Below are 57,671 nucleotides of genomic sequence, written 5' to 3' on the forward strand. Positions count from 1 at the left end.
TTCTTCTTTTTCCGGATCGATCATCTGATCCAGATTGTTCTCCAATATCTTCTGTACGGTCTTAAAGCTGTAGATCTTAAAATCCAATGCCCGTTTACAGGCATTTATTAATCGTTCCCTACCTACCTTCTTTTCGAAGTTCAGGATTCCCAGGCAGCTTTTGTAGGCCTGCTCGGGATGATTCCGACTGTCGATAATTTGGAGAATGTATTCTCCCACTGCAGTATCAATACTGTTTGCCCAATCGATAAAGCGGGAAGCACTCCATCCGGCAACGAACTGGTGGGTGCTGGCTAAATGTTCTGTAATGGTTGTGTAGACATAAGGCTTGTAATTGCGTCTGTGCATCGCGATCCTGTTGTATTTATAGTAGATCTCCACTGTGGAAGATGTGTATAGGATCTTGATCTTCTTCTTGATATACTGATACGGAACACTGTAGTAGTTCTTGTCATGGCTCAGCTGTACGTGTCCATTCTGCATCACGGTTGCAAAGGATTGGTACCTGATCTCAAAACGATGCTCAGGCAGTGGGCGCAGCTGCTGCTTCTCGTCCTCTAAGAACAGCTCATACCGGGAGTAAGGACGTCCTGTGAGCTTGCGTTTGTTATGAGAGTCCAACAGATCCCATATCTCACTATTTAGTTCATCCAGACCGCAGGCTCCCTGTTGAAGGTTGGCGTAGATCCTTCTGTACAGGATCTTGACCGCTCCCTCTACCAAGGATTTATCTCTCGGCTTGTAAGCCCTGGCAGGCAGGATGGTCGTTTCATAATGTTCAGCCAGATCGGCAAGGGTCTCGTTGATGGTGGGTTCAAAACGGCTGCTTTTGATCACTGCGGATTTTAAATTATCAGGAACGATCGCTGCCGGTGTGCCCTCAAAAAAGCGGATGGCATTTTCTACAGAACGTACAAAATCTTCCTTTTGCTGACTCATAGAGGCTTCAGCATACGTGTACTGGCTGGCTCCCAATATGGCTACAAAAAACTGAACTTCTTTAAGCTCCCCACTTTCTTTATCAATAATGGAGAGTGTCTTTCCTGCATAATCGACATACATCTTATCACCGGATTTGTGATTCATATGCATCACCGGGTTCACACGCTTGCCCCAGATCTTGTAATGATGCCGGAACTGTGAACTCTGAAAACCATCAGGATACAGTACAAGATACTGCTCCCACATATGATTTACCGTGACACCTACCTTTTTGAGCTCACGTTCCATCTTGGGAAAAAAATCGTACAGGGATTGTAGTTTGGGGCTGATGGACTCCGCGGTGGTATTGGAAAACAAAAGTTCCAGCTCGGCGTCTGTCTTGGCATTGATCGCATCAAGGTTTAAGCCCAGGATCTCATATAATGAGATGTATTTTTTTACGGTATTTCTGGAAAGGGATAAATAGCTGCTTATAAATAACTTGCTCTTTCCAGTGCTGTAGAATTTTATGACTTTTCTAATCTTACTCATGTCTGTTATTTTATTTGCCATAATCCGCTTTTTTTAACGAATGTATGACGCTAACATCATGAAAAAATCAAGTCGTTTTTATCTCAAATATAACCCAGATAACAGGTGGTCATTTTGGACCGGAAAGTGGTGGTCACTTTGCTCCGAAATCAGTGGTCAATTTACTCCGAAATTAGGTGGTCAATTTGACCGTCTTTTCCAGTCAGGATATTGAAAAACATCACCATCAAAAATCTGAATAGTCTCATATGACGAATTTTGCTTAAGAACAGCAATATTAAAATTGGGATACTTCATAGTTCTTGAGTCAAAATTTACGCCTCCCTTCATATCGGATTGCTTTTTTAAAGAGGCATAGACAGAATCACTTTTCAAATATGTGAAATTATAGAATTTAGAAGTCGCTTCTTGGGTATTGATATCGAGAACGTATATATCAATATCAGCAGAATCTTGTTTTTTATCAGATTTAGATTCTAACTGGTAGTATACTCGTATGTTATTCTGAGCAAAGGAGTTAATACTCATAAAAAATATTAATATTATTTTCAGCATTTTAATCATAATTTAAATTTAATATTTTTAGAAAAAGCCATTGAAATAATTTGCTTACTCCAATGACTTTTTAAGTTAATTTTAGGTTTTAGTTTGTAATAAAATACCCTTTTGCAGTAAAACCACCTGCAGTAGTTCCACAAACTTCATCTACTCTAGAGTCACAATGACCACCATCTGCAACAGGTGCTTGCTTTGCTAGTAAGCTTGAAGATGATACAATTGTTGCACTTACTATACCTAATGCAACTAATGACATTTTAATAATATTTTTCATAATGATAATTTTTGTTCCTAGTTTTTTGTGAAGCAAAGTTTGGAACTTTTTCTTTACTTCTGGTTAAAATATTAATTGATACTTTATCTAAAATCCGTTGTCAATTGCATTGCACACTACAAAATTCTACGGATGATAAATCATTTGTTTTTATTGTTCTTCTTCTTTTCTAAATTTGTGAAAACAATTCGTCGATAGAACTCTAAAAGTATTTGAAATGATTACAATTTCCACACGGCGGTATGGCAGACTAAATATAGAATTGCTAAGAAAATAACAGCTTTAACGAATCATTAGACTTAAGTTTAAAAAAAAACTATATTATTTTTCAGGATAATGAATTGCCTTATCCACTTCTATCGGGTTATTAAATTTCCTAAGATAACTTTGTTGTTGTTCAGTTACATCTTTAGAGTTGGCTTGAACCATTTCTCCTTTTTCATTTTCTATAATAAGACCACCTTCTCCAAAATCTTTTAAAGGGCTGAGAAAATAATCCATTTGTAGCTTGTCATATTGCTTTTGTGAAACCTCTAAAGGTTTTAATGTATTAAGTGCCTCTATATAAGTAGAAGTGTCGGTTTTATATTTTATATTTTTGTTTCCTTTGAAAGTGAAAATGTAATTTTGTTTTGTATCGGCTAATTCCAATATCAGACCAGGCAGTCCGTAAAACTTGTAAGGGCCATAGAATAAAGGAATCTCAGAACTAAACCAGGCTTCCCAATTTCTACCTCCAAATTTTGTAGTAGCTTTCTGAACATTGTATTTTCCTATAATTTTTTTTTCTGTTGTTATGTTCCAGTTTTGTTTATCATTGGTTTTTAACAGATAATATAGAGGTGTTTGAGAATAGTAATTATAAAATTCGTTATTCTTTTTATGCACTAACCTAATATCTAATTCTGTCTCAGAAAATATATAATCTTGATTTATTTTCGATTTGGAAATAGAATCGTTTTTAAGAAATTCATAATTGTAAAATTTCTGGTCATCTTTTGATATGTCTAAAACATAAAAATCTTTGACATAATCAGTAGATGTGGAGTCATTTTTGAACTTGAGCTCATAGAAAAAGCGATGTGTACTCTGGCTAAAAACTAGCTCACTAAAGAGAAGTAATTGTAAGATAAGGCTTTTCATTTTTCAATAAAATCTAAGGTTTCATAATTAGGAGAGTTTGATATGTCAACATCTTTCTCGGGGATATTAAATTCAGCAGCAATTTTTTTTACTATTCTTTTCTTGTTGGAAGTTATTGCTTGCTGTTTATAATCAAGAAAATCTAATTTTTTAGAAAAATCGGGTTCTGACAAAATAATACTTGTTGATTTTTCTACTTTTTCCAATTCAAAAAAATATACATTCATTTCGTCCGACGCTTGTACTACTAAGCCTGGAAGACCAACTAACAACCACGGTCCAAAAACATTTATGTCATTGTAATCTTTTGTGAAAAGGACATCCCATTTTCTGTCATTTATAAATGCAGTTGCTTCGTAAACATTCCACTGTTTATATTTTTTCAGTTTTGGATTTATTTTCCAATTAGGTAACGTTATTTTTTGATTTATTAAACTTTTTGAATTACAATCAACATCATATAAAAGGAGCTTACTTATTTTTTTATTAAAATTGAAAAAATACTCTTTCTTATCTTGGCAGATAGAACTATTCTTAAGCACTTTTATAGTATCTCCAAGTTCATTAATTTCAAATTTATTTTTAAGTAAGTTCTTATATTGTGATAGATAAAAAATAGATCTATTTTCTTTTATATTCAATTGTAATAAGCCTTCGGCTAATAGTTTCTTACTTTCAATTTTTTTCTCCAAGCTATAATAAACATTGTACTGGCCATAGTATTGAAAGTATATTAAAAAAGAAAGAATAAAGAATATTTTTTTCATTTTATAAATTAAAAGGGGCTTTGCAGCCCCATTTTTTGTTAAGAAGCAAGGATAATTTTTTTAGGGCAAGTTACTTTTACATAATAAGTATTACCAAAATCATCAATTGCTTTTCTATAACAAGTTGTAGCTTCAGCTTGTAAAAAACTTTTGGTTATTGTTACGGGTTTACTTTTTGCACTTAGGCTACCTGTCACACCAGCAACTGCAAATGTTGCTACTAATAATAATTTTTTCATAGTTAAAAATTTTAAGATTTAATTTTTTTTTTGATTAACACTTTATTTATAATCCATTTTCTTTTGTATTACGCACTACAAAATTTGAAGGAATGATAAATCTTTTTATGATTTTTGGTTTCTTTAAAAGGTTTAAAAATACTTTTGATATTCTACCATTTTATTTTGTCTTTTTTAGGTTCTCCCTCATCATTTGTAATGTTTGATGAATCGCCGTCTTTGTTAGATTTAGAAGAATCTTGTTTTGCTTTTTGGGTAATCGAATTTTCTATACTATTTTCTGGTATTGCTGATAGCTCTTCTGCTTCTCTACAACCCACTGTTGAAAGTGATATTATTAATAATGTTATTGTTGAGATAAACTTTTTCATATAATATTTGAATTTTAAAGTTTATCCCGGCCGGGATTTTTATTGACTAGAATTCTTGTTGCTAAAGTATTATGCAAAAAAATATTTTGAAAGAGAAGCAAGTCCCTACTCTTAAATTTAAGAAAAATGACGTCCTAATTTAAATACTAGGACAATTTTAAAAAAGCAATCAATTAGTAATCAAATAATTAAATAAAAAAAAGTTTTATTACTAAAAAAATATTTTTTTTAGTAATATTTAGGTTTAATAGTTAGATTTGTATAGTAATAGCCAATAATTTTAATAATGTTTAGTAGAAAACTCTTATTTTTCTGTTTCTGTATCTTTCTTTTGCTTCAATTTGAAAAAATGAATGGACAAAAAACCTATGAGGAATTAGAAAAAACTTATGAAAATTTAAATGAGAATGATGAAAAAGCACTTAGATATGTAAATATTTATCTCAAGAAAGCTAAAAGGGAAAGTAACTATACTGAACTGAAGCAAGCTTACGAAGATTATTCTTATCATTCTTCTAATAAAAAGTCTAAATTAAAATATGCTGACAGTGCTATTATTGCTTCAAAAAAGGCTGGAGACAATGATTTATTGTCTTCCGCTTATTTATACAAGGGAAGTATATATTATTTTTATGACAAAGATTACCAATCTGCATTAAGAGAATATTTGACAGCTTACGATTACTCTAAAAAAGGTAATGATGATTACCTTAAATACAAAGTAATCTATCAAATGGGATTAGTAAAAAGTTATCTTGGTTATTATAACGAAGCTATTGAACATTTTAAAGATTGTATTTATTATTTTGAACCAAGGATAAAAGGAAATTACCATCGATATGTAATTTACAATTCCACCAAAGGTTACCTCAATAGTTTGCATCAGATAGCTGTATGCTACAGAAATATAAAAAATTACAAAAAGGCAGATTCAATTATTACTACAGGCCTTAGATTTTCAAAATTTGATGATTTCCCCTCAGAAAAAGCTTATCTTACTAAGTGTAAAGGAATATCGGAATATCACTACAAAAAATATAATTCTGCCATTACACTTCTGCAAAAAAGTTTACCCATTTTAAATAAAGATGACGATTTCTATTGGTCTTCTGTCTCAAATTTTTACATTGGGAAAAGCTATTTAGGATTGGGAAAAGAGGATGTTGCTATAAAACAATTTGAAAAGGTAGATTCCATTTTTGATAAAAGACAATTTATCGTCCCTGAGCTTCTTGAAAATTACAATCTACTAATAAAGTATTATCAAAAAAGAAAAGATTCGGAAAAAGAGTTAGAATATTCAAAAAAACTTTTAAAAGCAGATAGTATCCTTAACCGAGATTTTAGTTATTTGTCAGCAAAAATCCACAAAGATTATGATAAGCAAATCTTGGAAGAATCCAAAACCAAACTAGAAAATCAAAATAAATGGGGATTAGGAACAATTATAATACTTACTTCATTATTAGTTATAGTAATTTTATTAGCTTGGAAATATTATAATAATGGTAAGAAGATAAAGCTAAACTATCTAGAACTAGAAAAAAAACTGCAACAAAACACATCATCAGCTTCATTATCGTACGAAGGAATTTCTACCTATAGCAAATCGGTACTTAGTAAGGAGATTTTTACAGACTTACAACAGCGACTTGAGAATTTTGAAAATAATAATGAATTTAACGAAAAAGGACTATCACTTATATTACTTGCTGAAAAATTAAATACTAACACTTCTTACTTATCACAATATATAAATGATACAAAGGAGATGAATTTTAATAAGTACCTATCTACACTTCGGATTAATTACATTACCCGATTAATGTATAAAGACCCTTTATACCTACGTCTAAAAATTCAAAGTCTAGCGGACGCTTGCGGAATAAGCTCCCGCCAGAATTTCTCTGATCTTTTTCAGGAAATAAATGGAATACGCCCAACAGATTTTATAAAGCAAAGAAAAAAAGAGTTAGAAGAACAGGGAAATATTTCAGCAGCCATACCGTCATCAGAATCTTAACACTTCTTCAAAAGATAAAAACAAAGACCTACCTCGCTTCATACCCATCTTTGAATCTCAGAAATTTCTCCGCCTCTTTAGGATTTTTCTCAATCCATTTTTGCAGGAGTTTCGTATTATGTTCTAATTGTTGAATATTGTCTTCTGGATAAAGCTGTTTTCCATCCTTTTCAAATTCGGAAAGGATTTCCTGCCTAAGCTCGCTTTTGGAACGGATACTTTCGGAATACCATTTCAACGCCTGATTACCACTTAGAAGAATCGTCGAAAAAGACAAAAAGACCACCCCGAAAACTCCCCAGACAAACTTCGATTTTCGTTTAAAAATATTAATAGCTTCAAGACTTTGTTGTGATAATTCCGCAGTAATTGTTTTCGGGATTTGGCTTACGGTTTTCTTTAATGCTTCATTCTCTTTTTTATAAGTTCCCGATGTTTCATCAATTAAATTTGTCAATGCTGATACAGATTGTTCAAGTTCCGATAATACATTCATAAAATCTTCAATCGAAGCTCTGGTTTCTTCGTTGGATTCAATATTTGCTTTACAGGATTCTATAACTTGATTCAGAATCTCCATTCCGTCTTTTTCCGTGTTGTCCATAATTTTTAACGTTTAAATTTTTTATTGTTCTCTATTTCAATTTCATTACTTCTTAAATCCTCATTCTGACTATTTTGTTTAAGAAAATCAGAATCATTTGAGGTTTTCAATCGTTCTGAGCGTTTTGTTTTTTCTTCAAAGATTTTTTTTATTTCAGATATTTTCAGTTTGTTCGTGATTTCAGAAAGCTTGTATCCAGGTTTATATTGTCGTGAGGTTTCCTCGTTGATATCCGTTTTAAGTGCGATTCTCATTCCTGAAATTCCTATTTTGACATTGCTCGATAATGAAACCAAATAACCCCGATTCGACATTTCCAAAACCAGTTCTTCAAAATTTTTAGAATTTCCGATACTATAAACCAGATTCTCATACATATCATTTCTTTTTTCAATACCTGTTTCGATGTCGGTCTTTATACCCAAATCCCGACAGATTTCCCGTACAGCTTTGCCAAAATTCTCCCCGATTTTATGGGATTTTACGGTGCATTTTCCAAAAGTATCTATCCTGTTTACTACAAAATGAATGTGTTTCTGTTTTGTGGAATTGTGTACATCCAAACGATATTGATTGTTTTTTGAAACTCCAACTTTTGCAAGAGCTAGCATTGTGATTTTCGCCAATTCCGAATCGGAAAGTTTGTCGCCCGTTTCTTTTGGAGGAGAGATGTAGCCTGTCAAAGCCCATTTTTTGACATTGATATTTCTCTTAGCGATTGCTTTCATCTCCAAAAAGTGTTCTTTAGAACTGCTCCCGAGAAGATTGTTCGTATCAAGCATCTTTGCAGTTCCCTTGTCGTTTCCGTTGTATTCCAAAGCGATTTTGGAAATCCGTCTTGTTGTTGCCGAATTATTCATTACTCTCCATTTTGAAGATTCTCCCGTTCCTGTATTTTTTGATAGAGGTACTGTTTTATCAAGTTCAAAACAGTTTCGATTTCCAGCAGGATATTTTTTTTATTTTCAAAAGCAGACCATTCGGAATTTCGCAAAAGGTTGGTGATTCGTATAAAGTTATTGCCATATTCCAGAAGGATTTTATCCGTTTCGAATTGATTGACTTTCAATTCTTCTTTTGTTGCAACCATTCGAAGAAAGGTCGAAATTTTCAAACTGTATTTTTTAGCTTCGTCTTCCAGAAACTTGAATTCCTTTTCGGTAAACCGCACGGAAACAACTCGTGAAAGATGGTTCCCACTTTTCTTTTTCAGACCTCCTTTTTTCCCGAGTTCACGGAAGTATTTTTTTCTGTTTTCAGTCTCTTTTTTTTGTTCCTGCTCACGGGAGACTTTCAGGACAAAACTTTTTAAAAAGTCATTCTCCAAATTTTGTGTATTTATTTTTAATCGAAATTCAGTTTGTTTTAGATAGGTTTTTTAAGACGTTTTTGACGATAGGAAAAAACCAAAAATTCCCAATTTTACAATTAGCGTCCACGCTTTTTGTAAACATTGGGTACTTTTTGCACTATGAGACTACCAGCTTTTGATACATCATTTTTTATATCAGTCAGATACTCATTAAAGTCCTTATGATTCTCGTAGATTTCAGAATAATCTTTGGCGTTGGGGAATGATTGCAAAATCTCATTTTTGCATTTCAACCCTGCTGGGTCATTATCCAGAAACAAACTGATTTCTGAATAATCTTTCAAATGCTCTTTGGTTTTATTCAGCAATGCAATTGAATTCATCACAAGCAGATTTCCTTTATACGATTTCTGCATTTCCACAAAAGATAAAGCATCAATGAAGCCTTCAAAAACTGCAACATTTCCAGTCTTGATTTTTCCATTACCATTATCAATTTTGCTAGAATTATTCTCATTCAGATTAATGATTGAAATATCTTTTTTCAAGATTGCTCCTTTGTAAAATGAATTTCTCAGTTCCCATCCACCGGATTGATTTTGAAAACCGACAGCATATAGATTTTTATCTCCTGTTTTGAAATGTATCTCTTTTACAAAAGGATAAACATTTGGAGAAAGACCTCTCTGCTCAAGATAGTTTTTTAGATGTTCATTTTGAAGTTCTTTGATTTCCGTGATTTTATAATTCGGCTGTAAGCTGTTTTGCTTTTGAATTATGTTTTGCTGATGAAAGGAAGAAAAATTTTGTTTCTCCCCCCATTCCAATACATCTTTTATCGAAGCGTTCAGATATTTCTTCATAAAATCGATATTGTTCCCTCCAATACCTTCAGAATGGAGATACCATATGTTTAAACTTTTATTGAATTTAAAAGAGGCTTGGGATTCGCTGGCAAAAGGATTGAGATACCAAGCTTCTTTTTCATTTTGTTTCGTAGGAAGGTGTCCGAGAGAAAGGAGGACTTCTTCCAACGATATGCGGTTGAATTGTCTACAGTTCATTTTTTTAATGTTTTAAAGATTTGTAATTGTTTTTAGGAAAAAACTCAAGGAATGCTTTTCGCTTAAAGCGGACGGATTTGATTTTGCGAAACTTTTGATGAATTGATAAGAGAATACTGTATCTTATTAAATATTAAAAAGTTACACTCTCATCAAAGTCTCATCATCTCATCAAACTTGAAATTTTCTTCTCATCATTCTCTCATCAAAATTGAAGGTTCTAAAATTTGATGAGGCTTTTGATGAGATATAATTAATTGATTTTGTTTTCATTATCAATTAATTCATCATTTCATCAAATTTTTGGAGTATAAAATTTCTTTCTACGCTAAAATATCGTCCCGTCTTGTTTTGCTGGTAGAAGCTTCCGCTGTAATCTATGTCGTATTTGATGTAAGCCAATGAATTGTTTTGGGGTTCAAGCTTCCAGCTTTCCTTAAATAGTTTTCGGACATCATTTACTGTCCAGTACTGATTCTTGAACATTTTACCTAACATATTGAAAATATCCTGCGGGATAAAATTGATTTGCTTGTCTTCGTTGCATTCAAAGAACTCGTATAAAAGTTCAATTATTTTTGATTCGAGCTTGTTGTTATTCTTCCAGACCAATTTTTGTAGAGCCTTGGTTCGTATTTGTGATTCATTGAACCACATTCTGGTCTGTTTCCTGCTGTAAAACTTACGCTGGATTAAATGCTTCAGTAGGAAAGGGATTTCACTGATAAGGTTATTCAGGAACTCTGTATTTTCTGTTTTTATCGGATTGACTTTTAAAATCCAGAAACGGATTTCGTTTTCATCGATTTGGATGAAGTTGTCCTCATTATTGGAACACAGGATAAATTTGGCAAAGAAATCCACTTCTTCACGGTCTTTGCCTTTGGCTTCCATTTTATCTTTATTGGTAGTGGAAAGGTATTTCAATCGTTCAGTGATTTCTTTCTTGTCGAAGAATACTTCATCAATAGCGACAATCAGCATCGAAGTCCAATCCGAGTTGAACTGACTGCTGAATGAGTCTCCTTTGATATAGGTCATATTAAGACCGAAAATAGCTTTCAGCCATTTGATGAAAGTAGATTTTCCTGTGGCTCGTTCTTTTGAAACAAGGCAAAGAATAGGAAGCATCTGTGTCGGCTTTTCAAGCAATATCTTGATGTAGTCCAAACCAAGTTCCAGCTGTTCCCCGAAAATATGCTCCATAAATCTCAATGAAAATGGAATCTTTTCTTTTAAAGCTTCAAAACTGATATTTTCTTCAACAGGGTGGTAAGGGATTTCATTATAAGTATTGTAGAATCCTTGAATGATCTGCTGGTACTGAAGATGTGAGGGGATGCAACAGAAACCATCGTACTTGGGAACTTTTGAGACGTAAATTTTTCCGTGATCGCTAATAATGGTTTCACGATTCCACCGAACAAGTATTGAACTCTTGTCTCCGGAAATTAATGGTTTCTCAATAGTTTTATAGTAGGTAGGTTGTTCCAACTCTTAGATAGGGGATTTTTTCACTCATTTTTCATAGTGGTATTATTCCGTAGGAATACGGAAGGTTAAAGTAGAAGTAATTGGATTTTTATTGTTGCTTACTTTCTTCGATTTCTCCCATAGTCCAAGAGTTCCTTTTTGGAATAATAATACCTTCCGCTGAAATTGTAGAATGGTAAATTCTTATTTTTTCTCCAATCGATAATGGTGGGAATGGAAATATGCAGGAATTTTGTAGCTTCAATTTGAGAAATCAAATCTTCCGGCTGTTCTTCTGCTTTCTTAATAGGTAATGTGAAATCGGTTGCTTTTTTTAGAATAATTTCGACCGCTTTTTCCAAATCTGCTTTGGAATGTGAATAGAGTTGTACTGACATTTTAATTGATTTTTGTTGGTTTAACTTATGGCAAAGTTCCAATCAAAATAGGTCAGTATAAAAAATACGATGAATTACGTAATGATTTTAAATTGTAAATTATTGAAATTTAGTTATTTGCGTCTAAGACTTGAATAATCTATTGTAAACAGAGTTTATTGATTTTTCTTCCAATTCAGACAATTTAAAAGCCGGGTTTCTAAGTGCGTGTTCAATAGATGTATTTTTAATCTCGATTTCTTGTTTGGTGATTTTTAAAATTAAAAGAACTAAATCGAAATTTTTATATTCCGCAATTTTCTTTGCATTTAAATATGAAAAAAATCCCATTAAATATTTGACATCCTTTGCGTCAAAAGAATTTATTGAAGGTTCTTCATAGACTTTTTCATCAGTGAAAAATTTCACAAATTTTATGAATTGTATTTTAAATCCCTTCAAACGTCCGTCATTTTTATATTTCAAATCTAAGTATCTCTCAAAAAGAGGATAGATTTTTTTTGAGTCTCCTGCAAACTTCAATAAGTGTTTATTATTTTTTAAATTCTTTTCAAGAGATACTTTTATATCGGAAAGTGTTTGAAGAATATTATCAGATTTTTCTGACAAAGATGATATGAGATTATTTTCCGCAAAAACGAGTTTGAGATTTTCAATGGAACTTGAAAGGATAAGAAGGCTTTTTTCAATGCTAAAATTGTCATTTTCATTATTCAGAATCTTCTCAATCTCCAAATCAACAAGTGAAATGTCATAATGCAAACCTTGATTGTCATCAAATCTTATCAACTTGATATTTAATAAAGTTTCAGAAATAATTTGATAGTCGTTATTTAAATTGCTAAGACTATCTGTCTGCTTATCTATTCTGCTGATAATTTCAAGTACATTTTTAAGGTATTTTCTATAGAAAAGTGTTGCTGTGTAATGGTCAGAAATTGAATTGTATAATTTGTTATCATAATATTCAAATGTTAAAAGACTATCTATTTTGAGTATAAAGTTTTCGAATAAATAATTTTTGTAGGCTGTATCGGTTATCCCATTCAATTCTGTTCTTTTAATTTTGTCAATGATGGATTCAAAACTTTCTCTCCGGTATTCTTCTGTTTGGTTATTATAGAAACTTACTTTTGTGCTATATTTTTGAAAGAAAAAATCATCACGTAAACTTAATTTACCTTCTTTTCGAGACTTGGTTGTTTTGTAAAAGAAATAAGAAAGAGACAATATAATAAATACGCCATAATACCAATAAGGTGTAAAAATTATACTGTATATGGCGATTATTGCATAGGCAAAAAGAATACTTAAAATTGTAAATTTAAAAATGAAATAAGACCTGAAGATTGTTTTTTGCAAAAGCCAAGTGAATTCGTCTAAGAAATATTTTTCTGTGATGTAGACATACGTTTTAAACAAAATAATAAATGCAATTACGCTTAAAACCGTAATTGATAAAAATAGACCCAAGTTGTCAGAAATTACTCCCACATTTTATTCCTTATTATTCAGATTATTCTATATCATCCATAATGGCATTGATTTTTTCTTTTACAATATCCATTCTTTCATCAATAATCAATGGATGAATGTGAGTATGCAATAGCTCGTCTAACAGACCTCGGTCAATAATCTTTTGAATTTCTGCTTTGAGAAACCCTGAAATCCACCCATCAGCTTTAGCGATTTCTTCAACAATGGTGGTTCGATTATCAATAATGTAGATAATATCCTCAATGTCGTGACTGGTTCTGTAATCTTTTCCCCGACTATTGAAGGCTTCAAATTTCGTTGCCAAAAAGCAAGGTGCAGATAAGATGTTAATTTCCTGTTCTTTTGCCTTTACTTTCCATAAATTTTCAAAACCTATTTTGTACCAGCGGTTGGTTGAACCAAAAGCGTTGTCTTCCGCAGGAATAATATCAACAGGTATTTATCATATCTATAGCTGCATATGGAAGCTCCGAATGGGTCAGGATGAAAACCTAATTTCCCAAGCTCTTCAATAGTTTCCTGAAATTCACCCGTATCAATGATATTAATAGTCAAGTCAATATCTTTTGTAGGGCGTATTTCATCAGCTGCAGGGTCATCTGTATAAAGACTGATTACGGAACCACCTACAAAAACTATTTGGTCTTTATACTGTTTTAGAGCTTCAGCTACTTCAGCAACAGTGCCTATGTTGATGGTTTTATTATGCAATGTTCAGGTATTTTTTAAGGTATTCGACTGCAATTTCTTTTTCTCTTGATTTTCCTACTCGAATGGCATCCGTAATAGCAAGTAACTCATACAATTTTTCATCTATCAGTGCAGCTTCCGGAACTGATGGATAAAGTGGTTCTATGCTTTGTCCTCTTGCATTTCCTTTTGCATAAGCCCAAACATAATTTTCATTACTTTGGATTTCATTAGCTAATGGAGATGCACTATGTGCAGTTGGAACTCCTCGTACAACTGCTCCCGGTTTTTGTGGAAAAACGTAGCGGACTCCATACTGTAAAAATTCTGCCAGTGCGTATTTCATTACAGTTTTACCTTTGGTGTCCAATAATCCAGAATTTTTTGACCTTGCAACAGATTCGCTTATTTCAGCTTGGCTTATTCCTAAATCAGCTGCAACGGAAGACTGATTCCACGAATCATTATCAAGACTAATAATTTTCAACAAAAGGACAATATCCTGTGGTTTCATATTTTGTTTTGAATTTTTCATATATTGCATATTGCGATATGCAATATTAATAAAAAATATAGACTTTGCAATCATAATTATCGCATATCGCAATATACAATAAATTATCCCCAAGCTTTGTCCATCTGTTCATCTGTGAATGCTTCTGTCACCTTCATATATTTATCTAAAACAGCATCTTTTTTGATATTCGCAATTTTCTTAATGGCTTTAGGTTCCATCCCCAAAAGCAGAGAATTAGTAATGAATGTTTTTCGTGCAGTATGGCTAGTTATAAATTTACATTTTGGCTGTGTAAGTGTATTTTTCTTATTACCTACAAACCAATGGATAGTAAAAGGCTGTGTAATTTCTGCCAGCTCACAACAATCCTTTATGTATTCATTAAATTTCTGTGGAGAGATAACTGGTAAAGGTTCATAAATTGTTCCTTTGTATTTTTCCAGAATAGCTTTTGCATATTTATTCAACTTAATAGCGTGATTCTGTGTTTTAGTTTTTTGAATGGACAGAATGATATGGTCTTCAGATATGTTGGCTAAATGTAATTTTGATAAATCTGAAAATCTTAATCCAGTAAAACATCCCATACAATAGAAGTCCCTCACTTGTGAAAGTCTATCGTTGTCAAAATCTTTTTCATATAGTTTCATCAGCTCTTCAAAAGTTAAATAAATAATATCAATGTCGTGTTCAGAAGCTTTGAATTTTTCAAAGTCTCTATTTGTATTATATCCTTTTTCGGTTGCCCAGTTTAAATATGATTTTAAAACCTTGATTACTTTAGCGAAATAATTTTGCTTCATCTTTTTTGTTTCATAAGAGTAATCTCGTAATGATTCAAAAAAATCTTCATCAACTTTATCAAAAGAAAGCGAAATTCCGTTTTCTTTACAAAAGAATTCCAGATAGTTTTTTACAGTAGTTTGACCCTTGATTGTGTTTGGAGTTTTTATTAATTTTCCTTTGTCAATGTATTCTGTAAAGCATTTGAAAAAATCGAATTCACTAGATGTTTCAACTTTTTCATTTGAATCAAACTTTTCAATAAACAAATCCTTTGTTGGTTCAAGCTTATTTGCTCTGAAATAAAGCGAAATGTCTTGAATTTTGGTTTCTATCTGTTGGAGTTTTTCATTTATTTCGTCATATCCATAGTAAATGTCTTTTTTTGAATTAGCTTTCACACGATTATTTTGCCAGTCATTTATTTTGCAACTCAATCCAGTATTTCTTTTTATTATAGAGCTGTCAATTCTGAATAATATCCTAATTGGCATTAAACCGTCTTGATTTACTTTGTCTTTTCTTAATTCAAAATTGTACTTTATCATAAGTTGAAATAGATATAAATGAATATAAGGGGGAACAAAAGGGGGGACTAATTTGCATTTAAGATTATTTAAAATCAAAAAATCATTTATCTTAAAACCTATTGTATATCAAAGTTATTGAATATAAATGAATTAAAAACAAGTAAAATTAAGAAAAGTTTAACATTACCTCCGTCTGGGGTACTTAAAAACCTTGATAATCGACTGATTGTCAAGGTTTTTTATGTTTAGTGCAATATATGTACAATGTTAATTCATGAAAAAAGAAAAAGTAAAAAAGTATTCGTATTGTCATTTTCGAATTCTTCCTTTATTAAAATTCAATCATTATTGAATTGATTTAAACAGTTTGTATCATTTAATTTCAAATTAAAAAAAGAAACTCAAAGGGATTTTTTAGCTTTATAGAGACGATTAATAAAGCCAACTATACAAAAATTTAGCATTTATCCTTATATCACTCTTAACTTAATTAGAAATAATATTTTACCTCCTATAATATGCCCTCGTAGAGCAGTTAGGTTCATATGTTCAGTGTGGATATTCTAATTTAGTGTCTAGTAAAAGTGAAGCATAAAAACTTACTTTTAACTTATGAAACGTGAGCGAAAAATCTACAATCCAAACTTTTAGTAAAAGAAAGTATTTGTATTTACAATAACAAAAGACCACATCTTAGTCTGAAGATGAAAACTCCGGAAACAACCCACAAAAAATCCGGAAAATCAAAATCTTCCGGATTAGTAATTTTAATTGAAAAAACTTGTCAATCTATTTTAGGACTAGTCAAATTTTCCTTTATTTCAGGTTCCGGCTTACAAAACTTCGACTCGAATTTCTGTTTCCACATTTCCTTGAACTTTTCTTTATCTTCTTCAGTTCCACAAAATTTGGATTCTAGTTTTTGTTTCCACATTGCTTTTAATTCTTCACGCTCCTGCTCTGTTCCACAAAATCTTGATTCAAATTTTTGTTTCCAAGTATTTCTCATATCATCACTTCCTTCGAAATGATTTCTTTTTCCGAATTTCTTTCCATTAAATCCTCCAAATAAGATTTTGGATAATAACAAAATCCCAAATGCCTGCCAATAATTAATAGCTTTAACGCCCAATATTTCCGGCAAAAGTGTATTCCAAAGCCATTGGAAAAACCAAATAAATAATCCCATTGCGCCAATAACGCACGGAAAAATCAACCAAAATTTCTTTTTATTACGTTTCATCCTTTATTATATTAATCATTCAAATCGTTGTAAAGAGTCTGCAATTTTTTTCGCAAATGTTTTACAGCATAAGATTTTCTACTTATTATTGTTTTTATATTTTCACCTTCTTCGTCTGCAATTTCCTGCAGAGTTTTATCTTCAAGTTCGTTTTGTATGTAAACACGTCTTTGTTTTTCAGGCAATTCATCCAAAGCTTTCATCAGCTCATTCCAAAACATTTCTTTGAAAACCCCAATTTCAGGATTATTAGTATCATCAGCCAAGAGAATATCTTTGACATTCAGTTCGCCGTCTTCGTCCTGATAAACAAAATCTTCCAGAGATTCGCTTTTCTTTTTTCGATAACTGTCGATGATTTTGTTTCTAGTAACAGAATATAACCAAGCTCCGACATTTTCCAGTTCATCCAGATTGGTCAATCTGCTCGTTTGAAACCAAACTTCCTGAAGAATATCTTCTGCATCTTCTGTCTTTGCCACTTTAGAATTGATAAAGCGCAACAGCTGGGAGCCGTAATTTTTCACGACTTCCGTAATCGATGCAGATTTTTTTTCGGCCATTTGCTGTAAAGATAGCGACTCCATATGAATATGACGCCACAGATTTTTTTTTACCTTAAAAGTGTTCAAAATTTTTATAATGGATTCAATTTGTAACAAAAGAATGATTTGAAAGTCTAATTAATTGATAATACAATCTATGAAACTAAAATCCATCTTCCCCATTTCTGCTCTATTTCTAAGTCAAATCTATTTTGCTCAGAAAACTGAAACAGAAGAAACAGGCAGTAAAGAAAAACAAATTGAAGCGGTAACCATTACCAAAACTAAAAAAGCCGTTGAACAAAAAGCAGATAGAACAATTTTCGATTTTTCTGAACAACCGAATCTAAATTCCGGAACATTGATGGAAGGATTGAAGAAGCTTCCCGGACTGGTTTCCACAGATATTGCCGGAATGATGTATCAGGGAAAATTTCTAGAAGTCTATATGGACGGAAGACCTTTGAATATTTCAAGTAATGAGCTGACCGCTTTCCTGGAAGGAATGCCCGCAAATTCTGTAGAAAGAATAGAGATTGTGACGCAACCAGGCGCAGAATTCCCTGCTACTTCTGGTGGTGCCATTCTTAATATCATCACTAGTAAAAATGCAAAAAGCTATCTTTCTGCAACTTACAGCGGAAGTTATGCTTTTACAAATTATGAAAAAGCGAGACACAAAACTGTCAACAGTCTTAATCTAAATGCCCGAAACAAATATTTTGGCTGGCAAATTAATTTTGGACAAAACTATCGTGAAAGTTCACAATGGAGCGAAATTGCCGGTCTTTCAAAAACTTATACTGATAGAACAGGACGTGGTTATTTTGCCAATGCAGCGATGACTTTTGATTTGGGAAAAGACAGATTGCTGTTGAATTATGAATTCAATAAAAACAATAATGACAACGTGGTTGAAAGTAATGGTTTTGACTTTGATAACATCAATAACATTATTATTCCTGTCATTTCTGAAGATTTTGGAAAGACATTGATTAATAGAAATGATGCGACGATTACTTATCAAAAAAGATTTGATGATAAAAACAAAAAGCTTGATTTTCAGTTAAATTATAATAACTATAATACGGATTACGCTCAAAATAGTTTTGTCAATCCATCTAATAATACCGCGAATGCTTCCAACCAAAATGTTTATAGTTTCAAGGTCGATTTTTCTCAGCCGTTGAAAATCTTGGACGAAGGAAAAATCAGCATTGGTGGTTTGTATGAAAAACTAAATTTTGATACAGATAACAGAATTATTACAAATTTAGATTACGAAAGACAAACTTCATCTATGTATGCAGAATTGCAGGCGAAACTGAAGAAATTTGATTTTATTTTGGGCGCAAGAGCCGAGAATTATGACATTAATGGAATGACCAGAGTTCTGAAAGATGATATTGTAACTGAAGAAAAACTGACGCCTTTCAATCAATTCAGGATTTTCCCGAATGCAAGTGTCCAATACAATTTTATGCAAAGCGTATTTTTTAGCTTCAACTATAATAAGAAAATCAGCCTTCCAAACATCTCTTTCCTGAATCCAAACAACACGGTTTTCAATAATCAGAACATCAATTACGGAGGAAATCCATATTTACAGCCTACGATTTTTGATAATTTTGAGGTTAAAATTTCGGCTTTTGATTATGCTTTTATTAGTTACAGCATTAGCTATTCTGACAACAATATTGCACAACAAGTTGGGAGAAAAGATCTGCTTGTAACTAACACGAATGTGAATATCCCAACAATGAGAATCCACAGTTTCAATGCAGGATTGCCGGTTCCGTTTATGATTTTCACGAAGAGTTTTAGCGAGATGATGAAATTTGATTTCAATCCAGATAAAATCAATTTCCTTTATCTGTACACGAGTTATCAAAGACATGAGATTCCTGATTTGAACAACAAAGGTTTTTGGGTCTTTGGAAGTTCCGCACAGATTATTTTGCCTAAGGAAATTAAACTAACTGCTAATTACCGTCATATTACGAAAGGAAATTACTTCTACTTTGATGCGATAAAACCATTTAATCAATCTTTTGATATTAATTTGACTAAAAAATTCATGAATGATCGTCTTACGGTTTCGCTTTATGCAGATGATATTTTCAATCAGAATAAGAATTATTTCAACTCTGTTCCGCCAAACGATTTGAGTCCTGTACTTTTATCAAGCAAAAACGACACCCGAAAATTCGGAATTTCTTTCAATTATAAAATTCCGACCAAAAATAAATTAGCCAAAGTGAACCCGAATCTTATCAAGAACAATAGCACGTCTGATTCTAGTGGAGGAATTATAACTCCTTAGATAAGAATTTAAATTAAAAAAAGCCGAAAGATTGATTTCCTTCGGCTTTTTGTTTTATTCTTCACAAGCTCTCCAAACCGCATCATTCTGCGGAACCTGAGCTGTTATTTGAATATTTTCTTTAGTGACAGGATGAGTAAATTCTAATTTTCTGGCGTGGAGGGAAATTCCTCCATCTTGGTTAGAACGCGGACTTCCGTATTTCAAATCACCTTTGATTGGAACTCCAATTTTAGAAAGTTGCGCACGAATCTGATGATGTCTTCCTGTTTCCAAATCCACTTCCAGCAAAAGATAATTTTCCAAAGTCTTGATTAGACTGTAAGTCAAAATCGATTCTTTTGAACCTTCTGTAGCTTTTGTAAAGACAATCGCTTTGTTATTTTTTTCATTCTTTTGAAGATAATGAACCAATCTTTGAGAATTCGGAATCATCTCTTTCCCAACAACTGCCCAATATGTCTTTTTAACTTCACGGTTCTTCACCATTTGAGTCAATCTAGAAAGCGCTTTGGAAGTTTTTGCATAAATAACCAAACCAGAAGTTGGTCTGTCAATTCTATGAACCAAACCAAGAAAAACATTGCCCGGTTTATCGTCTCTTTTTTTGATAAAGTCTTTAATCAATTCAAGCAAAGATAAGTCACCGGTTTTATCGCCTTGAACCAATTGTCCTGCTTTTTTGTTGATGACCATCATATGATTATCTTCGTAAACGATTTGTGATTCAGAAAAACTTTGAGACATTATTGATGTTGTTTTAGTAGCCATTTCGGAATCTCGTCCAAGAGCTCTGCCGAAAGAATATTGTTGTGATATTTGTCTGTGTATTCCCAAAGAAAAACTTTGCCTTTAGATTTCATTTCATCAAAAAACTTAAAATTACTTTGAGGGAAATTATCCGTATCCAGACTTCCGTGAACAATCCAAATTGGCATTTTCGTGAGTTCGTCCATTTTATCAAACTGAGAAATTCCTGAAATATTAATGGCAGCTGCAAATAGATCTGGTCTTTTAGAAATTGCATTAGAAGTTGTAGCTCCTCCCATAGAAAATCCCATTACGTAGATTCTGTCTCGGTCAATATTTTCATTAATGATTAAAGAATCGATTGATTTTAAAACTAAATCCAGATGTTGATTAGATTCAGAAGCTTTTACATTTCTGGTTTCATCGAGATGGTAATTGGACGAACGAACGGGAAATTGCGGAGACAAAACATAAACCTGATTATTCTTCCTATTTTCCGAAAGAAGCCACATTTTGGACAAAACACCCATTTGAGAAGAGTTGTTTGTTCCAATTGCACCAGAGCCGTGAAATACCAAAACTAATGGATATTTTTTATTCTGTTCAATTGTTTTTGGTTTCAGAAAACGATAATTCACAGCTACTTTTCCATTATCAAATTTTCCCGCTTTGAAATCAGAATAATCCAAACTCTTGATATATTTAATTCTTGCTAAAGATTGTAACGAATCTGCTTTGTCGTGAAAGTCAGTCTTCGTTCCATATTTCATTTTCTGCGAAGTGCAGGAAAACACAAACAGGATTCCGAACAGAAATAATGAAACTTTAAGAAACTTAAACATTGACGATATTTTAAATTAAACCCTTTCAGAATTCAAGTTCCGAAAGGGTAAATTTTATTTTGAATTATTTTTAATAACTTTCCTTATCATTCGGGAAATCAGAACTTTTTACATCTTTCACATATTGAGAAACTGCACCTGTGATTTCAGAATAAAGGTCAAGATATCTTCTCAAAAATTTCGGAGAAAAACCTTGATTCATCCCAACCATATCGTGATAAACGAGAACTTGTCCGTCACAATCCGGTCCGGCTCCAATTCCGATTGTAGGAATAGAAATACTTTCCGAAGCTTTTTTCGCAAGCGCTGCCGGAATCTTTTCCAATACAACTGCAAAACATCCCAATTCTTCTAACAATTTACAGTCAGCAATCAATTTTTCTGCTTCAGCATCTTCTTTCGCTCTTACTTTATAAGTCCCGAATTGATAGATACTTTGAGGCGTCAAACCAAGATGTCCGCAAACAGGAATTCCCGCATTTACGATTTTTCTGATAGATTCTTCAATTTCTTTTCCACCTTCGATTTTAATGGCGTGAGCACCACCTTCTTTCATCATTCTCACGGCAGATTCCAAAGCTTTTTCAGGATTACTCTGATAAGTTCCGAAAGGTAAATCCGCCACAACCAAAGCTCTTTCCACACCACGAACAACACATTGTGTATGATAAATCATTTGGTCCAATGTAATTGGCAAAGTCGTTTCGTGACCGGCCATTACATTCGCCGCAGAATCACCAATTAGAATGGAGTCAACACCGCCAGCATCAACCATTTTCGCAGTTGTAAAATCATAAGCCGTCAGCATTGTAATCTTTTCCTTATCGAATTTCATTTTTCGCAAGGTCTCCGTGGTGATTTTTTTTATTTCAGAATGTACAGACATATTTTATGAATGATAAAATTATAGGTGATAAATGATTAAAACAGATAAATGAGTTGCGCTGAACTGCATCAGCTATCATTCATCTATTATCATTTATATTACAACGTGCCCCAGCTTAATAAGCCTTTCTCTGTTAAGGATTTTGATATTTCTACCTTCTACAGAAATCAAATCATCTTGTTTGAATTCGGAGATTAATCGGATGGCGCTTTCTGTTGCAGTTCCAATTAGGTTGGCGATTTCTTCTCTGGTTAGAGAAATTTTTATGAATCCTTCCGGATCTGTTCCCAATTTTTGCTCTAGCAAAACCAGAATTTCTGCCAGTCTTTCACGTACAGTTTTCTGAGCGAGAAATGTTACTGTATTTGCAGATTCGCCCAATTCATAAGCAATTTTCTGAAGCATTGCGTAAGACAATTTCGGATCTAACTTTAATAATTTAAGAAAAACATCCGAAGGTAGAAACTGAACTTTCATAGGCGTCATTGCTTCAGCTTTAGCCTGAAAATTTTCACCAGAAAGCAACGAACGGTAACCTATCAAATCGTTTTCTTTGCAGAATCTAAGAATCTGATCTTTACCATAAACACCTGATTTTGATAATTTTGCAGTTCCTTTTTCGATAAAATAAACACCTTTCGGCGACTCGCCATCGTCGAAAACGACATCACCTTTTGAGAATTCTAGAATTTTAAGTGCATTACTGTAGATTTCAAAATCTTCCGGATTCAAACTTTCACGTAAAGATTCTTGATTAAATGCTTTTGAGAAATTTTCTTCTATAACCAATTGTTGTTCAAGAGACATACCTATGACATTTGTCAGCAAAAATAAGACTTTTTAACACTACATACCAAGATTTTTGACGTAATTTTGCAATCCAAATATCTGAGAACTTTTTAATGGCAGAACAATGCTTTCACTGTGGTCAGAAAATCGACAAAGAACGCCTTCTTTTTGACGACAAAATCTTTTGTTGCAACGGTTGTCAATCCGTTTACGAAATTCTGAATTTTCATAACCTTGATAATTTTTACAATATCAATCAACGTTCAGGAATACGTCCGAGTAACGAAAACAATTCGCAATTCGATTATCTTGATACGCCGGAAATCTTTACCAAGGTTGTAGATTTCTCCGAAGGAGGAACTACGCTTGTGACTTTCAAAATCCCTGTAATTCATTGCTCATCTTGCATTTGGTTATTGGAAAGTCTTCACACGATTAATAATAAAATCAAATATTCTCAGGTTAATTTCACCAGAAAAACGCTTCAGGTTTCTTTCAAAGAAGAAGAATTGAAACTAAGTGAATTAGCAAAATTCTTAACGAATCTTGGGTACAAACCAATTATCAACCTTGAAACTGCGGAGAAAAAACACGACAAATTAGACAAAGGTCTTTTGATAAAATTGGCAGTTGCAGGATTTGCTTTCGGAAACGGAATGTTTTTCAGTTTTCCGGAATACGTTTCGGGAGACGACGTTTGGTTTCACTCGTATAAACATTTATTCAGAATTATTTTATTCCTATTAGCAACAGCGGTTGTATTTTATTCTGCTTCAGATTATTACAAGTCCGCTTGGTATGGCTTGAAGAATAAAATCATCAACATCGATGTTCCGATTGTTTTAGGAATTTTCGTTCTTTATGGAAGAAGTATTTATGAAGTTGTGACAGATTACGGTCCGGGCTATTTTGATACACTTTGCGGATTACTGTTCTTTATGTTGCTCGGAAAAACCTTTCAGAAAAGAACTTACAATACACTTTCATACGACAGAGATTACAAATCGTTCTATCCAATTGCGGTAACAAAAGTTGATTTCGACGGAAAGCAGGAGAATATTCTTCTTTCGGATTTGGCAGTTGGCGATAGAATTATGGTCAGAAATCAGGAAATCATTCCTGTAGATTCGATTTTGATAAAGGGCGAAGGAAACATCGATAACAGTTTTATTACAGGTGAATCTGCTCACATTTCCAAAAAACCGGGCGATAAAATCTTTGCCGGAGGAAAACAAACAGGCTCGATTCTGGAACTTGAAGTGATTAAAAGTGTTGACCAAAGTTATTTGACACAGCTTTGGAACAAAGAAGCTTTCAAGAAAATGGATACTGGTCTTGATACTTTGACGAATACAATCAGTAAATATTTTACATTCATTATTTTAGGAATTACATTATTTGCCGGAATTTATTGGTCAAGAATCGATATGGAGAAAATGTTCCAAGTGGTTTCAGCGATTCTGATTGTTGCTTGTCCGTGTGCTTTGGCATTGTCTGCACCGTTTACTTTCGGACATATTATGAGAATTCTTGGTCGAAATAATTTTTATGTGAAAGACACTTTAACTATCGAAAGATTGGCAAAAGTTGACACATTGGTTTTCGATAAAACAGGAACTATTACAGAAAGTAAAAAATCGAATATTAATTATATCGGAAGCGAGATTGAGGATTTTGATTTGAGAAATATCAAATCTTTACTTAAAAACTCTAATCATCCGCTTTCTAAATCACTTTATAATTTCATCGAAGTGAATGATGATTACTTTGAAGTGGAAGATTTTGAGGAAATTTCAGGAAAAGGTTATCAAGCAAAAGTCAGAGGAATTAATTATAAAATCGGTTCCGCAAGCTTTGTCGGAGAGAAATCTCAGGATTTAGAAACGGCAGTTTACATTAAGAAAGATGAGACTTTTATTGGAAAATTCACTTTCAAAAATGAATATCGAAATAACCTTTCTCAGCTTTTCAAGAACCTGAAAAATTATGCTATTAATATTTTAAGTGGAGACAATCCTTCAGAAAAACCAATTCTCGAAAAACTCATCCCAAATGTTTCTGAGATGAAATTCAATCAAAATCCGGAAAACAAACTGGATTTTATCAAAGAATTACAAGACAAAGGACAAAGAGTTGCAATGCTTGGTGATGGATTAAATGATGCTGGAGCTTTAAAACAGAGTAATGTCGGTATTGCAATTTCGGATGACAGCAACTCTTTTACCCCTTCATCAGACGTGATTATGAACGGCGAAAAAATTCCGGAATTGGACAAGTTTTTAGCACTTTCAAAAGATGCGATTATGATTGTAAAAATCACATTCATAATCAGTTTGTGTTATAATGTTATCGGAGTCAGCTTTGCAGTTTCGGGACATATGCATCCACTTTTTGCTGCTATTTTTATGCCTTTGAGTTCTGTAACTGTTGTAACATTCACAACGCTTTCGACTTGGCTTAGAAGTTCAAAATATTTCAAGATAAAGATTTAGAACACTTTTATTTAGAGTGATTATAAATTATCCATATTTCTATCATTCTGACCAAAGTCAGTAATTTTCACTAAATTTGACGACTGTTTTATCTTAAATTTGTGGCTGGTATGGAGATTCTCTATTTGATGATTATCTGCAGCGTTTCTTTAGCTGTAATTTTTCTAATAATTTTTATTATTGGAGCAAGAAAAGGACAGTTTGAAGACGATGAATCACCTGCAGTCAGAATTCTTTTCGATGACGAGGTGAAGACAGAAAAGGAGACGAAAACTCCTGGAAATAAAAAAGAATAATTGCTATTTGTAGATATGGAGACACAAAAATTTAGTTATGACAATGGGATTGTTCGCGCTTTTCTTATTGCGACAGTTGTTTTCGGTTTGACCGGTTTTTTACTGGGTCTTACTGCCGCGTTGTTATTATTTTATCCTGAGTTACCGGAATTTTTCTTGGGAACAGACGACACAACAATCAACACGCTTAGAAGTGGAGGATTGCAAGGTTTAATTAATTCTCAGGGTGCATTTGGATTCGGACGTATTAGAATGTTGCATACAAGTGCCGTGATTTTCGCATTTGTTTGTAATAGTTTTTTCGCGGGAGCTTATTACTCTATGCAAAGGCTTTTGAAAACGAGGATGTGGAGTGACACTTTGTCTTGGGTTCATTTCTGGGGATGGCAACTTATGATAGTTGCAGTTGTTATTACCTTCTTTATGGGGATTAACACTTCAAAAGAATATGCAGAGCATGAGTGGCCAATTGATATTTTGATTACAGTTATCTGGGTCATTTTCGGGATCAATATGTTTGGAACTATTGCAGTAAGAAGAGTTCGACATTTATATGTAGCAATTTGGTTCTATATTGGAACTTGGGTTGCAATTGCAATGCTTCACATTTTCAATAACTTAGAAGTTCCATTATCTTTTACAGGATGGAAATCATATTCTGCTTACGCTGGTGTTAAAGATGCGCTAGTACAATGGTGGTATGGACACAATGCGGTAGCTTTCGTTCTTACAACTCCGGTTTTAGGGATGATGTATTATTTTGTACCAAAAGCGGCAGACAGACCAGTTTTCTCATACAAACTATCAATTATCCACTTCTGGTCATTAATCTTCGTATATATCTGGGCTGGTCCTCACCACTTACAATATACTGCGTTGCCAGCTTGGGCTCAGGCAGTAGGAACAGGTTTCTCTATTATGCTTATCGCTCCGTCTTGGGGAGGTATGTTGAACGGTCTATTGACGTTGAGAGGAGCTTGGGATAAAGTAAGAGAAAATCCGGTTCTTAAATTCTTCGTAGTCGCTGTAACTTGTTATGGTATGGCAACTTTCGAAGGTCCACTTTTAGCTACTAAAACAGTCAATAAAGTAGGTCACTTTACAGACTGGGTAATTGGGCACGTTCACTTAGGTGCACTTGGTTGGAACGGATTTATGGCTTTTGGTGTTATTTATTATTTAGTTCCAGTAATGTGGAGAACCAAACTATGGTCTGTAAAATTAGCTAACTGGCATTTCTGGTTAGGAACTTTTGGGATTATTTTCTACGCTGTTCCTTTGTATATTTCAGGATTTACACAAGGTTTGATGTGGAAACAATTCAATCCAGATGGAACTTTGGTTTACAAAAACTGGTTAGATACTGTAACAGCAATTCTTCCTTACTTCAAAATGAGATTTGTAGGAGGTTTATTATACTTCGCCGGAGCAGTTCTTATGGTTGTTAACGTAATTGCAACAGCTAGAAGAGGTTCTTTCCAAAAAGAAGTTTCTGCAGAAGCTCCTGCTTTGGCAAACGTAAAAAAAGGAAGAAAAGAAGGAGAAACTTTCCACCTTTGGTTAGAAAGAACACCTCTTTATCTATCAATACTTTCTTTCATCGTATTGGCAATTGGAGGTTCGTTAGAAATTCTACCTACAATATTTGTTAAAGAAAACGTTCCTACCATTTCTGCGGTTAAACCTTATTCTCCGTTAGAATTAGAAGGTAGAGATATCTATATCAGAGAAGGCTGTAATGCATGTCACTCACAGATGATTCGTCCTTTCCGTGATGAGGTTGTAAGATTCAACGGTAAGAATGGGCAATATTCAAAAGCTGGAGAATTTATCTATGACAGACCATTCCTTTGGGGTTCTAAAAGAACAGGTCCGGATTTGCAGAGAGAAGGTGGTGTAAGACCAGATTCTTGGCACTTCAAGCATATGTATAACCCAAGATCAACTTCTGCAGGTTCTATTATGCCTAGATATCCTTGGTTGATTGAAAATGAACTTGATAGAAGTAAATCAAAAGCTAAATTGGAATTGATGAAAAACTCTTTTGATGTTCCTTATACAAAAGCTCAGATTGATTCTATGGATACTTGGATGAACAATCAAGCAAGTGCTATCGTGAAGAATGTATTCTCTGAAGCTGATGACGTTAAGAAATCTTTCGCAGAGTCTAAAGCTAACAAAGAAAAATCAGGAGAGAAATTCGTTCCTCTAGAGAAGAGAGAAATAGTAGCATTGATTTCTTATCTACAAAGATTAGGGACGGATATCAAGACTACAGAAGTAAAAACAGCTAGTAATTAATATTTAAAATAAAATGATTCCGCAAAGTTTTAAAGACATCATCTCCAATGTGGAAAATGCAGGTTTCTTCCAAACTTTGGCAATGATTATCTTCATTCTATTTTTTGTGGTGGTTGTTTACATCGTAATCAACAGACCAAAGAAATATTATAGCGAAGAAGAAAATGCGCCTTTGGAAAAAGACCACGACGATGACAAATTTACTTTGTAATTAAAAAAGATATTTAATAATGAAAAGAAGAACACCTGTTTATATTAATATTCTAATCGTTTTAGGATTATTACTTGTAGTTTTCTATATGTTCTCGCAGACATCGGATTTCTTGTCTACTAGATTTTTCTTGGGAACAGCTTTGATTAGTATCATTGTTGTTTTCATTCAAAATGCTATTGGAGATTTGATTGAAAATGAGAAATTCAAAAAATTAACTGATGCTGAAAAAGCAACTTATATATCGGAAAAGCAAGTTCCTTATTTCAAATACCTTTGGAATGGTGCTTTCAAAAGCCAAGGCGAAAAAGAAGAAAAAGATATCCTTATCGACCATGGTTTCGATGGAATTATGGAGCTTGACAATCAGCTTCCAAAGTGGTGGTTAGGTCTTTTCTACTTTGGTTGCGCATATTGTGTACTTTATATTTCGTCTTACTTTATGACAGATTTTGCTAATCCTTACAAAGAATACGAGCAAGAATACAGAGAGCAAACTGCTGCTATCAATGATTATATGGCGACAGTAACACAACCAACTTTGGAAACTGCAGTTTTCTCAGAAGATAATGTTGAGGCAGGTAAAGCTGTTTTCGAAACTAACTGTGTTTCTTGTCACGGTGAAGGTGGAAAAGGAGGTATTGGTCCTAACTTGACAGATAATTTCTGGATTAACCAACCTGAGAAAACATTATTCAAAAATATATTCTATATGGTTGATAACGGTAGTAAAAATAACCCAACGATGCAGGCTTGGGGTAAAAACGGTGTGGTTTCTGGTTTTGAGATGGAACAAGTTGCGGCTTATGTCTATCATATCAACCAAGAACAAGCTCCTATCACACCTGCACAAGGTGGCGCTGCTCCTCAGGGAACAGAAGCAAACTGGGAAAAATCTAAATAAAAACATACAAAAGAGATTGTCAAGAATATCGTTCTTTCGGAATGATATTTGAGAATAAATAATAGCTATTTATTCTTGGGGCAATCTCTTTTTTTATCTCAAATATTATGGGTACAACAGAAAAAAAATACAACGAATCAGAAAGCTGGGTAGTAGAAGCTGAAACATTCCGAGACTCTGTTGGTACAATGGATAATACCGGGAAAAGAAAATGGGTATTTCCAAGAAAACCAAAAGGGAAATATACCAATTACAGAGTTATTGTAAGCATTCTTTTACTAACCATATACTTTACAATTCCTTTTCTAAAATTCAACGGCAATCCGCTTCTTTTATTCAATATTATAGAGCGCCAATTCTTCATTTTTGGTCAACCTTTTTATCCTCAGGATTTTTTTATTCTAGCATTAGGAGCAATAGCTTCATTAATATTCATTATTATTTTCACGGTTGTCTTCGGGAGAATATTTTGCGGATGGATTTGTCCTCAAACTATTTTCTTAGAAATGATATTCCGTAAGATAGAATATGCTATCGAAGGAGACCGAAATAAACAAATAAGACTTGACAATCAAGCTTGGGATACAGAAAAAATATGGAAACGTTCCTTGAAATGGTCTATATTTTTATTGATTTCCATTATCATAACCCACATTATGTTTATGTACATTGTAGGTTATGAAGAGGTTTTCCGCATTATGCAAGAGGGTCCATTTGCAAAGCCAACCAATTTCTTGGTAATGATAATGTTTACAGCGGCATTTTACTTTGTATTTGCTTGGTTCAGAGAACAAGTTTGTACAATGGTTTGTCCGTATGGAAGATTGCAGGGCGTTTTAATTGACAAGGAAACTATCAACGTTTTCTACGATTACAAAAGAGGAGAAAACCGTGCTAAATGGAAAAAAGGAGAAGATAGAAAAGCGGCAGGAAAAGGCGATTGTATCGATTGTAAACAGTGCGTTGTCGTTTGTCCAACAGGAATCGATATCCGTGATGGTTTACAAATGGAATGCGTGAATTGCACCGCTTGTATGGATGCTTGTGATGAAGTAATGGTGAAAGTGGGTCTTCCGACTGGATTAGTTCGTTACGCATCAGAAAAAGAGATTGAAGAACAACAGAAATTCAAGTTCTCTGGAAAGATGAAAGCTTATTCTGTTGTGTTATTAGCGCTTGTTGTTTTCTTAGGTGGATTGTTGTACAACAGAGGAGAAATGGAAGCTAAATTCCTAAAACCTCCAGGTTCTACTTTCTTCGTAAGAGATGGGAAAATTAATAATACTTACAATTATACTTTCCTTAATAAGTCTAATGAGACTAAGACTGTTATCATTAAAATTATTGAGCCTGCTAACGGAGAAATATCTTCCAGCGTGGCTTCTAACAAAATTGTACTGAAAAGAGATGCTATGGTGAAAGGAACAATTACAGTAAGTTTCCCAGAAAGCCAAATCAAACTATCAAAACAAAATCTGGAATTGGGCGTTTACGATATGAACGGAGAATTATTAGATTCTTACAAGACTTATTTTGAAGGACCATTCAAATTTCAATTTTAAATATTAAAGAATGAAAAATCTAAATTGGGGACACGGATTGATGATTGCACTAGGTTGTTTCATCCTTTTTATATTATTTCTGATATTCGTCTTTCCGATGGGGAAACAGAATGCAGAAATGATTTCTAATAATTATTACGAGGAAGAACTTCATTATCAGGATATTATTGATGCTAAAGAAAATGCTGCTAAACTTGAAAAAATCCCTGAATATAAAGCAACTTCCGAAGGTATGATGATATCTTTTCCCGAAACTATAAAAGTGGATGAGAACAAAGTAAATTTCGTTTTATTTCGTACAGATGATTCTAACTTGGATGTCAGAAAAGAAGTTGGTTTGCAACATAATGTTTTCTTGATTCCTAAAAAAGTGATTTCTAAAGGTTCCTATACTCTGAAACTAAAATGGATAGAGAATAAAAAACCTTATCAGGTAGATTACGATATCCTATGGAACTAGCACTCATCATATCAGCCATTGGATTGGGATTCGCATCCGGATTCCATTGTATTGGTATGTGCGGGCCTATTGCGATTTCTATGGGATTGACCAAAAATCAGAAAGCTAATTTCTATCTTCAGAATCTAACTTATCAGTTGGGAAGAATTCTCACCTATTCTTTTCTAGGAGCAGTTCTAGGAATTATCGGACAAAGTTTTGAGTTGGCTGGATTTCAAAAATATTTAACAGTTTCTGTTGGCGTTTTATTAATTATAATGGCGATTTCATCTTTTGGAGGAAAAGACTTTGCAGCAAAAATCCCTTTCGTTTCAAGAGCGTTATTGAAGGTCAAAATGCAATTGGGAAAAATCCTGCAACGCCCCGATTACAAATCTCGTTTTGCCACAGGAATTCTTAACGGATTTTTACCTTGCGGAATGGTTTATATGGCTTTGACTGCATCATTAGCAGCTGGCGGAATTTGGCAAAGTTCTCTTTTTATGTTCCTTTTTGGATTGGGAACTTTCCCATTTATGTTTGCTGTTGTTTTCTTAGGGAATTTCATCACAACCGCTTTCCGAGTAAAGATATTAAGAGTCATTCCTGTGATGATGATTATACTTGGTGGATTGTTCGTTCTGAGAGGTTTGGAATTAGGAATTCCTTACGTTTCCCCACATTCCGAGTCATTACACGTCAATCATTCTAGTGATGGTTTTCATATCGACCATACGAATTGTCATTAATATTAAGCATAAAAAAATCGGCCAAATGACCGATTTAATATTTTAGAAAGTAACTTCTGCTGTTTCCTTACCTTTTTGGAAATTGACCGTTTTCAAATTTCCTTTGTAAGTGACATTCATAATATTAACCTGCTTTGGAAATTGACCAATCAATATGCTGTTTTTGATTTTCAAACTGGAAATATCAGAAACATTTCCTACTTCATAATAGACCCAAACAGATTCTCCGTTGACTTGGCTCCCTGTAAAAGTCAAAGTCTTAGCAACTCCATTTACGGCTACATCTACATTATTATTAACATATTTTTTTACTTCTGCTTCAAAACCTGCCGTGTTAGGGTCAATTTTTGTAGCTTGAGAAATATGCGAAGTATTAAGTTTTGTCGTGAATTTCAAGGTTTTGCTTCCGTCAATATAATCGACTTTGGTCATTGATGAAAAGAAATCAAAATCTTTGAAACTAAAGAAACTGATGAGCAAAATTCCGAGAGATAATATAAATATAGATTTTTTCATTTTTATACAATTAAATAACTTTTATTGGAGATATAAGGTCAAATTATATGCCACATATCAGAAATTAACACTTACCGAATATTTATCATAAAAACATTTGATGTGCTCAACTGCATCTTCCGCTGTATCTACCACTCGGAAAAGCGACAGATCTTGTTCAGCAATCAAACCTTCTTTCAATAAAGTTCCTTTGAACCAATCCAACAATCCACTCCAAAACTCGCTTCCGACCAAAACGATGGGGAACTTCCCAATTTTATTAGTTTGAATCAAAGTCAAAGCTTCAGAAAGCTCGTCCAAAGTTCCAAATCCTCCAGGCATAACAACAAATCCTTGCGAATATTTCACAAACATTACCTTTCTAACGAAAAAATAATCAAAATTGATATTATATCCCTTATCAACATAAGGATTAAAATGTTGTTCAAAAGGCAATTCTATGTTAAGACCAATTGATTTCCCGTGTCCGCTAGCTCCTCTGTTACCGGCTTCCATTATTCCAGGACCTCCACCAGTAATCACACCAAAACCAATTTCTGTAATTTTCTGTGCAATTTCAGAAGCCATTTTGTAATAATAGCTATCTTCTTTTAGTCTTGCAGAACCAAATATGGAAACACAAGGTCCAATACGAACCATTTTTTCATAACCATCTACAAACTCAGACATAATCCTGAAAACCATCCAGCTATCTTTTGTAATAGTCTCGTCCCAAGTTTTCTGTCTCAGACTGTCGTGTAATCTTTTTTCTTCGTCCTGTTGTGTCATCTGAATAATTTTTCTGCTTCTACAATAGATTCCGGCTTACCAACATCAATCAAATTAGCGGTGTGTTGATAACCAATAATAATATCTTCTTTCATCAGGTTCAGATATTCATCCATAATAGAGAATTTTCCGGTTCTTGTCAATTTTTCGAATATCTCAGAATTCACACAATGGATTCCACTGAAAGCCAATTCTCTTAATTTAAAAATCCCTCCAACCACAGTTTTCTTATTAGTTGTAAGATTTCTCCAGCCTTTAAGATACATCTTGTCATTGAACATCAATTTTCTGGAACTATCTCTATCGGAAACCGCCAATGTAATCATTCCACCTTTGAGTTCGTGGATTTTTACCAAATTGGTGATATTCAGGTCTGTCAGGATATCAACATTCATAATTAAGAATGTTTTCTCATTTTCAAGAAATCTTTTAGCGAACAACAATCCGCCACCAGTTTCCAGAAGTTCATCCGATTCATTTGAAATTTCTATATTGGCTCCGAAGTTATCATTCTCTGCCAAGAAAGCCAGAATCTGACCTCCAAAATGATGAATATTAATGACAAAATCATTGATTCCGTAACTCTGCAGGTATTTGATATTTCTTTCCAAAAGAGTAACATCATTTACTTTCGCCAAAGCTTTTGGATGACTGTCTGTAAAAGGTTTTAAACGGGTTCCCATTCCCGCAGCAAATAGTAATGCTTTCATATTTATAAATGATAAATAATTATTGATGAATGAATTCACTCATCAATTTAATATAATTATTTTAAGCTAGCAGCAAAAATCTAATTGCTAGAAGCGGATGATAAATTAAGATGCAACTGTTCGTCGTGATGGATTTTCACTTCTGCATCCGGAAAATTTTGTCTAATAAATTCAGCCGTTTTGATTGCCGAATAAACCGAGCGATGTTGTCCACCTGTGCATCCAAAGTTGATTTGAAGATTTTCAAAACCTCTTTCAAGATAATTTGTGATGCTGATAGAAATAAGACTGTGAATTGATTTTAAGAAATTAGGCATTTCTGTTTTATTCTCAAGAAACTCTTGAACTCCAATATCATTTCCGGTTTGAGTTTTATATTCTTCAATTCTTCCCGGATTAAGGATTCCTCTGCAATCGAAAACGAAACCGCCTCCGTTCTCTGTATTATCTTTAGGGATTCCGCCTTTTTTATAAGAAAAACTGTGAATATCTATTACTAATTTGTTCTGCATCAACTTTAATTTTCTGTAAAGTTACTTTTTTTAATTTTCTTTGAAAAATTGATTAATTCTGAATTTTAAATTTAATTTTGCATATTAATTGATATAAGGGGTTTCAAATCAAACATATTCCTTATTTTTAAAAATAAATCTTACACAAAATGAAATTTATAAAATACTGTCTGTTAGCAACTTTACTGATTCTGATGGTAGGTTGCAAAAAAACAAGTGTTGACGGGAGCAACCGCAAAAGCTTTCAGGAAAGTATCAATGATATGGCTTCCAGCCTTCCAACCTTGCAACAAGTAAAATTCAACGAAGCTTTATATATTCTAAAGACATTTGGCGTAGAAGCTGATGGAGATATTGCAGAAATTGCAGCTCTTGGAAAACTTCTGGATGGAAAAAAAACAGCAGAAATTTTTGCTTTAGCAGACCAAGTGGCGCAGAAAAACGGCGTTGATTGGAGCAGTACCGCTCCACCAAGTTTAGGGGAAATGAACATCTTCGGAAATGAAGTAGCTTCTGAAAAAGACCCTAACGATATTAATGCGGCAGCACTTAACATTATTGTTACCAATATTGCAGGCGACAGTTTGACAGGTTCAAAAGGATTGATCATCACACCACAATTGGTTGACAACAATAGAAAAAAAGTTGATTTTGAAGGCGCTGCATTGGAAACTGTTATGGAAATCTCAAGTGGTGGAAACAAAATCTCTACTTCTAAAAACCTGATGCAAGACCCAGCTTTCAGAGGATTCACGATTAAATATTCATCGCTTCCAAAAGAAAAAATATTTGAAGAAAAAATTGATATTAAGCTAACTGTAAAAACAACTAAGAAGCTTTTACAAATGCTTAAAATGGGAATTCCTGTGAATGGAAAAGCGCTTTACACGCCGCCAGCTCCTGTAGTTTCGGATTCTCTCCAAGTTCCTGAACCGCAAGTTGACCCACAAACCGGAGAAACTTTTACGCCTCCGCCAGCTCCAAAAGCTACGAATCCAGACCCAAAAACAACCGTAACAAAATTCTTGAATAATTTATCTTCTCAGAATTTCAAAGCCGCTTTTGATGCTTCTGAAAATCCGAATTGGGGTTCTTATGACAAATTCTCGAATCCTAATTCAGGTTTTGGCTCCGTAAAAAATATCAGTGTTAAAAATATTGCTGTTCCTTATAATAAGGATAATTCAGCAAATGTCAACGTTACTTATGATGTGACTGACAAAAACGGAAAAACAACTTCCTTGAATGTGACTTACGGATTGAAAGCTGTTAACAACAACTGGAAAATTACAACTTATAAAATCAACAATTAAAAATAGAAGATGGCATCTGCAGAATTGATTAAGAAATTAGAAGAAACAATTGATAATATTCCGGACTTCCCAATTCCGGGAATTCAATTTAAAGATATTTGTCCGATTTTTCTTCAGCCAAAGTTATATGAAGAAGTCATCGCAGATTTGGCTAATTTCAGCCGAGGAAAAATTGATGTCGTTTGTGGAATCGAAAGCCGAGGTTATCTTTTTGGGATCGCGATTGCTGTTGCTTTGGATGTTCCTTTTGTTTTAATTAGAAAAGCTGGAAAATTACCTCCGCCTTTCATCGGAGAAAAATATGATTTGGAATACGGTTCTGCTGAAATCGAAATGAAAACCGGACATTTGAAAGAAGGACAACGCGTTTTGATTCACGATGACCTTTTAGCAACTGGCGGAACTACAGAAGCTGCTGCAAAACTCGTTTCAAAACAAGGCGCCATTCCTACACAATTCAGTTTTTTGATTGATTTGAAAGATTTGGACGGCGAAGAAAGACTCAAAAAATTTAACGCAGAAGTTTACTCGATTCTGAAATATTAAAATAATTTAACCATCAGAAAAAGAAGTTTTTGCATATCAAAAGGAAAACATTAAATTTGCACTCTATTTATTAAAAAAAATTATGGCAAACCAGCATAACAAAAATCACGAACAAGAAGGAAAAGAAACCGTAGAATTTTTCAGAGACCTTGATAAAGAAGCACTTAGTATAGAATCATTCTTAGAAAAAAATGCAAAAACACTTAGCTTTGGTTTCGGAGTTCTGATTGTTGCAGTTTTAGGTTGGTTCGGATATCAGCAGTTCATTGTTGCTCCTAAAAATGAGGAAGCTACAAAAAGTTATCTTGCTGCTCAGAAAAATTTAGCTGACGGAAAAGAAGATCTTGCTCTTGGTGGAAAATCTGTTGCAAACCCAGGTTTCATTGGTACTTACGATGAGTACAGCGGAACAAAAGCTGGTAAATTGTCCGCTTACAATGCTGGACTAATAGAATTCAAAAAAGGAAATTATCAGAAAGCTTACGATTTGTTGGACAAATTCAGTTCAGATAACAAAGTTTTGGTAGCGCTTAAATTTGGAGCTATGGCAGATTGTCTTTCAAATCTTAACAAAGCGGATGACGCGCTTGCATTGGCAGACAAAGCATCTTCTGCTTCTGATGACGCTTACACTTCTTATTATTTTACAAAAAAAGCAGGAATGTTAGCTTTGGCACTTAAGAAAAATACTGATGCTAAAAAATATTTCGCTACAATCGACGAAAAATATCAGGACTATGACAACGGACAATCCGATGCTTTCATAGAAATGACAAAATATTACTAAACAATGGCAACTACTAATCTATCAGATTATAAGCCACTCAACATTTCTAATGCCGATGAATATTCAATCGGCATTGTTGTTTCTGAGTGGAACGATTTCGTAACTTATAACCTTCGAAACGGCGCAATCGAAACGCTGAAAGCCGAAGGAATCAAAGAAGAAAACATTCACATTTATTACGTTCCGGGCGCATTCGAGTTAAGCTTTGCAACAATGAAGCTATGTCGTTCAAACAAATTCGCCGCAGTTATTGCAATAGGCAATGTGATTCGTGGAGAAACCCCACATTTCGATTATGTTTGTTCTGGCGTTACACAAGGCATAAAAGATTGTAATATCTTGACCGATACACCAGCTATCTTTTGTGTTTTGACAGATGATACCAAAGAACAGTCCATTGCCAGAAGTGGAGGAAGTCTTGGGAATAAAGGTGTAGAAGCAGCCGTTACTGCATTGAAAATGATTGATTTCAATAATAAGACAACTAAACTTTAGTAGCTTAATCCCGCTAGTAGTTTATCCTGAGCTTGTCGAAGGGCTATATTTTTTTTTTGTCTTAGAGGATTTTACCTTCAAAAACAAAGTTTTTAGTTAAGACAAAAAAGGATGCCGCTACTATCGGGACTAGTGAGAAGCAATGTGCAAAAAAAATATTTTTCAATATCAAAAAGAAAATGTTAATTTTAAAACACAAAATATTACAAGATGAAATGGACAAACGACAGAAGCGACAACGTAGATGACAGACGCGGTTCCGGCGGTGGTGGCGGAATGCTTGTTGGTGGCGGTTTAGGAACCATCATTATTGCAGCCATTGTTTTTTTTCTCGGAGGAGATCCATCTGCAATTCTACAAAACAGTAATTCTGCACCTCAACAAACAGAACAGAGACAACTTACCAAAGAAGAGCTCAACATCAGAGAATTTGTCAGAATGTTGACTAAAGAAAATGAGCAAACGTGGGAAAAGATTTTTCAGGAAAACGGAATCCAATTCAGACCTGCAAAAGTTGTTTTGTTCGAAAGTACAACAGATTCAGGCTGTGGAACTGCACAGTCAGAGATGGGACCTTTTTATTGCCCGTCAGACCAAACTATCTATATTGATATGAGTTTCTTTAACGAACTTCAGCAAAAATTTGGAGCCAAGGTTGGACAGTTTACAGTTGCTTATGTTCTTGGTCACGAGTATGGACATCATATCCAGAACCTTTTAGGGACATTGGATAAAGTTCATCAATTAAGCCAAAGAGGGAGCGAAACTCAAGCCAACAGAATCTCTGTCGCCAATGAATTACAAGCAGATTTCTATGCAGGACTTTGGGCAAAGCAAACCGATAACAGAGAAAAGATTCTAGAACCTGGAGACATTCAAGAAGCGATGAGTGCTGCTGCTGCAGTTGGTGATGACAATATTCAGAAAAGAGGACAAGGTTATGTAAACCAAGAAAGTTTTACCCACGGTTCTTCCGCTCAACGCGAAGAATGGTTTATGAGAGGTTACAATACTGGTGATATCAGACAAGGCGATACGTTCAGTGCATTGCTGAAATAAATAAGAGAAACAGAGTTTTATAAAACAGAAAAAGCAAGAATCATTCAATTCTTGCTTTTTTATTATCCAGATATTGGACTTTATATTATCCTTGCTTTTCCATTTTCTTAATGAGATTAAGAGCAGAACCAGCTTTGAACCATTCGATTTGTCCGGCGTTGTATGTGTGGTTTGCGATAATGATATCTTTAGTTCCATCTGCGTGAACAAATTCCAAAGTCAGTTGTTTACCCGGTGCAAATTGATCTAAATCTAAAAAGTTAATTGTATCATCTTCTTGGATTTTATCATAATCTTCTTTGTCCGCAAATGTGATTCCTAACATTCCTTGTTTTTTAAGGTTGGTTTCGTGGATACGGGCAAATGATTTAACCAAAACAGCTCTTACACCAAGATGTCTTGGTTCCATCGCGGCGTGTTCTCTGGAAGAACCTTCGCCGTAATTTTCGTCTCCTACAACAATTGTTGGGATTTCTGCTGCTTTATATTGTCTTGCAGAATCTGGAACTGGTTTATATTGCCCGTCCAATTCGTTTTTAACTTTGTTGGTTTCCATATTAAAAGCATTCACAGCACCAATTAGCATATTGTTGGAAATGTTGTCAAGGTGTCCACGATATTTCAGCCAAGGTCCAGCCATAGAAATATGGTCAGTTGTACATTTTCCATAAGCTTTGATTAATAATTTAGCTCCAGTAATATTTTTTCCATCCCAAGCTGGGAATTCTTCTAATAACTGAAGTCTGTCCGAAGTCGGAGATACAATCACTTCTACATTAGAACCATCTTCGGCAGGCGCAATATAACCCGGATCGTCCACATCAAATCCTAATCTTGGTAAATCATCTCCGCTTGGTTCGTCAAGAAGAACTTCTATTCCGTCTTTATTTTTAAGTTTATCTGTTAAAGGGTTGAATCTCAAATCTCCTGCAATTGCCAAAGCTGTTACCAATTCCGGAGAACCTACGAAAGCGTAAGTATTTGGATTTCCATCTGCTCTTTTTGAGAAGTTTCTGTTGAAAGAGTGAACAATTGTATTTTTCTCTTGTTTATCAGCTCCTTCACGAGCCCATTGTCCAATACAAGGTCCGCAAGCATTAGCAAAAACTTTACCACCAATCTCATCAAAAGTTTTCAAGAAACCGTCTCTTTCGACAGTGAATCTAACTTGTTCCGAACCTGGGGTAATAGTATATTCTGCTTTCACTTCCAGATTTTTATCTTTTGCTTGTTTTGCAACAGAAGCAGCTCTTGCTATATCTTCGTAAGATGAGTTGGTACAAGAACCAATTAACCCAACTTCGATTTTTGTTGGCCATCCATTTTTCTCTGCAATTTCTTTCATTTTAGAAATCGGAGTGTAAAGGTCAGGTGTGAAAGGTCCGTTCAGTGCTGGTTCTAGTTCACTTAAATTGATTTCAATAAGCTGGTCATAATATTTTTCAGGTTCTGCGTGAACTTCTGGATCAGCTTTCAAAACGTGGGCAACGGCATCTGCTGCATCAGCCAAATCTTCTCTGTCGGTTGAACGAAGATATTTGCTCATATTTTGGTCGTATTCAAAAATAGAAGTGGTTGCTCCGATTTCTGCGCCCATATTACAAATCGTTCCTTTTCCAGTACAAGACAATGAATTCGCACCTTCTCCGAAATATTCAACAATGGCACCAGTTCCACCTTTTACAGTAAGGATTCCGGCTACTTTTAGAATGATGTCTTTTGGAGCAGCCCAACCATTCAGTCTTCCGGTTAATTTAACACCAATCATTTTGGGGAATTTTAGTTCCCAAGGCATTCCTGCCATCACATCAACTGCATCTGCGCCACCAACACCGATGGCGACCATTCCGAGTCCACCCGCATTTGGCGTGTGAGAATCTGTTCCGATCATCATTCCTCCGGGAAATGCGTAATTTTCTAAAACAACCTGGTGAATGATTCCTGCGCCGGCTTTCCAGAAACCAATGCCGTATTTGTTCGAAACGGATTCTAAAAACTGATAAACTTCGTTGTTTTTGTTATTAGCATCTACCAGATCAGTTGCAGATCCAACTCTTGCCTGAATCAAATGGTCTAGATGAACAGTTGAAGGTACTGCTACTTTTTTCTTACCGGCCTGCATAAACTGTAAGAGAGCCATCTGCGCCGTCGCATCCTGCATCGCAACTCTGTCGGGAGCAAAATCTACATAAGATTCTCCTCTTTTAAATGCTTCTTTTACCTGTGATGGAAAAAGGTGAGCGCAAAGAATTTTTTCTGAATAAGTAAGAGGTCTTCCCATAAAGGCTCTTGCTTCGTTTACTCTGCTTTCGAAATCAGAATAAACTTTTTTGATCATATCCAAGTCAAAAGTCATATCTCAATTTTATTTTTATTAATAGATTTTACCTTGTTTTAAAAGGAAAATTAAGTCTTGTATGATTAATCAAAATCCATTCCTACGCTTGATTTAAAAGAATAAATATGATTAATGATTACAATAATTTCTACCTATCAAGTTAAGCAAAAAATAAAATCTCTTATTTTAAATTTCAATTGAAAACTTAATATGGAAAGATTCTAAACAAAAAAATGGAAGACTTCAAAAAGAAATCTTCCATTTTATATTTAAAAAGTCTAAGACTTTAGTTTAAAATCAATTAATGACCAACAGTTACCAATTCTTTAATAGAAGGTACAAAAGTTGTCAAATCAATTCCTTCAACAGCTGTTTTGTACTCTTCAATACTTGGGATTCTACCGATAATTGCAGACAATACAACAACTGGAGTAGAAGCCAATAAAGATTCACCTTTTTTACGTTCAGAATCTTCAACCACTCTTCCCTGGAAAAGACGGGTGGAAGTTGCTAAAACAGTATCTCCTTTCTCCGCTTTTTCCTGATTACCCATACAAAGGTTGCAGCCAGGACGCTCAAGATACATCATGTTTTCATATTGAGTACGAGCTTCACCTTTCGGAGCAGCATCGTTGAATTCAAAACCTGAATATTTTTCTAGTAATTCCCAGTCACCTTCAGCTTTTAGTTCATCGATGATATTATAAGTAGGAGCAGCAACCACTAATGGAGCTTTGAATTCTACTTTACCATTTTTCTTTTCAAGATTTCTCAACATCTGAGAAACGATTTTAAGGTCACCTTTGTGAACCATACAAGAACCTACGAAACCAAGGTCAACTTTTTTCTCACCTCCGTAGAAAGTAAGGTCTCTGATGGTATCGTGCGTATATCTTTTAGAAACATCGTCGTTGTTTACATCCGGGTCAGCAATCATTGGTTCAACGATTACGTCAAGGTCAACTACAACTTCTGCGTAATATTTTGCATTAGCATCCGGAGTCAAAGCAGGTTTATCACCTGTTCTGATTTCCTCGATTCTCTTGTTTGCTTTGTTGATTAATCCTTGAAGAACGTGATTATGGTTGTCCATTCCTTTATCGATCATAATCTGGATTCTACTTTTCGCAATTTCCAGTGATTCAATCAAAGTGTCGTCTTCGGAGATACAGATAGAAGCTTTCGCTTTCATTTCTGCAGTCCAGTCTGTGAATGTAAACGCTTGATCAGCAGGAAGTGTTCCAATGTGAACCTCGATAATTCTACCTTGGAATACATTTTCTCCGTCGAATTGTTTCAACATCTGAGCCTGAGTCGCGTGAACCACATCACGGAAATCCATATGCTCTTTCATTTTGCCTTTGAAAGTCACTTTCACAGATTCAGGAATCGGCATTGAAGCCTCACCTGTTGCCAAAGCTAAAGCTACCGTTCCAGAGTCAGCGCCGAAAGCTACACCTTTAGACATTCTTGTGTGAGAGTCACCACCGATGATGATTGCCCATTCGTCAACCGTAATGTCGTTAAGAACTTTGTGAATAACGTCTGTCATTGCGTGGTATTCACCTTTCGGGTCACGGGCTGTGATCACTCCGAAATCGTTCATAAATTTCATTAATTTAGGAATGTTTGCTTGTGCTTTTTTATCCCAAACTGAAGCGGTGTGACATCCTGACTGATAAGCTCCGTCAACAATTGGCGAAATTACTGTTGCAGCCATAGATTCCAATTCCTGAGAAGTCATCAAACCTGTTGTATCCTGAGAACCAACAATGTTTACTTCAACACGAACGTCTGAACCTGCGTGTAATAATTTACCTTCAGTAACACCCACTGCATTTCTGTTGAAGATTTTTTCAACAGCTGTTAAGCCTTGTCCTTCGATAGAAATTTCTTTTGAAGGAGCAAAAACTGCAGGAGCGGTAATTCCTAAAGTTTTAGCAGCAAACGTCTGGATTTTTTTACCAAAAACGATGGCATAAGAACCACCAGCTTTGATAAATTCTAATTTTTGAGGAGTAAATGATTTTGAAATATCTTTCAATTCAACGTCTCCATTGTATAATTTTTTCTCTTTCGTATTGATGGTAAGAACAGTTCCTGTAGCAACTGAATATTTTTCTTCCAAAACGATGTCACCGTTTTCGTTACGAACAGGTGTTCCGTTTTCGTCAACTTTTTTCACCCAGTTTTGTAAATCGATTCCGATACCTCCGGTTACGTCAACTGTAGTTAAGAAAATCGGAGAAATACCGTTTGTTCCGGCAACAATTGGAGCAATGTTTACGAAAGGCACGTAAGGACTTGCCTGTTTCCCTGTCCAAAGTGCAACGTTGTTAACACCAGACATACGGGAAGAACCTACACCCATTGTTCCTTTTTCAGCGATCAACATCACGCTTGCGTCAGGATGTTGAGCCTGAAGCGCTTTTATTTCTTCCTGTTGAGCAGGAGACATCATACATTTTCCGTGCAATTCGCGGTCAGAACGAGAGTGTGCCTGATTTCCCGGAGATAATAAGTCGGTGGAAATATCACCTTCTGCAGCGATGTAAGTCACCACTTTAATTTCTTCTGGAACTTCAGGAAGTTTAGTGAAAAATTCTGCTTTGGCATAGCTTTCCAGAATATCTTTAGCGATTGCACTACCCAATTCGTAAGCTTCTTTCAAACGTACAGTATCAGCATCGTACAAGAAAACCTGAGTTTTAAGAACTTCCGCAGCTTGTTTTGCAATAGCTTCATCGTTTCCTAAAGCCAAATCAAGAAGAACTTCGATAGAAGGTCCTCCTTTCATATGAGACAATAATTCAAAAGCATAAGTTGGAGTGATTTCCGCCACTACAGCTTCGCCAAGGATGATTTCCTTTAAAAATTTAGCCTTTACACCTGCAGCACTTGTAGTACCCGGCAAAGTGTTGTAGATGAAAAATTTTAGAGAATCAGCTCTGTGCTCGTTCGCTGTATCTTTGATTTGCTCAATGATTGCGCTTGTTAAATCTGCGCTGTCAATTGGTTTTGGGTGAAGCCCCTGTGTTTTTCTTTCCTCGATTTCTTGGATGTAATCCTGATAAATATTCATAATAATGTACGTCTTTTCATTCTTTAAAAAATAGATTTGAAATTTCAAAAATTGTCTAAATCTAATTGATAACTAAATGTTTTTTTTGATTTTAATCCAACTTAATCAAAAATTCTATTTGAAGAGAAAATTTAATCTTGCTAAATTCGCCCAAATTTACGAAATTATAAGCGTTTTTAAGAATAGAATAATTTAGATTAATAATAAATTAGATGTGTTTTATCTATGTTTTATATTTTTATTATATTAATTTCGATTTTGAAAATCAGAAGAATTTGAAAACTGTATCATTTTGAAAATCAAATTATTACTTAGAGATAAAAAAAAGACAATCGCTGTTTTTGTCTTTTTTTTAATATTGATTTGTGTCTATTATTTTTTTGATCCTTTAAAATATTCCTTTTTCTTAAAATGTCCTTTGAAAACAATTACAGGTTATGAATGTGCTGGTTGTGGCGTACAGAGGGCGTTTCATTCATTGTTGCACTTTAGGTTTTTGGAAGCGTTTAAATTCAACCCGTTATTTGTGATTTCCATTCCTTTTTTATTGATGTTAGTTTTTATTAATTTTTCTAAAAATCCAAAACTTAAAGTTGGAGTTGACCGTTTCATCATTAATAAAATGTTTGTTTTTGTAGTATTAATAATAGTTTTCGTATTTTCGTTGTTGAAAAACACAGACTTTTATAAAGATTTTATAACTCATTTATAAAAACAAACACGATGAAAAAACTATTTAGCTTATTTATTTTAAGCTTTTTTGGCTTAGCGTTTAGCCAGATGAAGGACGATAACGACACTTTGCCGTCTTTGATTCCTCAAAAAATTAATCAATTTTCTGGATATATCAATCAGCAAGGCAAAGTGGTGATTGTGCCCGAATATCATATTGCAATGTTCTTTTCCCAAGATTGTAATCTTCTTAATTCCCCTAATAAAGCCGTGAGGGTTTTTGGATCTGCAAATTATGCAACGGTTGAAAAAAATAATATATCGTATCGTATCAATAAAAAAGGGAAGAGAGTTTACCGCTACAAAAAAACTGACATAGGAAAGTGTTCCCAGCCATATGTCGTGCAGAAGTATAAGGCCTTTGTGTTAAATGGTGCGTATGGTTTGGTTAGTAAAGAAGATATTGACCTAGGTGGTTATAAGGATTTTGACATCTATCCACAATATCAGATGTTGTATGTGTTAGAAAGTGATCGTGAAAATCCAATGATTGTTGCGGTTAAAAATGATAAGTTTGGGATAATCGATAAAAATAACCAAGTCGTAATCCCTTTTATATATGCAGACATCAAAACCAACCTGAGTTGGAAAACAGCTAATCTTTTTGAAGTTTCTACAGATGGAAAAGATTATTTTTTTGTCAATAAGAATAATTACGCTTATCTGGCGAAAAAGTTGTAATTTCGCCGTCAGAAATTTAAGGGGTGCTGTCACAAGCTGAGATTATACCCAATGAACCTAGAACAGGTAATGCTGTTTAGGGAAATAGTTTTTAATGAATAATTAAAAATTGAATTAATAAGATATGATTTCCGGATATTATAGATTATTAATTCTTCATTGTTAATTCTTTTTGCCCCTTTTATTCCAATAAATTTTAACAACAAAAATTTAAACGAATGAAAGGATTTATTTTTTTAGGAGTGTTCATTGCTCCATTTTATCTTTCACAAACTGTTCAGGATTCTACACAGGTTACATCAATCCAAGCAGTTGAATTTACCAAAAGAACACCGGTTGCAAAAGCAATCATCAATGTCGAAAAAGATTTAGCGGACAAGAATCTAGGTCAGGATTTGCCAATTCTTTTGAAAAACCAAATGTCAGTAGTTTCTACTTCCGATGCAGGAAATGGAGTTGGTTATACAGGGCTTAGGATTAGAGGGACGTCGGGAACAAGTATCAATGTGATGTTGAACGGTGTTCCTTATAATGACTCCGAATCTCAAGGAACTTTTTTTGTTAATGTTCCGGATTTGACAAGTTCTGCTTCACAAATTGTAATTCAAAGAGGTGTTGGAACATCTTCAAATGGAGTTTCTGCCTTCGGAGCTAGTGTGAATGTGATTTCCAAAGATCCGTCTGATGAATTTTCTGTGAAAACAGATGATTCTTATGGTTCTTTCAATACTTACAAATATTCTGCTGAGGTCAACTCTGGAAAATTCTGGAAAAACCGATTGTCTGTAATGGGAAGATATACTTACATTCATTCTGATGGTTATATCGATAGAGCTTTTTCAAAACTTCATTCTTATAATTTCTCTGCTTTGTTTCAAGAAAAAAATACGGAATTGAGATTCTTAGCTTTTGGAGGAAAAGAAAAAACTTACCAGGCTTGGAATGGTGTTGATAAAGCGACTTGGGAAACTAATCCGAGATTCAATTATTCTGGAGCAATTTATGATTCCAACTGGGAAAATATAACAGGATATTATAATAATGAAACGGATAATTACAGACAAAATCATTATCAATTATTATGGAATCAAAGATTCTCTGACGATTGGAAATTGGAAACAACCGCTCATTATACAAAAGGAAAAGGATTTTACGAGAATTATAAACAAGGTGACCCTTTCGCGAGATATAATTTACCGGACTATAATGGTGAAGAATATTCTGACTTTATTAGAAAAAAATGGCTGGATAACGATTTTTATGGTGTGATTTCTACTTTATATGGAAACCTGGGAGATTTGAGTGTTAATGTTGGAGCGGTTGCGAATCAATATTATGGACGACATTTTGGGAATGTTACAGGCGTTTTTATTCCGGAAATTAATGAATCAGAATATTACAGAAATCGTTCTATTAAGAATGAAGTTTCCGGATTTGCAAAAGCGATTTATAAACTGAATCAATTCGAGTTCTTTGGAGATTTGCAACTGAGAAACATTGATTATGATACCAAAGTCATTCAGCAAGGTGATGATGAAGGTGCGAACCTTGATAAGAAATGGACTTTTTTCAATCCAAAAGCCGGAGTTAATTTTAATTTAGAAAATGGAAAAGTTTTTGTGTCTTACGCCAATGCGCATCGCGAACCGAATAGAGATGATCTTTTCGCTAATCCGGAGACGAAAGCAGAAACACTTCACGATTTTGAAGCGGGTTGGGAACAACAGATCGGGAAAATTGCTTTCACAGCGAACGCTTATTATATGTACTATAAAAATCAATTAGTTTTGAACGGGCAAGTCAATAATGTTGGAGCATTTATCAGAACTAATAGCGGGAAAAGTTACAGACTTGGTTTAGAATTAGGAATTCTATCAAAGATTACAAAAGATTTGCAGGTTTCGGCTAACGCCACTTTAAGCGATAACAAAAACAAAGATTTTTATTTAGAAACCGAATCTGGAATTCAGAATTTAGGAAATACAGAAATCTCTTTTTCACCAAGTTTCCTTGCTAATGGAAATATTCTTTATTCACCGTTTAAGAATTTTAATCTTGGCGTTACGGCGCAATATGTTGGTAAGCAATATCTAGATAATAATGGAGATAAAGAGAATCAATTAGATGCATATTTTGTCCCTGATTTTAATATGTCATACAAATTGCCTCTCAAGAAACAAGATGTGACTTTGAGGTTCTTGTTAAATAATTTCACAGATACTAAGTATGTCAATAACGGTTTTAGTGGGCCATATTATTTCGCGCAAGCTGGAATTAACTTCCTTTTTGGGGTTTCTTTGAAATTGAAATAAATGATTCTAATTTTAAAATCAAAGGTTTGTACATACGCCTTATATACAAACACAAATTAAGGTTGCAGCAAAAGCAACCTTTTATATTTTCTTTAACATCAAAAATTATGTAGTTTTGCACCGATGAATTTTGAGTACTTTTTATATCAATATCTTCTGAAGCATAATAGAGCAGAGATTCCGGAATTTGGAGTTTTCGAACTTACCAAAGAGTCTGCTAAAATTGATGCAGAAAATTCTATTATAATTCCACCGAAAGAAATTGTTACTTTCGAATACAACCCAGCTGTATATGATAATCAGTTGGCGAAATATATTACCGATGAAACCAATTCTAATCTTTTCGTCGTTCAGATGGATTTGAAAAATGAAGTGGCAAAATGGTTTCAGAAATTGCAGACAGAAAATTCCTTAAGTCTTGAAAATCTTGGGCAATTTCAATTAAATGATGACAAAAAAGTTGTTAAAGTAATAGGTAATGATGAAGATGTTTTTGGTTTTGAGAAAGTTGATTTACAGCAACTCAAAACTTTAAAATCCAAAAAAACGTCCAAAGAAGAAAATTATACGTTCAACAAAAATGTTATTTGGACTTTTGTCTCCCTTATCATTATTGGCACTTTAGCGCTATTTCTTTTTGGTAATCAGGAGTTGATTTTCGGAAAGTCATCAAACATTCCAACGAAACCAATTGTCAAAAAAGAGAAGCTGAAAAAAGCGGTGACAATTCCTAAACAAGATTCTATAAAAACAGATAGTATAAAAACAACAACGAATGCAAAAATCCAAAAAACCATCAGATAGTCTAACAGTAATGACTAATATGGTGTTACCAAACGAGACCAATCATTTAGGGAATATGTTTGGAGGAGAGCTATTAGCAAGAATGGATAGAGCTGCTTCTATTGCAGGAACAAGACATTCTGGAAATGTAGTGGTAACAGCCTCTGTTAATCACGTTTCTTTTTCAAAATCTATCCCAGAAGGAGGAATTGTTGTTTTGGAAGCCAAAGTTTCTAGAGCTTTTTCTACATCTATGGAGGTCTATGTAGATGTTTGGTTAGATGATCCCATCAATCAAGAAAAAGTATATACCAATTCTGGCATCTATACATTTGTTGCAGTTGATGAAAATGGAAAGCCAGTTAGAATCCCAGGACTTGAACCAGAAACAGAACTGGAAATCGAAAGATTTGCAGCAGCACAAAGAAGAAAAGAACTATCACTCATCCTTTCTGGAAGAATGAAGCCAACAGATTCTATAGAACTCAAAAAGTTATTCTTAGGAGAATAATTATTAATAATACAAACAAAAAACGGGCTTTAGCTCGTTTTTTTTGAGTTTTACACATCTCAGACTGTGGTCAAAATAATTAATCCAAAGTCTAATATCTAAAGTCTAATATCTAAATTATGAAAATCCTTCAACTCGATAAAAATCATCCATTAATCTCCGAACAATTGACTGCAAAAGGTTTTGTTGTAGAAGAAGACCATTCTTCGACCTATGATGAGGTTTTGGAAAAAATCATTGATTATCAAGGAATCATTATCCGAAGTCGAATTCCATTAGACAAAAATTTTCTAACAAGAGCTTCTCATCTCAAATTTATTGCGAGAGTAGGAGCGGGAATGGAAAATATCGATATCGAAACTGCTGAAAATTTAGGAATCAAATTAATTAATTCTCCAGAAGGAAACCGAGATTCTGTTGCAGAACACGTTGTCGGGATGCTATTGATTCTAATGAACCGATTGTTTATTGCATCTAATGAAGTCAAAAACGGAATCTGGAAACGGGAAGAAAATCGTGGTGATGAATTGCTAGGAAAAACCTTCGGAATCATCGGTTACGGAAATATGGGAAAAGCTACAGCTAAAAGACTTTCGGGTTTTGGGGTTGAGGTTATTTTCCACGATATTTTACCAAATCTTTCCGATGAATTTGCAACACAGGTTTCTTTGGAAGAACTTCAAAAAAGAGCAGATGTTTTGAGTCTTCATATTCCTTTGACTTCGGAAACGCATTATTTGATTGATGAAGAATTTATTTCAAAAATGGAAAAGAATTTCTACTTCGTCAACACAGCTCGAGGGAAGAATTTAAAAACCAAAGCTTTAGTACAAGCAATTGAGTCGGGCAAAGTTTTAGGTGCTTGTCTTGATGTTTTGGAATACGAAAAGTCTTCTTTTGAAAATTTGGAAACAGAAAATCAGGATCTGAAATATTTATTAGATTCTGAAAAAGTGATTGTTACACCGCATATTGGTGGGTGGACGCATCAGAGTAAAGAAAAATTGGCTCAGGTAATTGTTGATAAAATTCTTGCTGATTTTAGAAATTAAGTCTCAAAAAATTCTCCACATTTAACAATTCTTAAGAAAATTAGAGACTTCTAAAAACTCATTTTATGTTAACTTGCGAACCTTAAAGAAGTTTGGATATAATGAATTTTAGAAAAGTAATTACGGTAGGTTTAGCAGTGTTATGTATTAGTTCTTGTAAAAAGAAAGAAGAACAAATCAATGAGAATTACGAATCTAAACTTCCCAATTACGGCAACGTAGATTTGACCAAAGTTTTCACCCCACAAGAATCTACACTTTCAAACGAAGCTGCAATTCTTCCTCAAATCAATAATTATTATCAGAAAATCTGGGAACAAGGTGACCTAAGCGGAGGGATTCTTGTTGCAAAAGGCGATAAAATCATCTTCGAAAAGTACAGAGGTTTTGGAAGAGAAGGCAAACAAATGCCGATTGATGCGAATACGCCACTTCACGTCGCTTCGGTTAGCAAGACGATGACCGCAATGGCTGTTTTGAAATTAGTAGAAGCTGGAAAACTGAAAATGGGAGATGACTTAACCAAGTTTTTTCCAAAGTTTCCTTACAAAGAAATCACGGTTTTCAGTCTGTTGTCCCAAAGAAGCGGACTTCCAAAATACGAACATTTTGACCAAAGCATAAAGCCTGCTCCCGAAGAACTGAAGAAAGATTTCATAACAAATCAGGACGTTTTGGATATGCTCATCAAATACAAACCAGAATTGGCGAGACTTTCCAACACAGGATTTATGTATTGCAACACCAATTTTGCGCTTCTGGCGTTGATTGTTGAGAAAGTTACCGCAACACCTTTTCCGGAAGCGATGCAGGAGATTGTTTTCAAACCGTTGAAAATGAATCACACATTTATCTTCCAAAAAAAGGATATTCCTACAGCTTCGCAATCGTTTTACAGCGGTTACAGATTGTATCCTTTGGCGAATCTGGATTTGATTTATGGCGATAAAAATGTTTATACAACACCGAGAGATTTGCTTAATTTTTCCATTGCACTATATTCCAAAGATTTCCTGAAACCAGAGTTGGAAAACAAAATCTTCGAACCTTATAGTAATGAGAAAAAAGGGATCAACAATTATGGTCTTGGTTTCCGAATGAAAGAATTTGACAACGGCGAAAAACTCACTTATCACAACGGTTGGTGGCATGGGTCTAATGCCGTTTTTGCGCATCTTTTGAAATCCAAAATAACCATTGTAGCCATCGGAAACAAGTATTCGCAAAAAGTTTATTCCGCACTGTCATTATCTGGTTTGTTCGAAAATTTCCCTTTAGAATTAGATAAATTCAACAAAACAATGAATCCAAAAGGCGGTTCACAAACAGAATCTGCTTTTTCAGCAAACGGAGAGTTGTAGAATTACTTTGCTAAGTATCACAACTTTGTTAGGTTTGGGCGCCTTTTCCGTGCTCCGTTCCCGCTTTTTTGATCGTCGTTCCTCCTCACAAAAAGAGCTCCACTCAGCCCGGGGCGCAGCGTCAGCATAAAATAAAATTAAACAATAAAATACAATTTTGTCATCCCTAGAAATCTAAACTGCTGAGATTGACTTAGTCTAACCACTTCCTTAGGTTTCCTGCAGAAAGACAAAACAACATAGAAAACAGAAAAACATTAAATAATAGTAAATTGATTATCAGGACTTTGACGATTGTTGGAGTTCTTTTTTTATTTTTGATGTAATAATTTGCAATTCCAAAATGTCTTACTTTTAAACAACCAAGAAATTAAAAAGGTTTTAAAATTTGAAAGAGAGTCTTCGACAGGCTTAGACTGACAAAATTTTAACCTCAAACATTAAACAGAATCTATGACTCAAGAAAATTTTCAACAAACGGTATTTGTTCTCAAGGATGAGATGTATCGTTTTGCGAAAAAGTTTTTGATGAGTGCAGACGAAGCGGAAGATGTCGTAATGGATTTGATGATGAAGTTTTGGCAGAAAAAAGAAGAATTAATGGTTGTAGAAAATCTGAAAAGTTTTGCCCTGCGAAGTGTAAAAAACGAATGCCTGAACCGCTTGAAACATCACGAAGTGAAACTCGGATTTGCAAGTCAGACGAGACACAATTCGGAGCTTTATCAGATTGAAACCAATAATATTAAAGAGCAGATTTTGGGATTTATCAACCAACTTCCCGAGAAACAAAAAATGGTCATTCACTTAAAAGATGTCGAGGAATATGAGATTTCGGAGATTTCGGAAATGATGGAAATGGAAGAAAATGCAGTCCGGGTCAACCTGATGAGAGCCAGACAAAAAGTGAAAGAATCAATTAACAAACTTTATGCGTATGAAAACCGACAGATACAAGGATTGGGAATCTAAATTCTTCGAAGGCGAAGAGTTGACGCCAGAAGAGGAATTATTCCTGAAAAATGAAAGCGATAATCCATATTTTTCTTTTCTAAAAGAGGAGAAACAGGAGAAATTAGATATCAAGTTCGAGGATTTCTTAAACAAAGCGACAAAACTTGATATTGAAGAACCGAAAATAGTAACACTTCCAATTGCAAAGAGAAAATCTTATACACAATATTGGATGGCAGCGAGTTTAGTTTTATTAATGGGAATTGGTGGATTTTGGATGTTTAACAATCCGGAAAATGTGGAACCTCAAATTGCAAAACATACAGAAACTCCTAAGAAAGTTGAAACTCCAAAAGTTTCTCCAATTGAAAATGCTTCAACTCAACAACCAGTTTTAGCCCAACAAAATACTCAGCCAAAAACACAGAAAGTAGAGAAAAAAAATGCAGTTGAAAATCAAGAATCAAAAACACAGTTCGCTTATCATGAACCAAAAGAAATTAAAAAAGATCAAAACCTAAATAAAGTAAACTCAGATTTGGAATACAATCCTAATTATGTTATCATCAATGGAAAGCCGGTTTACAGCGAGCAGGAAGCTATTGCGGTGACAGAGGATACTTTTAATTTTTTCGCAAGTAACGTTACCCAAACCATAAATCACGTAGAATCTGCTCAAAATGTTTCAGAAGATGTCATCAAAATCATCAAATTCTAAAATTATTACAATGAAAAAAATATCAATATTAATCGTATTATTTCTGCTGTCGACCAATATTTTTGGACAGACAGAAGAACTCAATAAGCTTTTTGATAAATACCAAGATACAGAAGGTGTAACCTCTATCAAGATTGCGAAACCAATGTTCAAGTTGTTGAATAATCTTAAAATCGATGATGAAGAACTAGGGAAAATTCAGCCGCTTTTAGGAAAGGTTAATGGATTGAAAATGTTGGTTTTGGAGAAGTCGGAATTGTCTAATAATTCCAATGTTAGTGGCAGGAAAATCGAAACAGAAATTGCGAATTCTCTCAAAAATATGAAGTATGAGGAATTGGTAACCGTGAACAATCGAGATGCTAAAATCAAGTTTATGGCACAGGATATCACAGCTAATGTTATGGATAATTTGATTCTTAATATTATGTCAGAAGACAGTTCAGTTCTAATGATGTTGGACGGGAAAATCTCTATTGATGATGTCAATAACCTGATGTCTGAAACAAAAAATGTCACTTCATTAAATCCAGTGTCTAGTATAAAATCAGCCAATGTCCAGATTGGAAGTGTGAGAAACGTCCCAGATTTTAACGGAATAGAAACTTCTTCTGGAGTAGATGTAGAATTCACTCAAAGTCCAACGCAAAGTGTGGTTGTAAAAGTAGAGCCTGAGAAGCAACAATACGTCATAACAGAAGTTGAAAACGGTATTTTGAAAATCTTTGTAAGAAATAATGGCGTAAAGAATTTGAATTTCAATAGTCTTAAAGTGATTGTTTCAGGGCCAAAATTATCAAAATTGATTACCAAATCTGGTTCTATATTCAAAGCTATAAATCCAGTTAGTGAGTCTAATTTTGCGGCAAGCTGTTCATCTGGTTCACAAGTTTCGGGAAGTTTTAAAATCTCCACAAACACAGCTTTGGATGTTTCTTCTGGTGTAAGCGTAAAAATGAATTTGGAAACCGAATCTCTGGCTTTGGAAGCAAGCAGCGGAAGTTCTATCAAATTAACGGGAAAAGCTAATTCTGGAGTTTACAGTGCAAGCAGTGGAAGTTCTGTCTCGGCAGGCGATTTCGTGACTAAATCTGCAGTTGTGGATGCATCTTCTGGAGCAAGTGTAAAAATCAATACAACTGAAAGTTTAACAGCAAGTGCAACATCTGCAGCGTCTGTACAATACAGAGGTAATCCTTCCAAAGTGACAAAATCTGCCAGCGAAAGAACAGGCTCAACTATTAACTCGATAAACTAAAGAATTATGTTAAGATTTATATACATTATCATTTTGACGATTGTTGGTTTCTTTTTACAATCGTGTATGGTTTCTCAGAAAAAAGTTCACACCGATTTTTTTGATAATCCAGGATTTAAAGAAGGTTCTACTTTTCTAAGTATCAATGTTCCCACTTTCTTAGCAAGATCTTACGTGAAAAATGCGATGAAGCAAGACGGTGAAAGCCAGGAAGTGATAGACCTTGTAAAGAAAATAAGCGACGTAAAAGTATTGCTTGTAGAAAGTTCCAAAACACCTGTCAAAGAAGAGTTTCAGAAATATCTTAACCGTAATAATTACGAAGAATGGATGTCTGTAAAGCAACAAGGTAATCTGATAAGCCTTAATGCTCAACAAACAAATGATATCATCAAACGAATGATAATCACCGTAAATGATGATAATGACCAAAGTATTTTCGTAGATGTGAAAGGGAAATTTTCGCCGGATGACATCTCAAAAATTATCAACGCTACTGAAAAAAATAAAATCAAAATTCATAGAAACTAAAAAGCAGAAAATCACTAATTTGTAGTGGTTTCTGCTTTTTGGTGAATTATCTCCTAAATCTGAAATATTCTGTCAATTCGTGTTTTTTACCCTTGAGAAATGCAGAAGCCATTTCCATTCCGATGACCGAAAACGTAATGCCATTTCCTCCAAAACCTAAAACAAAATAAGCGCTTGGGAAATTGGGATGTTCACCGATGTAAGGCAATCCGTCTTTGGTTTCTCCGAAAGTTCCCGCCCAGACAAAATCGGTTCGGAAATTATTTTTGGGAAGATATTTATCGAGTTTTTTAACTAGTTTTTTTTCTTTGTCCAAAAGTAGAGAATCTCGTTTTTGCGCATCAACAAATTCTTCATCTTCGCCACCAATCAAGATTCTGTTATCGTCTGTGGTTCGCATATAGATGTAAGGTTCTGCGGTGTTCCAAACTAAAAGGTCGTTCAGTTCCTTGTGACTTTTTTCGTGTTGTTCGCCAACAATTGCGTAGGTTGATAAGAGATTGACGAATTTGTCTTTGATGATTTCTGTACTTTCGAAACCATTGCAAAAAATGATTTTTTTAGCTTTAATCGTGTTTCCGTAATCTGTTGTTGCTGTAACTCCGTTTTTCTTATAATCGAATTTGATAATATCCGTTTTATCGAAAATCTGTAATCCTTTTTTATGATTGAAATGAAGAATATCGTGCGCCAGACAAAATGCATCAATACTTCCACCTTGTTCGGAAAGGATTCCGCCAAAAGTATTATCAATTTTAAACTTCTTTTTGATTTCATCTGCTGAAAGCCATTTCACAGGAAACTTAGCCGATCTTCTAGCTTCGAATTCCTTTTTCAAATCTGGAACATCTTTTTTGAAAGCTGCAAAATAAAGCGATTCTTTTTTCTTGAAACCACAATCCGATTTCACTTCTTTGGCAACCTTCTGCAAATCATCAATCGAATCATAACAAGCCCAATAGGATTTCTCCGCGCCTTCTTTTCCAATCATTTCTGAGAGTTCAAAAAGCGGAACATCAATCTCATATTGCAACATTGACGTTGTTGCGCTCGTACTTCCATTCCCGATTTCGCGTCGGTCCACCAAAACAGTTTTGTAGCCGTCTTTTATCATCTGATGAGCGAGAAGAGAACCGGTGATTCCACCTCCGATGATCAGGATTTCGGTTTCGATATTTTCTCTAAGCGAAGGATAAGAATGTTTGATGCCGTCTTTGACGAGCCAAAATGGTTCAGGTGATTTTAGTTTCATAGTTTGATTTTGATTTAATGTTTTGAATCTTATCAAAAAGTAAACCGTTGAAAATTTTTAAATTATTTTAAATGCATAAGAAAATTATGCATATTTTTGTGAGGTATTAATTCTTTGATATGAATAAAAATAGTCTCTATAAGGGAACGCTTCAAAATATTATTTTAAAACTACTTTCAAAAGAAGTGAAAATGTATGGTTATCAGATGACACAACGTGCGAAAGAACTCACGGAAGGAGAGCTTGAAATGACAGAAGGTGCGTTGTATCCGCTTTTGCATAAATTGGAAGCAGACGGCATTATTACTTCGGAGATTCAGGAAATCAATGGAAGAAATCGTAAATATTATTTGCTTTCGGATAAAGGCAAGAGGCAGCAAATATTGCAAGAAGTTGAAATGAGAAGTTATTTGTTTAATTTAAAAACTATTTTTGATATATGATTTCTGCTGAACAAAAATTAGAAATTGAGAAGTATTTAATTTCTAAGAAACTTCCTATTGATATTTTGCTTGAAGTGAAAGATCACATTATATCTCAAGTAGAAGAAATCAAGAAGGATGAGAATTTGGAATTTCATCTCGCATTTGATAGTGTAAAAAACGCTTGGCAGGATGAACTTGAAATGAAGAGTAATTATTTTTTGAACATTAATGCTCCCAATTTTGTTTATAGAATAATGGTGGAATCTGATAAAAAAGTTTTAAAAAAATCGTTATGTATTGTTTTGATTATTCAGTTACTTATGGCCATTTTTATCTTAAAAATTTCTAATAAGGAACAATTCAATTGGTTCTATCTGATAATTAATCTAAGTTTATATATAATTCCGATTTCAATTTTTGTATTTAATTTTCGAAATTTAAATTTTTTTAAAATCAAGAAAAGAACATTGCAATATTCTATCTATCAAAGAAATCTTACTGCTTATATTGCCTTTATAACTTTTCTAAATTCTACGATTTTTGATTCTAGCAAATCGTCGGAGAGGATTTTTAACTTGTTTCATGGTCAGGATTTAAGTAGCAAAAATTCATGGATATTATTTGTATTAATTTTTATTATGCAAACTATGATGGTTTTTACAAATATCAATTTATTTCAACATTCGAAAACAGTTAATCATATTAGAAAATACATTCCTAATTATAAGTAAAGTTTTACTTTAGAAAAGAACGACGGATATAATTTGGAAATTGAATTATAATATAAATAAAAACCTCAAAGAAATCTCTGAGGTTTTTATTTTTAAATAATTGGTGGGCGACCTTCGCCTACATATTTCTTCGGTACTTTCCGCCCACTTCAAAAAGCGCATTGGTAATCTGCCCAAGCGAACAATATTTCACGGC

At 34.1% G+C, this 57,671-nt stretch carries 59 protein-coding genes and 1 pseudogene (1 of these 60 running past the window's edge); 28 read left to right on the plus strand and 32 right to left on the minus strand.

The genetic code is table 11. The annotated features are described in order from the left end of the window. From istA to DRF58_RS06490, 7 genes are all read right to left on the minus strand, one after another. Positions 1 to 1,494 (minus strand): IS21 family transposase (gene istA, locus DRF58_RS06460; RefSeq protein WP_116034006.1); only part of this gene is annotated, 1,494 nt, incomplete at its 3' end. A 159-nt stretch (positions 1,495 to 1,653) separates the two neighbouring features. After that, complete coding sequence (locus tag DRF58_RS06465) at positions 1,654 to 2,001, minus strand: hypothetical protein (RefSeq protein ID WP_123902375.1); 348 nt, start codon at positions 1,999 to 2,001, stop codon at positions 1,654 to 1,656. A gap of 115 nt (positions 2,002 to 2,116) precedes the next feature. Next, positions 2,117 to 2,305 carry a hypothetical protein gene (locus DRF58_RS06470; RefSeq protein WP_116034010.1) on the minus strand — a complete coding sequence of 63 codons (189 nt, stop codon included), beginning with the start codon at positions 2,303 to 2,305 and terminating at the stop codon, positions 2,117 to 2,119. A 321-nt stretch (positions 2,306 to 2,626) separates the two neighbouring features. After that, positions 2,627 to 3,448 carry a GLPGLI family protein gene (locus DRF58_RS06475; protein WP_116034011.1) on the minus strand — a complete coding sequence of 274 codons (822 nt, stop codon included), beginning with the start codon at positions 3,446 to 3,448 and terminating at the stop codon, positions 2,627 to 2,629. Next, positions 3,445 to 4,215 carry a GLPGLI family protein gene (locus tag DRF58_RS06480; RefSeq protein ID WP_116034013.1) on the minus strand — a complete coding sequence of 257 codons (771 nt, stop codon included), beginning with the start codon at positions 4,213 to 4,215 and terminating at the stop codon, positions 3,445 to 3,447. Before DRF58_RS06480 ends, DRF58_RS06475 begins: the two co-directional genes overlap by 4 nt. Positions 4,216 to 4,253: 38 nt before the next feature. Then, entirely contained in the window at positions 4,254 to 4,454 is a 201-nt protein-coding gene (locus DRF58_RS06485) for a hypothetical protein (RefSeq protein WP_116034015.1), read from the minus strand. 152 nt (positions 4,455 to 4,606) lie between these two features. Then, positions 4,607 to 4,825, minus strand: a complete 219-nt coding sequence (locus DRF58_RS06490; protein ID WP_116034016.1) for a hypothetical protein — start codon at positions 4,823 to 4,825, stop codon at positions 4,607 to 4,609. Between the two features lie 349 nt (positions 4,826 to 5,174). Between DRF58_RS06490 and DRF58_RS06495 the strand changes: the two genes are divergently transcribed. Beyond that, on the plus strand, positions 5,175 to 6,848 hold the full coding sequence (locus tag DRF58_RS06495) for a helix-turn-helix domain-containing protein (protein ID WP_245955370.1): 1,674 nt from the start codon (positions 5,175 to 5,177) through the stop codon (positions 6,846 to 6,848). 28 nt (positions 6,849 to 6,876) lie between these two features. Here DRF58_RS06495 and DRF58_RS06500 read toward each other — a convergent pair whose 3' ends face one another. The 13 genes and pseudogenes from DRF58_RS06500 to DRF58_RS06560 form a co-directional block, all read right to left on the minus strand. After that, a complete protein-coding gene (locus DRF58_RS06500) occupies positions 6,877 to 7,452 on the minus strand; it encodes a hypothetical protein (RefSeq protein ID WP_116034020.1) in 576 nt (191 codons plus the stop codon). 5 nt (positions 7,453 to 7,457) lie between these two features. Beyond that, positions 7,458 to 8,312, minus strand: coding sequence for a relaxase/mobilization nuclease domain-containing protein (locus tag DRF58_RS06505; protein ID WP_116034021.1), 855 nt, complete (start codon positions 8,310 to 8,312; stop codon positions 7,458 to 7,460). After that, positions 8,312 to 8,779, minus strand: coding sequence for a plasmid mobilization protein (locus DRF58_RS06510; protein WP_116034023.1), 468 nt, complete (start codon positions 8,777 to 8,779; stop codon positions 8,312 to 8,314). Before DRF58_RS06510 ends, DRF58_RS06505 begins: the two co-directional genes overlap by 1 nt. A 101-nt stretch (positions 8,780 to 8,880) precedes the next feature. Continuing rightward, positions 8,881 to 9,828 carry a toprim domain-containing protein gene (locus tag DRF58_RS06515; RefSeq protein WP_116034025.1) on the minus strand — a complete coding sequence of 316 codons (948 nt, stop codon included), beginning with the start codon at positions 9,826 to 9,828 and terminating at the stop codon, positions 8,881 to 8,883. A 279-nt stretch (positions 9,829 to 10,107) separates the two neighbouring features. Then, positions 10,108 to 11,350: pseudogene (locus tag DRF58_RS06520) on the minus strand (primase-helicase family protein). A 70-nt stretch (positions 11,351 to 11,420) separates the two neighbouring features. Further along, positions 11,421 to 11,699, minus strand: coding sequence for a helix-turn-helix domain-containing protein (locus tag DRF58_RS06525; protein ID WP_116034026.1), 279 nt, complete (start codon positions 11,697 to 11,699; stop codon positions 11,421 to 11,423). 123 nt (positions 11,700 to 11,822) lie between these two features. Then, positions 11,823 to 13,193, minus strand: a complete 1,371-nt coding sequence (locus DRF58_RS06530; RefSeq protein ID WP_116034028.1) for a hypothetical protein — start codon at positions 13,191 to 13,193, stop codon at positions 11,823 to 11,825. Between the two features lie 22 nt (positions 13,194 to 13,215). Then, entirely contained in the window at positions 13,216 to 13,500 is a 285-nt protein-coding gene (locus DRF58_RS06535; protein WP_116034030.1) for a hypothetical protein, read from the minus strand. A gap of 68 nt (positions 13,501 to 13,568) precedes the next feature. Further along, positions 13,569 to 13,907, minus strand: coding sequence for a nucleotidyl transferase AbiEii/AbiGii toxin family protein (locus tag DRF58_RS06540; protein WP_116034031.1), 339 nt, complete (start codon positions 13,905 to 13,907; stop codon positions 13,569 to 13,571). Further along, complete coding sequence (locus DRF58_RS06545; RefSeq protein WP_206605217.1) at positions 13,900 to 14,421, minus strand: hypothetical protein; 522 nt, start codon at positions 14,419 to 14,421, stop codon at positions 13,900 to 13,902. The genes DRF58_RS06540 and DRF58_RS06545 overlap by 8 nt, the downstream gene beginning before the upstream one ends. A gap of 83 nt (positions 14,422 to 14,504) precedes the next feature. Then, complete coding sequence (locus DRF58_RS06550) at positions 14,505 to 15,812, minus strand: site-specific integrase (protein ID WP_123902376.1); 1,308 nt, start codon at positions 15,810 to 15,812, stop codon at positions 14,505 to 14,507. Between the two features lie 688 nt (positions 15,813 to 16,500). Next, positions 16,501 to 16,959 carry a hypothetical protein gene (locus tag DRF58_RS18695; RefSeq protein WP_245955371.1) on the minus strand — a complete coding sequence of 153 codons (459 nt, stop codon included), beginning with the start codon at positions 16,957 to 16,959 and terminating at the stop codon, positions 16,501 to 16,503. 11 nt (positions 16,960 to 16,970) lie between these two features. After that, positions 16,971 to 17,522, minus strand: coding sequence for an RNA polymerase sigma factor (locus DRF58_RS06560; RefSeq protein WP_245955372.1), 552 nt, complete (start codon positions 17,520 to 17,522; stop codon positions 16,971 to 16,973). 139 nt (positions 17,523 to 17,661) lie between these two features. Here DRF58_RS06560 and DRF58_RS06565 point away from each other — a divergent pair, with 139 nt between their 5' ends. Continuing rightward, positions 17,662 to 19,827, plus strand: coding sequence for an outer membrane beta-barrel protein (locus tag DRF58_RS06565; protein WP_116034036.1), 2,166 nt, complete (start codon positions 17,662 to 17,664; stop codon positions 19,825 to 19,827). Positions 19,828 to 19,881: 54 nt separating this feature from the next. Here the strand turns inward: DRF58_RS06565 and DRF58_RS06570 are convergent, their stop codons facing one another. From DRF58_RS06570 to DRF58_RS06585, 4 genes are all read right to left on the minus strand, one after another. Then, positions 19,882 to 20,598 carry an RluA family pseudouridine synthase gene (locus DRF58_RS06570; protein WP_245955373.1) on the minus strand — a complete coding sequence of 239 codons (717 nt, stop codon included), beginning with the start codon at positions 20,596 to 20,598 and terminating at the stop codon, positions 19,882 to 19,884. Beyond that, a complete protein-coding gene (locus DRF58_RS06575) occupies positions 20,574 to 21,419 on the minus strand; it encodes a carboxylesterase family protein (protein ID WP_116034040.1) in 846 nt (281 codons plus the stop codon). Before DRF58_RS06575 ends, DRF58_RS06570 begins: the two co-directional genes overlap by 25 nt. A gap of 70 nt (positions 21,420 to 21,489) precedes the next feature. Then, positions 21,490 to 22,305: a 3-methyl-2-oxobutanoate hydroxymethyltransferase gene (gene panB / locus DRF58_RS06580; RefSeq protein WP_116034041.1), complete on the minus strand. Its 816-nt coding sequence runs from the start codon at positions 22,303 to 22,305 to the stop codon at positions 21,490 to 21,492. Between the two features lie 93 nt (positions 22,306 to 22,398). Further along, positions 22,399 to 23,112 carry a Crp/Fnr family transcriptional regulator gene (locus DRF58_RS06585; protein ID WP_116034043.1) on the minus strand — a complete coding sequence of 238 codons (714 nt, stop codon included), beginning with the start codon at positions 23,110 to 23,112 and terminating at the stop codon, positions 22,399 to 22,401. 95 nt (positions 23,113 to 23,207) lie between these two features. On the opposite strand from DRF58_RS06585, the gene DRF58_RS06590 reads away from it, so the two are divergent. The 8 genes from DRF58_RS06590 (at position 23,208) to DRF58_RS06625 (ending at position 32,048) form a co-directional block, all read left to right on the plus strand. Beyond that, entirely contained in the window at positions 23,208 to 25,586 is a 2,379-nt protein-coding gene (locus DRF58_RS06590) for a heavy metal translocating P-type ATPase (RefSeq protein WP_116034044.1), read from the plus strand. Positions 25,587 to 25,696: 110 nt separating this feature from the next. Next, entirely contained in the window at positions 25,697 to 25,882 is a 186-nt protein-coding gene (gene ccoS / locus DRF58_RS06595; RefSeq protein WP_116034046.1) for a cbb3-type cytochrome oxidase assembly protein CcoS, read from the plus strand. Positions 25,883 to 25,897: 15 nt separating this feature from the next. Next, complete coding sequence (gene ccoN / locus DRF58_RS06600; RefSeq protein ID WP_116034047.1) at positions 25,898 to 28,183, plus strand: cytochrome-c oxidase, cbb3-type subunit I; 2,286 nt, start codon at positions 25,898 to 25,900, stop codon at positions 28,181 to 28,183. A 13-nt stretch (positions 28,184 to 28,196) separates the two neighbouring features. Beyond that, a complete protein-coding gene (locus DRF58_RS06605) occupies positions 28,197 to 28,394 on the plus strand; it encodes a CcoQ/FixQ family Cbb3-type cytochrome c oxidase assembly chaperone (RefSeq protein ID WP_116034049.1) in 198 nt (65 codons plus the stop codon). Positions 28,395 to 28,413: 19 nt separating this feature from the next. Beyond that, complete coding sequence (locus DRF58_RS06610) at positions 28,414 to 29,298, plus strand: cbb3-type cytochrome c oxidase N-terminal domain-containing protein (RefSeq protein ID WP_116034050.1); 885 nt, start codon at positions 28,414 to 28,416, stop codon at positions 29,296 to 29,298. Positions 29,299 to 29,405: 107 nt separating this feature from the next. Then, positions 29,406 to 30,860 (plus strand): cytochrome c oxidase accessory protein CcoG, encoded by a 1,455-nt coding sequence (gene ccoG / locus DRF58_RS06615; RefSeq protein ID WP_116034052.1) that lies wholly within the window; start codon positions 29,406 to 29,408, stop codon positions 30,858 to 30,860. A gap of 10 nt (positions 30,861 to 30,870) precedes the next feature. Continuing rightward, a complete protein-coding gene (locus DRF58_RS06620; protein WP_116034053.1) occupies positions 30,871 to 31,320 on the plus strand; it encodes a FixH family protein in 450 nt (149 codons plus the stop codon). Next, positions 31,311 to 32,048, plus strand: a complete 738-nt coding sequence (locus tag DRF58_RS06625) for a sulfite exporter TauE/SafE family protein (protein WP_116034055.1) — start codon at positions 31,311 to 31,313, stop codon at positions 32,046 to 32,048. Before DRF58_RS06620 ends, DRF58_RS06625 begins: the two co-directional genes overlap by 10 nt. Positions 32,049 to 32,090: 42 nt before the next feature. On the opposite strand, the gene DRF58_RS06630 is transcribed toward DRF58_RS06625, so the two are convergent. From DRF58_RS06630 to DRF58_RS06645, 4 genes are all read right to left on the minus strand, one after another. Further along, complete coding sequence (locus tag DRF58_RS06630; RefSeq protein ID WP_116034057.1) at positions 32,091 to 32,564, minus strand: DUF6702 family protein; 474 nt, start codon at positions 32,562 to 32,564, stop codon at positions 32,091 to 32,093. A gap of 57 nt (positions 32,565 to 32,621) precedes the next feature. Then, on the minus strand, positions 32,622 to 33,332 hold the full coding sequence (locus DRF58_RS06635) for an LOG family protein (RefSeq protein ID WP_116034058.1): 711 nt from the start codon (positions 33,330 to 33,332) through the stop codon (positions 32,622 to 32,624). Further along, complete coding sequence (locus tag DRF58_RS06640) at positions 33,329 to 34,042, minus strand: nucleotidyltransferase family protein (protein ID WP_116034060.1); 714 nt, start codon at positions 34,040 to 34,042, stop codon at positions 33,329 to 33,331. The genes DRF58_RS06635 and DRF58_RS06640 overlap by 4 nt, the downstream gene beginning before the upstream one ends. An 80-nt stretch (positions 34,043 to 34,122) precedes the next feature. Next, a complete protein-coding gene (locus tag DRF58_RS06645) occupies positions 34,123 to 34,554 on the minus strand; it encodes a RapZ C-terminal domain-containing protein (RefSeq protein WP_185144534.1) in 432 nt (143 codons plus the stop codon). A gap of 149 nt (positions 34,555 to 34,703) precedes the next feature. Here DRF58_RS06645 and DRF58_RS06650 point away from each other — a divergent pair, with 149 nt between their 5' ends. From DRF58_RS06650 to ypfJ, 5 genes are all read left to right on the plus strand, one after another. Further along, positions 34,704 to 35,867, plus strand: a complete 1,164-nt coding sequence (locus DRF58_RS06650) for a DUF6694 family lipoprotein (protein WP_116034063.1) — start codon at positions 34,704 to 34,706, stop codon at positions 35,865 to 35,867. A 9-nt stretch (positions 35,868 to 35,876) separates the two neighbouring features. After that, positions 35,877 to 36,413, plus strand: a complete 537-nt coding sequence (locus tag DRF58_RS06655) for an adenine phosphoribosyltransferase (protein WP_116034065.1) — start codon at positions 35,877 to 35,879, stop codon at positions 36,411 to 36,413. 82 nt (positions 36,414 to 36,495) lie between these two features. After that, a complete protein-coding gene (locus DRF58_RS06660; RefSeq protein WP_116034066.1) occupies positions 36,496 to 37,200 on the plus strand; it encodes a tetratricopeptide repeat protein in 705 nt (234 codons plus the stop codon). Positions 37,201 to 37,203: 3 nt separating this feature from the next. Beyond that, positions 37,204 to 37,695, plus strand: a complete 492-nt coding sequence (ribH, locus tag DRF58_RS06665; RefSeq protein ID WP_116034068.1) for a 6,7-dimethyl-8-ribityllumazine synthase — start codon at positions 37,204 to 37,206, stop codon at positions 37,693 to 37,695. A 210-nt stretch (positions 37,696 to 37,905) separates the two neighbouring features. Then, a complete protein-coding gene (ypfJ, locus tag DRF58_RS06670; RefSeq protein ID WP_116034069.1) occupies positions 37,906 to 38,754 on the plus strand; it encodes a KPN_02809 family neutral zinc metallopeptidase in 849 nt (282 codons plus the stop codon). An 85-nt stretch (positions 38,755 to 38,839) separates the two neighbouring features. On the opposite strand, the gene DRF58_RS06675 is transcribed toward ypfJ, so the two are convergent. Both DRF58_RS06675 and DRF58_RS06680 read right to left on the minus strand, forming a co-directional pair. Beyond that, positions 38,840 to 41,110 (minus strand): aconitate hydratase, encoded by a 2,271-nt coding sequence (locus DRF58_RS06675; RefSeq protein ID WP_116034071.1) that lies wholly within the window; start codon positions 41,108 to 41,110, stop codon positions 38,840 to 38,842. A 283-nt stretch (positions 41,111 to 41,393) separates the two neighbouring features. After that, the gene (locus DRF58_RS06680; RefSeq protein WP_116034073.1) at positions 41,394 to 44,174 is read right to left on the minus strand and encodes a bifunctional aconitate hydratase 2/2-methylisocitrate dehydratase; all 2,781 of its coding nucleotides are present in this window, start codon (positions 44,172 to 44,174) and stop codon (positions 41,394 to 41,396) included. 292 nt (positions 44,175 to 44,466) lie between these two features. On the opposite strand from DRF58_RS06680, the gene DRF58_RS06685 reads away from it, so the two are divergent. The 11 genes from DRF58_RS06685 to DRF58_RS06735 all read left to right on the plus strand — a co-directional run bounded on the left by DRF58_RS06685 (position 44,467) and on the right by DRF58_RS06735 (position 55,067). Continuing rightward, positions 44,467 to 44,886: a DUF2752 domain-containing protein gene (locus DRF58_RS06685; protein WP_157966713.1), complete on the plus strand. Its 420-nt coding sequence runs from the start codon at positions 44,467 to 44,469 to the stop codon at positions 44,884 to 44,886. 11 nt (positions 44,887 to 44,897) lie between these two features. Then, positions 44,898 to 45,587, plus strand: a complete 690-nt coding sequence (locus DRF58_RS06690) for a WG repeat-containing protein (protein WP_116034076.1) — start codon at positions 44,898 to 44,900, stop codon at positions 45,585 to 45,587. A gap of 218 nt (positions 45,588 to 45,805) precedes the next feature. Next, a complete protein-coding gene (locus DRF58_RS06695) occupies positions 45,806 to 47,899 on the plus strand; it encodes a TonB-dependent receptor (protein WP_116034078.1) in 2,094 nt (697 codons plus the stop codon). A gap of 123 nt (positions 47,900 to 48,022) precedes the next feature. Further along, positions 48,023 to 48,703 carry an HU domain-containing protein gene (locus DRF58_RS06700; protein WP_116034080.1) on the plus strand — a complete coding sequence of 227 codons (681 nt, stop codon included), beginning with the start codon at positions 48,023 to 48,025 and terminating at the stop codon, positions 48,701 to 48,703. Continuing rightward, positions 48,675 to 49,193 carry an acyl-CoA thioesterase gene (locus tag DRF58_RS06705; protein WP_116034081.1) on the plus strand — a complete coding sequence of 173 codons (519 nt, stop codon included), beginning with the start codon at positions 48,675 to 48,677 and terminating at the stop codon, positions 49,191 to 49,193. Before DRF58_RS06700 ends, DRF58_RS06705 begins: the two co-directional genes overlap by 29 nt. Positions 49,194 to 49,312: 119 nt before the next feature. Continuing rightward, entirely contained in the window at positions 49,313 to 50,245 is a 933-nt protein-coding gene (locus tag DRF58_RS06710; protein ID WP_116034083.1) for a 2-hydroxyacid dehydrogenase, read from the plus strand. Positions 50,246 to 50,346: 101 nt separating this feature from the next. Then, the gene (locus DRF58_RS06715) at positions 50,347 to 51,606 is read left to right on the plus strand and encodes a serine hydrolase domain-containing protein (protein ID WP_116034085.1); all 1,260 of its coding nucleotides are present in this window, start codon (positions 50,347 to 50,349) and stop codon (positions 51,604 to 51,606) included. A gap of 453 nt (positions 51,607 to 52,059) precedes the next feature. Beyond that, a complete protein-coding gene (locus tag DRF58_RS06720; RefSeq protein WP_116034087.1) occupies positions 52,060 to 52,578 on the plus strand; it encodes a sigma-70 family RNA polymerase sigma factor in 519 nt (172 codons plus the stop codon). Beyond that, on the plus strand, positions 52,544 to 53,278 hold the full coding sequence (locus tag DRF58_RS06725; RefSeq protein ID WP_116034088.1) for a hypothetical protein: 735 nt from the start codon (positions 52,544 to 52,546) through the stop codon (positions 53,276 to 53,278). The genes DRF58_RS06720 and DRF58_RS06725 overlap by 35 nt, the downstream gene beginning before the upstream one ends. 10 nt (positions 53,279 to 53,288) lie before the next feature. Beyond that, positions 53,289 to 54,536, plus strand: coding sequence for a DUF4252 domain-containing protein (locus DRF58_RS06730; protein ID WP_162300300.1), 1,248 nt, complete (start codon positions 53,289 to 53,291; stop codon positions 54,534 to 54,536). Positions 54,537 to 54,542: 6 nt separating this feature from the next. Further along, complete coding sequence (locus DRF58_RS06735) at positions 54,543 to 55,067, plus strand: DUF4252 domain-containing protein (RefSeq protein ID WP_116034092.1); 525 nt, start codon at positions 54,543 to 54,545, stop codon at positions 55,065 to 55,067. A gap of 46 nt (positions 55,068 to 55,113) precedes the next feature. Here DRF58_RS06735 and DRF58_RS06740 read toward each other — a convergent pair whose 3' ends face one another. Continuing rightward, the gene (locus tag DRF58_RS06740; protein ID WP_116034093.1) at positions 55,114 to 56,319 is read right to left on the minus strand and encodes an NAD(P)/FAD-dependent oxidoreductase; all 1,206 of its coding nucleotides are present in this window, start codon (positions 56,317 to 56,319) and stop codon (positions 55,114 to 55,116) included. A gap of 119 nt (positions 56,320 to 56,438) precedes the next feature. On the opposite strand from DRF58_RS06740, the gene DRF58_RS06745 reads away from it, so the two are divergent. Continuing rightward, positions 56,439 to 56,762: a PadR family transcriptional regulator gene (locus tag DRF58_RS06745; RefSeq protein ID WP_116034095.1), complete on the plus strand. Its 324-nt coding sequence runs from the start codon at positions 56,439 to 56,441 to the stop codon at positions 56,760 to 56,762. After that, positions 56,759 to 57,475, plus strand: a complete 717-nt coding sequence (locus DRF58_RS06750; protein WP_116034096.1) for a hypothetical protein — start codon at positions 56,759 to 56,761, stop codon at positions 57,473 to 57,475. Before DRF58_RS06745 ends, DRF58_RS06750 begins: the two co-directional genes overlap by 4 nt. 118 nt (positions 57,476 to 57,593) lie before the next feature. On the opposite strand, the gene DRF58_RS06755 is transcribed toward DRF58_RS06750, so the two are convergent. Continuing rightward, a protein-coding gene (locus DRF58_RS06755; RefSeq protein ID WP_116034097.1) for a methylmalonyl-CoA mutase family protein crosses the window boundary here: on the minus strand, positions 57,594 to 57,671 show its end. Its footprint extends 3,270 nt past the window's final position; only the last 78 of its 3,348 coding nucleotides appear in the window; its start codon lies beyond the right edge, outside the window; it ends in the stop codon at positions 57,594 to 57,596.

Source organism: Epilithonimonas hispanica, from assembly GCF_003385395.1.
Taxonomy (GTDB): domain Bacteria; phylum Bacteroidota; class Bacteroidia; order Flavobacteriales; family Weeksellaceae; genus Epilithonimonas; species Epilithonimonas hispanica.

Excerpts from the sequence above, each read along its gene's own strand:
- DRF58_RS06465 (WP_123902375.1), bottom strand. The coding sequence starts at position 2,001 with ATGAGTATTAACTCCTTTGCTCAGAATAACATACGAGTATACTACCAG.
- DRF58_RS06470 (WP_116034010.1), bottom strand. The coding sequence starts at position 2,305 with ATGAAAAATATTATTAAAATGTCATTAGTTGCATTAGGTATAGTAAGT.
- DRF58_RS06475 (WP_116034011.1), bottom strand. The coding sequence starts at position 3,448 with ATGAAAAGCCTTATCTTACAATTACTTCTCTTTAGTGAGCTAGTTTTT.
- DRF58_RS06480 (WP_116034013.1), bottom strand. The coding sequence starts at position 4,215 with ATGAAAAAAATATTCTTTATTCTTTCTTTTTTAATATACTTTCAATAC.
- DRF58_RS06485 (WP_116034015.1), bottom strand. The coding sequence starts at position 4,454 with ATGAAAAAATTATTATTAGTAGCAACATTTGCAGTTGCTGGTGTGACA.
- DRF58_RS06490 (WP_116034016.1), bottom strand. The coding sequence starts at position 4,825 with ATGAAAAAGTTTATCTCAACAATAACATTATTAATAATATCACTTTCA.
- DRF58_RS06495 (WP_245955370.1), top strand. The coding sequence starts at position 5,175 with ATGAATGGACAAAAAACCTATGAGGAATTAGAAAAAACTTATGAAAAT.
- DRF58_RS06500 (WP_116034020.1), bottom strand. The coding sequence starts at position 7,452 with ATGGACAACACGGAAAAAGACGGAATGGAGATTCTGAATCAAGTTATA.
- DRF58_RS06505 (WP_116034021.1), bottom strand. The coding sequence starts at position 8,312 with ATGAATAATTCGGCAACAACAAGACGGATTTCCAAAATCGCTTTGGAA.
- DRF58_RS06515 (WP_116034025.1), bottom strand. The coding sequence starts at position 9,828 with ATGAACTGTAGACAATTCAACCGCATATCGTTGGAAGAAGTCCTCCTT.
- DRF58_RS06525 (WP_116034026.1), bottom strand. The coding sequence starts at position 11,699 with ATGTCAGTACAACTCTATTCACATTCCAAAGCAGATTTGGAAAAAGCG.
- DRF58_RS06545 (WP_206605217.1), bottom strand. The coding sequence starts at position 14,421 with ATGAAAAATTCAAAACAAAATATGAAACCACAGGATATTGTCCTTTTG.
- DRF58_RS18695 (WP_245955371.1), bottom strand. The coding sequence starts at position 16,959 with ATGAAACGTAATAAAAAGAAATTTTGGTTGATTTTTCCGTGCGTTATT.
- DRF58_RS06560 (WP_245955372.1), bottom strand. The coding sequence starts at position 17,522 with ATGGCCGAAAAAAAATCTGCATCGATTACGGAAGTCGTGAAAAATTAC.
- DRF58_RS06565 (WP_116034036.1), top strand. The coding sequence starts at position 17,662 with ATGAAACTAAAATCCATCTTCCCCATTTCTGCTCTATTTCTAAGTCAA.
- DRF58_RS06570 (WP_245955373.1), bottom strand. The coding sequence starts at position 20,598 with ATGGCTACTAAAACAACATCAATAATGTCTCAAAGTTTTTCTGAATCA.
- DRF58_RS06575 (WP_116034040.1), bottom strand. The coding sequence starts at position 21,419 with ATGTTTAAGTTTCTTAAAGTTTCATTATTTCTGTTCGGAATCCTGTTT.
- panB (WP_116034041.1), bottom strand. The coding sequence starts at position 22,305 with ATGTCTGTACATTCTGAAATAAAAAAAATCACCACGGAGACCTTGCGA.
- DRF58_RS06585 (WP_116034043.1), bottom strand. The coding sequence starts at position 23,112 with ATGTCTCTTGAACAACAATTGGTTATAGAAGAAAATTTCTCAAAAGCA.
- DRF58_RS06590 (WP_116034044.1), top strand. The coding sequence starts at position 23,208 with ATGGCAGAACAATGCTTTCACTGTGGTCAGAAAATCGACAAAGAACGC.
- ccoS (WP_116034046.1), top strand. The coding sequence starts at position 25,697 with ATGGAGATTCTCTATTTGATGATTATCTGCAGCGTTTCTTTAGCTGTA.
- ccoN (WP_116034047.1), top strand. The coding sequence starts at position 25,898 with ATGGAGACACAAAAATTTAGTTATGACAATGGGATTGTTCGCGCTTTT.
- DRF58_RS06605 (WP_116034049.1), top strand. The coding sequence starts at position 28,197 with ATGATTCCGCAAAGTTTTAAAGACATCATCTCCAATGTGGAAAATGCA.
- DRF58_RS06610 (WP_116034050.1), top strand. The coding sequence starts at position 28,414 with ATGAAAAGAAGAACACCTGTTTATATTAATATTCTAATCGTTTTAGGA.
- ccoG (WP_116034052.1), top strand. The coding sequence starts at position 29,406 with ATGGGTACAACAGAAAAAAAATACAACGAATCAGAAAGCTGGGTAGTA.
- DRF58_RS06620 (WP_116034053.1), top strand. The coding sequence starts at position 30,871 with ATGAAAAATCTAAATTGGGGACACGGATTGATGATTGCACTAGGTTGT.
- DRF58_RS06625 (WP_116034055.1), top strand. The coding sequence starts at position 31,311 with ATGGAACTAGCACTCATCATATCAGCCATTGGATTGGGATTCGCATCC.
- DRF58_RS06630 (WP_116034057.1), bottom strand. The coding sequence starts at position 32,564 with ATGAAAAAATCTATATTTATATTATCTCTCGGAATTTTGCTCATCAGT.
- DRF58_RS06635 (WP_116034058.1), bottom strand. The coding sequence starts at position 33,332 with ATGACACAACAGGACGAAGAAAAAAGATTACACGACAGTCTGAGACAG.
- DRF58_RS06640 (WP_116034060.1), bottom strand. The coding sequence starts at position 34,042 with ATGAAAGCATTACTATTTGCTGCGGGAATGGGAACCCGTTTAAAACCT.
- DRF58_RS06645 (WP_185144534.1), bottom strand. The coding sequence starts at position 34,554 with ATGCAGAACAAATTAGTAATAGATATTCACAGTTTTTCTTATAAAAAA.
- DRF58_RS06650 (WP_116034063.1), top strand. The coding sequence starts at position 34,704 with ATGAAATTTATAAAATACTGTCTGTTAGCAACTTTACTGATTCTGATG.
- DRF58_RS06655 (WP_116034065.1), top strand. The coding sequence starts at position 35,877 with ATGGCATCTGCAGAATTGATTAAGAAATTAGAAGAAACAATTGATAAT.
- DRF58_RS06660 (WP_116034066.1), top strand. The coding sequence starts at position 36,496 with ATGGCAAACCAGCATAACAAAAATCACGAACAAGAAGGAAAAGAAACC.
- ribH (WP_116034068.1), top strand. The coding sequence starts at position 37,204 with ATGGCAACTACTAATCTATCAGATTATAAGCCACTCAACATTTCTAAT.
- ypfJ (WP_116034069.1), top strand. The coding sequence starts at position 37,906 with ATGAAATGGACAAACGACAGAAGCGACAACGTAGATGACAGACGCGGT.
- DRF58_RS06675 (WP_116034071.1), bottom strand. The coding sequence starts at position 41,110 with ATGACTTTTGACTTGGATATGATCAAAAAAGTTTATTCTGATTTCGAA.
- DRF58_RS06680 (WP_116034073.1), bottom strand. The coding sequence starts at position 44,174 with ATGAATATTTATCAGGATTACATCCAAGAAATCGAGGAAAGAAAAACA.
- DRF58_RS06690 (WP_116034076.1), top strand. The coding sequence starts at position 44,898 with ATGAAAAAACTATTTAGCTTATTTATTTTAAGCTTTTTTGGCTTAGCG.
- DRF58_RS06695 (WP_116034078.1), top strand. The coding sequence starts at position 45,806 with ATGAAAGGATTTATTTTTTTAGGAGTGTTCATTGCTCCATTTTATCTT.
- DRF58_RS06700 (WP_116034080.1), top strand. The coding sequence starts at position 48,023 with ATGAATTTTGAGTACTTTTTATATCAATATCTTCTGAAGCATAATAGA.
- DRF58_RS06705 (WP_116034081.1), top strand. The coding sequence starts at position 48,675 with ATGCAAAAATCCAAAAAACCATCAGATAGTCTAACAGTAATGACTAAT.
- DRF58_RS06710 (WP_116034083.1), top strand. The coding sequence starts at position 49,313 with ATGAAAATCCTTCAACTCGATAAAAATCATCCATTAATCTCCGAACAA.
- DRF58_RS06715 (WP_116034085.1), top strand. The coding sequence starts at position 50,347 with ATGAATTTTAGAAAAGTAATTACGGTAGGTTTAGCAGTGTTATGTATT.
- DRF58_RS06720 (WP_116034087.1), top strand. The coding sequence starts at position 52,060 with ATGACTCAAGAAAATTTTCAACAAACGGTATTTGTTCTCAAGGATGAG.
- DRF58_RS06725 (WP_116034088.1), top strand. The coding sequence starts at position 52,544 with ATGAAAACCGACAGATACAAGGATTGGGAATCTAAATTCTTCGAAGGC.
- DRF58_RS06730 (WP_162300300.1), top strand. The coding sequence starts at position 53,289 with ATGAAAAAAATATCAATATTAATCGTATTATTTCTGCTGTCGACCAAT.
- DRF58_RS06735 (WP_116034092.1), top strand. The coding sequence starts at position 54,543 with ATGTTAAGATTTATATACATTATCATTTTGACGATTGTTGGTTTCTTT.
- DRF58_RS06740 (WP_116034093.1), bottom strand. The coding sequence starts at position 56,319 with ATGAAACTAAAATCACCTGAACCATTTTGGCTCGTCAAAGACGGCATC.
- DRF58_RS06745 (WP_116034095.1), top strand. The coding sequence starts at position 56,439 with ATGAATAAAAATAGTCTCTATAAGGGAACGCTTCAAAATATTATTTTA.
- DRF58_RS06750 (WP_116034096.1), top strand. The coding sequence starts at position 56,759 with ATGATTTCTGCTGAACAAAAATTAGAAATTGAGAAGTATTTAATTTCT.